46 protein-coding genes and 1 pseudogene (1 of these 47 running past the window's edge) are annotated in these 57,671 nt (G+C 42.1%); 17 read left to right on the top strand and 30 right to left on the bottom strand.

The annotated features are described in order from the left end of the window. On the top strand, positions 1–476 hold the final stretch of the coding sequence (locus AN394_RS13795) for a hypothetical protein (RefSeq protein WP_055021791.1). It extends 1,450 nt beyond the left edge of the window; the window shows 476 of its 1,926 coding nt (coding positions 1,451–1,926); the start codon falls outside the window, past its left edge; its stop codon occupies positions 474–476. Positions 477–961: 485 nt separating this feature from the next. On the opposite strand, the gene katG is transcribed toward AN394_RS13795, so the two are convergent. Beyond that, the gene (gene katG / locus AN394_RS13790; protein WP_054563203.1) at positions 962–3,139 is read right to left on the bottom strand and encodes a catalase/peroxidase HPI; all 2,178 of its coding nucleotides are present in this window, start codon (positions 3,137–3,139) and stop codon (positions 962–964) included. 264 nt (positions 3,140–3,403) lie between these two features. Here katG and AN394_RS13785 point away from each other — a divergent pair, with 264 nt between their 5' ends. Further along, positions 3,404–3,661 carry a hypothetical protein gene (locus tag AN394_RS13785; protein ID WP_054563202.1) on the top strand — a complete coding sequence of 86 codons (258 nt, stop codon included), beginning with the start codon at positions 3,404–3,406 and terminating at the stop codon, positions 3,659–3,661. A 63-nt stretch (positions 3,662–3,724) separates the two neighbouring features. Here the strand turns inward: AN394_RS13785 and AN394_RS13780 are convergent, their stop codons facing one another. Continuing rightward, positions 3,725–5,098 carry a GAF domain-containing sensor histidine kinase gene (locus AN394_RS13780; protein WP_055021790.1) on the bottom strand — a complete coding sequence of 458 codons (1,374 nt, stop codon included), beginning with the start codon at positions 5,096–5,098 and terminating at the stop codon, positions 3,725–3,727. Between the two features lie 271 nt (positions 5,099–5,369). Here AN394_RS13780 and AN394_RS13775 point away from each other — a divergent pair, with 271 nt between their 5' ends. From AN394_RS13775 to AN394_RS13765, 3 genes are all read left to right on the top strand, one after another. Then, on the top strand, positions 5,370–6,260 hold the full coding sequence (locus AN394_RS13775; RefSeq protein ID WP_054563200.1) for a TPR end-of-group domain-containing protein: 891 nt from the start codon (positions 5,370–5,372) through the stop codon (positions 6,258–6,260). Positions 6,261–6,901: 641 nt separating this feature from the next. Then, positions 6,902–7,201: a helix-turn-helix transcriptional regulator gene (locus AN394_RS13770; protein ID WP_054563199.1), complete on the top strand. Its 300-nt coding sequence runs from the start codon at positions 6,902–6,904 to the stop codon at positions 7,199–7,201. After that, entirely contained in the window at positions 7,191–8,402 is a 1,212-nt protein-coding gene (locus AN394_RS13765; RefSeq protein WP_055021789.1) for a type II toxin-antitoxin system HipA family toxin, read from the top strand. Before AN394_RS13770 ends, AN394_RS13765 begins: the two co-directional genes overlap by 11 nt. A gap of 391 nt (positions 8,403–8,793) precedes the next feature. Here AN394_RS13765 and AN394_RS13760 read toward each other — a convergent pair whose 3' ends face one another. The 5 genes from AN394_RS13760 to AN394_RS13740 form a co-directional block, all read right to left on the bottom strand. After that, positions 8,794–9,612 carry a nuclear transport factor 2 family protein gene (locus AN394_RS13760; protein WP_054563197.1) on the bottom strand — a complete coding sequence of 273 codons (819 nt, stop codon included), beginning with the start codon at positions 9,610–9,612 and terminating at the stop codon, positions 8,794–8,796. Positions 9,613–9,683: 71 nt separating this feature from the next. After that, positions 9,684–10,424 carry a ferredoxin--NADP reductase gene (locus AN394_RS13755; protein WP_055021788.1) on the bottom strand — a complete coding sequence of 247 codons (741 nt, stop codon included), beginning with the start codon at positions 10,422–10,424 and terminating at the stop codon, positions 9,684–9,686. A 165-nt stretch (positions 10,425–10,589) separates the two neighbouring features. Continuing rightward, a complete protein-coding gene (locus AN394_RS13750) occupies positions 10,590–12,947 on the bottom strand; it encodes an Ig-like domain-containing protein (protein WP_055021787.1) in 2,358 nt (785 codons plus the stop codon). A 288-nt stretch (positions 12,948–13,235) separates the two neighbouring features. Beyond that, positions 13,236–13,937 carry a purine-nucleoside phosphorylase gene (gene deoD, locus AN394_RS13745; RefSeq protein ID WP_036972525.1) on the bottom strand — a complete coding sequence of 234 codons (702 nt, stop codon included), beginning with the start codon at positions 13,935–13,937 and terminating at the stop codon, positions 13,236–13,238. After that, positions 13,937–15,166: a phosphopentomutase gene (locus AN394_RS13740; RefSeq protein WP_054563194.1), complete on the bottom strand. Its 1,230-nt coding sequence runs from the start codon at positions 15,164–15,166 to the stop codon at positions 13,937–13,939. The genes deoD and AN394_RS13740 overlap by 1 nt, the downstream gene beginning before the upstream one ends. Positions 15,167–15,357: 191 nt before the next feature. Between AN394_RS13740 and udk the strand changes: the two genes are divergently transcribed. The 3 genes from udk (at position 15,358) to AN394_RS13725 (ending at position 18,118) form a co-directional block, all read left to right on the top strand. Beyond that, positions 15,358–15,987: a uridine kinase gene (udk, locus tag AN394_RS13735; protein WP_054553619.1), complete on the top strand. Its 630-nt coding sequence runs from the start codon at positions 15,358–15,360 to the stop codon at positions 15,985–15,987. 18 nt (positions 15,988–16,005) lie between these two features. Further along, a complete protein-coding gene (locus AN394_RS13730) occupies positions 16,006–17,229 on the top strand; it encodes a NupC/NupG family nucleoside CNT transporter (RefSeq protein ID WP_055021786.1) in 1,224 nt (407 codons plus the stop codon). A gap of 157 nt (positions 17,230–17,386) precedes the next feature. Beyond that, positions 17,387–18,118, top strand: coding sequence for an ABC transporter substrate-binding protein (locus AN394_RS13725; RefSeq protein ID WP_055021785.1), 732 nt, complete (start codon positions 17,387–17,389; stop codon positions 18,116–18,118). On the opposite strand, the gene AN394_RS13720 is transcribed toward AN394_RS13725, so the two are convergent. The 15 genes and pseudogenes from AN394_RS13720 to AN394_RS13655 all read right to left on the bottom strand — a co-directional run bounded on the left by AN394_RS13720 (position 18,115) and on the right by AN394_RS13655 (position 32,067). Next, positions 18,115–18,810 carry an ABC transporter substrate-binding protein gene (locus AN394_RS13720; RefSeq protein WP_082422996.1) on the bottom strand — a complete coding sequence of 232 codons (696 nt, stop codon included), beginning with the start codon at positions 18,808–18,810 and terminating at the stop codon, positions 18,115–18,117. The two genes, AN394_RS13725 and AN394_RS13720, sit on opposite strands and share 4 nt — an antisense overlap. 172 nt (positions 18,811–18,982) lie before the next feature. Beyond that, positions 18,983–19,192 carry a cold-shock protein gene (locus AN394_RS13715; protein ID WP_004587186.1) on the bottom strand — a complete coding sequence of 70 codons (210 nt, stop codon included), beginning with the start codon at positions 19,190–19,192 and terminating at the stop codon, positions 18,983–18,985. Positions 19,193–19,392: 200 nt separating this feature from the next. After that, the gene (locus AN394_RS13710; RefSeq protein WP_054563182.1) at positions 19,393–20,097 is read right to left on the bottom strand and encodes a hypothetical protein; all 705 of its coding nucleotides are present in this window, start codon (positions 20,095–20,097) and stop codon (positions 19,393–19,395) included. Beyond that, positions 20,085–20,834 carry an iron transporter gene (locus AN394_RS13705; protein WP_235575501.1) on the bottom strand — a complete coding sequence of 250 codons (750 nt, stop codon included), beginning with the start codon at positions 20,832–20,834 and terminating at the stop codon, positions 20,085–20,087. The genes AN394_RS13710 and AN394_RS13705 overlap by 13 nt, the downstream gene beginning before the upstream one ends. After that, positions 20,818–21,165: a cupredoxin domain-containing protein gene (locus tag AN394_RS13700; protein WP_408003012.1), complete on the bottom strand. Its 348-nt coding sequence runs from the start codon at positions 21,163–21,165 to the stop codon at positions 20,818–20,820. The genes AN394_RS13705 and AN394_RS13700 overlap by 17 nt, the downstream gene beginning before the upstream one ends. Continuing rightward, a complete protein-coding gene (locus tag AN394_RS13695; protein ID WP_055021782.1) occupies positions 21,158–22,468 on the bottom strand; it encodes an ATP-binding protein in 1,311 nt (436 codons plus the stop codon). The genes AN394_RS13700 and AN394_RS13695 overlap by 8 nt, the downstream gene beginning before the upstream one ends. Next, positions 22,468–23,127: a response regulator transcription factor gene (locus AN394_RS13690; RefSeq protein WP_055021781.1), complete on the bottom strand. Its 660-nt coding sequence runs from the start codon at positions 23,125–23,127 to the stop codon at positions 22,468–22,470. The genes AN394_RS13695 and AN394_RS13690 overlap by 1 nt, the downstream gene beginning before the upstream one ends. Before the next feature lie 3 nt (positions 23,128–23,130). Continuing rightward, complete coding sequence (locus AN394_RS13685) at positions 23,131–23,778, bottom strand: hypothetical protein (protein WP_054563177.1); 648 nt, start codon at positions 23,776–23,778, stop codon at positions 23,131–23,133. A 20-nt stretch (positions 23,779–23,798) separates the two neighbouring features. Next, on the bottom strand, positions 23,799–24,575 hold the full coding sequence (locus AN394_RS13680; protein WP_055021780.1) for an SDR family oxidoreductase: 777 nt from the start codon (positions 24,573–24,575) through the stop codon (positions 23,799–23,801). Continuing rightward, positions 24,572–25,261: a TenA family transcriptional regulator gene (locus AN394_RS22170; RefSeq protein ID WP_200910015.1), complete on the bottom strand. Its 690-nt coding sequence runs from the start codon at positions 25,259–25,261 to the stop codon at positions 24,572–24,574. Before AN394_RS22170 ends, AN394_RS13680 begins: the two co-directional genes overlap by 4 nt. Positions 25,262–25,273: 12 nt before the next feature. Continuing rightward, a pseudogene (locus AN394_RS13675) lies at positions 25,274–26,731 on the bottom strand (AMP-binding protein); the annotation flags it as partial. Then, on the bottom strand, positions 26,728–27,369 hold the full coding sequence (locus tag AN394_RS13670) for a thermostable hemolysin (protein ID WP_055021779.1): 642 nt from the start codon (positions 27,367–27,369) through the stop codon (positions 26,728–26,730). The gene AN394_RS13670 and the pseudogene AN394_RS13675, both read right to left, overlap by 4 nt. 186 nt (positions 27,370–27,555) lie before the next feature. Then, positions 27,556–29,715 (bottom strand): S46 family peptidase, encoded by a 2,160-nt coding sequence (locus AN394_RS13665; protein WP_055021778.1) that lies wholly within the window; start codon positions 29,713–29,715, stop codon positions 27,556–27,558. Positions 29,716–29,839: 124 nt separating this feature from the next. Continuing rightward, a complete protein-coding gene (folE2, locus tag AN394_RS13660; protein WP_055021777.1) occupies positions 29,840–30,724 on the bottom strand; it encodes a GTP cyclohydrolase FolE2 in 885 nt (294 codons plus the stop codon). A gap of 11 nt (positions 30,725–30,735) precedes the next feature. Next, entirely contained in the window at positions 30,736–32,067 is a 1,332-nt protein-coding gene (locus AN394_RS13655; RefSeq protein ID WP_055021776.1) for a dihydroorotase, read from the bottom strand. A 431-nt stretch (positions 32,068–32,498) separates the two neighbouring features. Here AN394_RS13655 and AN394_RS13650 point away from each other — a divergent pair, with 431 nt between their 5' ends. After that, positions 32,499–34,664, top strand: coding sequence for a M3 family metallopeptidase (locus tag AN394_RS13650; protein WP_055021775.1), 2,166 nt, complete (start codon positions 32,499–32,501; stop codon positions 34,662–34,664). A gap of 425 nt (positions 34,665–35,089) precedes the next feature. Here AN394_RS13650 and AN394_RS13645 read toward each other — a convergent pair whose 3' ends face one another. Then, positions 35,090–39,103 carry a rhombosortase-dependent M36 family metallopeptidase gene (locus AN394_RS13645; RefSeq protein WP_055021774.1) on the bottom strand — a complete coding sequence of 1,338 codons (4,014 nt, stop codon included), beginning with the start codon at positions 39,101–39,103 and terminating at the stop codon, positions 35,090–35,092. 127 nt (positions 39,104–39,230) lie between these two features. On the opposite strand from AN394_RS13645, the gene AN394_RS13640 reads away from it, so the two are divergent. After that, a complete protein-coding gene (locus AN394_RS13640; RefSeq protein WP_055021773.1) occupies positions 39,231–39,725 on the top strand; it encodes a hypothetical protein in 495 nt (164 codons plus the stop codon). Positions 39,726–39,889: 164 nt separating this feature from the next. Here AN394_RS13640 and AN394_RS13635 read toward each other — a convergent pair whose 3' ends face one another. Further along, positions 39,890–40,621: a M15 family metallopeptidase gene (locus AN394_RS13635; RefSeq protein WP_055021772.1), complete on the bottom strand. Its 732-nt coding sequence runs from the start codon at positions 40,619–40,621 to the stop codon at positions 39,890–39,892. A gap of 52 nt (positions 40,622–40,673) precedes the next feature. Further along, positions 40,674–42,287: a sensor domain-containing diguanylate cyclase gene (locus tag AN394_RS13630; protein ID WP_055021793.1), complete on the bottom strand. Its 1,614-nt coding sequence runs from the start codon at positions 42,285–42,287 to the stop codon at positions 40,674–40,676. Between the two features lie 374 nt (positions 42,288–42,661). Here AN394_RS13630 and AN394_RS13625 point away from each other — a divergent pair, with 374 nt between their 5' ends. Next, complete coding sequence (locus tag AN394_RS13625) at positions 42,662–43,849, top strand: acyltransferase family protein (protein WP_055021771.1); 1,188 nt, start codon at positions 42,662–42,664, stop codon at positions 43,847–43,849. Positions 43,850–43,908: 59 nt separating this feature from the next. Here AN394_RS13625 and AN394_RS13620 read toward each other — a convergent pair whose 3' ends face one another. Beyond that, complete coding sequence (locus tag AN394_RS13620; RefSeq protein ID WP_055021770.1) at positions 43,909–46,773, bottom strand: FAD-binding and (Fe-S)-binding domain-containing protein; 2,865 nt, start codon at positions 46,771–46,773, stop codon at positions 43,909–43,911. Between the two features lie 350 nt (positions 46,774–47,123). Between AN394_RS13620 and AN394_RS13615 the strand changes: the two genes are divergently transcribed. The 5 genes from AN394_RS13615 to AN394_RS13595 are packed head-to-tail and all read left to right on the top strand — an operon-like array spanning position 47,124 to position 52,224. Then, positions 47,124–48,932: a glycoside hydrolase family 3 protein gene (locus tag AN394_RS13615; protein ID WP_055021769.1), complete on the top strand. Its 1,809-nt coding sequence runs from the start codon at positions 47,124–47,126 to the stop codon at positions 48,930–48,932. Between the two features lie 48 nt (positions 48,933–48,980). Continuing rightward, positions 48,981–49,778 (top strand): putative hydro-lyase, encoded by a 798-nt coding sequence (locus tag AN394_RS13610; protein ID WP_054563164.1) that lies wholly within the window; start codon positions 48,981–48,983, stop codon positions 49,776–49,778. A 6-nt stretch (positions 49,779–49,784) separates the two neighbouring features. Next, positions 49,785–50,516, top strand: a complete 732-nt coding sequence (locus AN394_RS13605) for a 5-oxoprolinase subunit PxpA (RefSeq protein ID WP_055021792.1) — start codon at positions 49,785–49,787, stop codon at positions 50,514–50,516. Further along, positions 50,501–51,364 (top strand): glutamate cyclase domain-containing protein, encoded by an 864-nt coding sequence (locus AN394_RS13600; protein ID WP_055021768.1) that lies wholly within the window; start codon positions 50,501–50,503, stop codon positions 51,362–51,364. The genes AN394_RS13605 and AN394_RS13600 overlap by 16 nt, the downstream gene beginning before the upstream one ends. Before the next feature lie 2 nt (positions 51,365–51,366). Beyond that, positions 51,367–52,224: an aminotransferase class IV gene (locus tag AN394_RS13595; protein WP_055021767.1), complete on the top strand. Its 858-nt coding sequence runs from the start codon at positions 51,367–51,369 to the stop codon at positions 52,222–52,224. Positions 52,225–52,280: 56 nt separating this feature from the next. On the opposite strand, the gene AN394_RS13590 is transcribed toward AN394_RS13595, so the two are convergent. The 4 genes from AN394_RS13590 to AN394_RS13575 form a co-directional block, all read right to left on the bottom strand. Continuing rightward, positions 52,281–53,264 (bottom strand): WD40 repeat domain-containing protein, encoded by a 984-nt coding sequence (locus tag AN394_RS13590; RefSeq protein ID WP_055021766.1) that lies wholly within the window; start codon positions 53,262–53,264, stop codon positions 52,281–52,283. 302 nt (positions 53,265–53,566) lie between these two features. Next, positions 53,567–53,827, bottom strand: a complete 261-nt coding sequence (locus AN394_RS13585; protein WP_054553385.1) for a hypothetical protein — start codon at positions 53,825–53,827, stop codon at positions 53,567–53,569. A gap of 432 nt (positions 53,828–54,259) precedes the next feature. Next, positions 54,260–54,715: a hypothetical protein gene (locus AN394_RS13580; RefSeq protein ID WP_055021765.1), complete on the bottom strand. Its 456-nt coding sequence runs from the start codon at positions 54,713–54,715 to the stop codon at positions 54,260–54,262. A gap of 307 nt (positions 54,716–55,022) precedes the next feature. Beyond that, entirely contained in the window at positions 55,023–55,400 is a 378-nt protein-coding gene (locus tag AN394_RS13575) for a VOC family protein (protein ID WP_055021764.1), read from the bottom strand. A 162-nt stretch (positions 55,401–55,562) separates the two neighbouring features. On the opposite strand from AN394_RS13575, the gene AN394_RS13570 reads away from it, so the two are divergent. Beyond that, positions 55,563–57,584, top strand: coding sequence for a S9 family peptidase (locus AN394_RS13570; protein ID WP_055021763.1), 2,022 nt, complete (start codon positions 55,563–55,565; stop codon positions 57,582–57,584). The last annotated feature ends 87 nt before the right edge of the window (positions 57,585–57,671 follow it).

Below are 57,671 nucleotides of genomic sequence, written 5' to 3'. Positions count from 1 at the left end.
AAGCTCGCTTAGGGTATGAATTTATGGAAGTGATTGATGATTCAACCATCACACTTGATGACTATAAGCAGCTATTTAGTTACTTACGTCAAGGCTATACTAGCGGCAACCAGAAGATATACTGGTATATAAATGATGATGGTAAAGGCAGCTTCTATTATGCTGACCAATATGGCCTAGAAAACAGAGCTAACTTTACGCCAAGTAGTTATTGGCAATTAGAAGCTGATAACAGCATTAGCTTTGCAATGATGTCACAGTGCCCAGGTGCAGTTGATTATGCTAGCTGTAAAAATGAAGTGTTAGCAAATCAAGAAGTTGCCTATTCATCATTACTCAATTTTAAAATTCTTGCTAAAGAAGGTGATAAGTACCTTTTTGATCGTCTGTTTTGGCAAAGCACGTATGCTTATAGTGAAAGAGAGTTAAAAGAGAGTATTTTTCAAAATAGTTATTGGTTTGGGGTTGAGAAGTAAAAGAGCTTTCAGCCTTCAGGTCAGACGCGCGAAACAAGTTTCACGCCTACGGTGAAGACATTAGGTGCTAGGTTCTAGGCACTAGGACGCGATGTAAAATCGCAGGCTTTTAGTCGATAGAGGTCAGATGTTAGATGTCAGCAGATCTGTGGGGTTATTTAGGTCGAGTGTCCTTCTCAGCATTCGACCTTTTCACTTTCCAGGTAAGTTGGGTCGAGCGGAGCGACACCCAACATATAGAATCGGTCAGCTGTCAGCCTTCAGCGATCAGACGCGCGAAACAAGTTTCACGCCTACGTGTAGCAGCGGGTTTATCCCGCGTCATCAGCGAGGTTCTGGGTTCTAGGACGCGATGTAAAATCGCTGCCACCTCGAATCTCGCATCTCTTACCTCGTAACTTTACTCTTTCCCCTCGTAACTAGTAACTAACAAAAAAGGCCACACAGTTAAACTGTGTGGCCTTTGTACTTAACGGAATTTTAGATTAAATATCGAAGCGGTCGGCGTTCATTACTTTCACCCATGCGTCGACAAAGTCTTTTACAAAACGTTCGTTGTTGTCGTCTTGCGCGTAAAACTCTGCGTATGAGCGTAGGATTGAGTTTGAACCAAACACTAAATCAACGCGTGTTGCTGTCCATTTAGTTACACCTGTGCTGCGATCAATGATGTCGTAATAGCCTTTACCTAGTGGTTTCCACGTATTAGCCATATCGGTTAGGTTAACGAAAAAGTCAGTACTGAGTGTGCCTACGTTATCTGTAAATACACCGTGTAAAGTACCGTTATGATTAGTACCAAGAACACGCATGCCACCAACAAGAGCGGTCATTTCTGGTGCTGTTAAGCCCATTAATTGCGTACGCTCTAACATTAGCTCTTCTGCTGAAACCGCATAGTCTTTTTTGAGCCAGTTACGGAATCCATCATGAATTGGCTCAAGCACGTCGAACGAGTCTGCATCTGTCATCTCGTCTGTAGCATCACCACGGCCAGGCGCAAATGGCACGGTTATATCAACACCCGCTGCTTTTGCTGCTTGTTCAACCGCTGCTGAGCCACCAAGTACAATTAAATCAGCGAGGCTTACTGGTTTACTTAAACCCGCTTGTACTGATTCAAGTGCGCTTAATACTTTAGCTAAACGCTCAGGCTCGTTACCTTGCCAATCTTTTTGCGGTGCTAGGCGAATACGTGCACCATTTGCACCACCGCGATGGTCTGAACCACGGTAAGTACGGGCGCTATCCCATGCTGTTGCAATTAAGTCTGCTTGACTTACACCACAGTTAAGTAGCTTGGTTTTAAGCTCGCTAATTTCGCTGTCTGATAAGGTGTAATCCACCGCTGGGATCGGATCTTGCCAGATCAGATCTTCGCTTGGTACATCGGCACCTAAATAACGTGATTTAGGACCTAGGTCACGGTGCGTTAGTTTGAACCATGCACGTGCAAACACATCACTAAAGTATTCAAAATCATCGTTAAAACGCTCGATAATCTTACGATAGGTTGGGTCCATCTTCATCGCCATATCGGCGTCGGTCATAATAGGATTTAAACGAATTGATGGATCTTCTACATCAACTGGTTTGTCTTCTTCTTTAATATCGATTGGCTCCCACTGCCACGCACCTGCCGGGCTCTTCTTAAGTTCCCACTCGTAGTTAAGCAGTAAGTAGCAATAGCCGTTATCCCACTTAGTTGGGTGAGTTGTCCATGCGCCTTCGATGCCCGACGTCATGGTATCGCGACCAATACCACGTGAATTGTGGTTGTTCCAGCCAAGGCCTTGCTCAAATACATCAGCTGCTTCTGGCTCAGGGCCTACGTTTTCTTCACTACCATTACCATGAGTTTTACCCACAGTGTGGCCACCGACTGTAAGCGCTGCAGTTTCTTCGTCATCCATTGCCATACGGGCAAATGTTTCGCGAACTTGTTCTGCCGTTTTAAGCGGGTCTGGGTTACCATTCACCCCTTCTGGGTTTACATAAATTAAGCCCATTTGTACCGCTGCCAATGGGTTTTCCATGGTGTCTGGTTTAGCTACATTTGAATAGCGCTCATCACTAGGTGCTAACCATTCTTTTTCAGCGCCCCAGTAAACGTCTTTTTCTGGGTGCCAAATATCTTCGCGGCCACCGGCAAAGCCAAAGGTTTTTAAACCCATTGATTCATATGCCATATTACCGGCTAAGATCATTAAATCTGCCCAAGAAAGCTTGTTACCGTATTTCTTTTTGATTGGCCAAAGTAAGCGACGTGCTTTGTCTAAGTTAGCGTTATCTGGCCACGAATTTAATGGCGCAAAACGTTGGTTACCTGTACCACCGCCACCACGGCCATCTTCTAAACGGTATGAACCCGCTGAGTGCCATGCCATACGGATCATTAAACCACCGTAATGGCCCCAGTCAGCTGGCCACCATTCTTGGCTTTCGGTCATTAGATTTTTTAAATCGGTTTTAACGGCTTCAAGGTCAAGAGATTTGAAAGCTTCTGCGTAATTAAAGTCTTTGCCGTAAGGATTCGTTTTGCTGTCGTGTTGATGAAGAATGTCGAAATTGAGCGCGTTTGGCCACCAGTCAGTATTTGATTGAGCGGTGACAGTGTTACTACCATGCATAACCGGGCATTGGCCCGTTTTTCCATTACTCATTATATGCTCCTCATAAGCTAAAAATATGACGAAACGCTAAAAAGTCGCTTTTATCCCTTTCGTCATAAAGAGAGATTTTCTAATAGTTATGAATAACTAATAGCTAATAAGTTCCTGTTGTTTAAAACTATAGGAGTTGTATATAAATAAAGCTAGATCTAGATCATGGTTTTAAATCGATTGCACCGATAGAAAAATCTGATTTGATTCATTTTGTAAAACCGTCCATTTTATAAGGGTATTTTTTAACAGCGAGTAGCCCTTATGAAAACTATTAATCCTGACGTTGCTAGACAACTAAGCATTAACTTTTTTATCGCCAATTTACCTATTTTAATGTTAACGGGGCTGGTAGTTGCTTCGCTTGTGGGGCTAACCTTTAGAAGTTCGGTGTTGTTTTGGCTGGCACTGTTAATCACACCTTTAAGCATAAATTATTTATATTCTAAAAAACGTATCAAACAGTTTTGCAAAGACAACAAATGCACTGATATTTCTTGCCTTGCTAAGCAAACTGATTAATTTTTAATTTTATTACCCAGTCACCAGATTATTTAGACAACAACTTGTATAAATATTAATTAGTTATGTGAGTTTTTGCGGCAATTTGAAGGTGACAGTAACGCCGTTATCAGGTTTACTATCGATGCTCACTTCGCCTTGCAGCGCTTGCGTTGCAAGGTTATAAACTATCGACATACCTAAACCACTGCCACCATTACCTCGCTTGGTAGTGAAAAATGGCTCAAATACCTTGTACATTACATCTTCGGTCATGCCATGACCGTTGTCTTTATAGGTTATGGTGTAACTATTGGTGTCGTTATCGATACTTACAGCGATATCTATGCGGTTTTGCTCACGGCCAACAAATCCGTGCACACAGCTGTTATTTACAAGATTTAAGAATATTTGGCTAAGCGCCCCCGGCACGGTTATAAGCGAAAAGTCATCAACACAGTTGATGTTTACTTCAACACTATGACTACGTGTAAGTGGCATTAAGCTATGTAAGATATTTTCAAAGTAATCTTTAATGTTGGTTTCGAGTAAATTAAGCGATGATTGATCAACCGCCGTTTGTTTAAAGTCGCTTATGAGCTTTGCGGCCCGCTCAAGGTTGGTAAACGATATTTTGATACACTCGTTTAAATGATTCATGCCTTCAAGTAAGGCCGCTTTTGTTAAGGTATTTGAATCTATGTGCTTATTAAGCGTGTTTAGCTTATCTTTTGCTGAGCTATTTGCTGTGACAGCTATGCCAATCGGCGTATTTACCTCATGAGCAATCCCCGCAACAAGGTTACCTAGTGAAGCCATTTTTTCGGCTTCAATGAGTTTTTCTTGCATCGCAGTCAGTTCAGATAAGGTTTTTTCAAGCGTACGAGTTCGTTCTGCAACACGTTGTTCTAGATGCTGATTGGCACGCTCAAGTTCAGCATTGATACGTTCGTTTTCTTGTGCCGAGAGCGCTCTGCCATAAAGATCTGCCAAAGCACCGATGAATGAGCATTCATCTTCTGTCCATTGCCGCTTGCCACCTATATGCTCACAGCAAAATATTCCGATCATTTTTCCTTTATAGCGAATTGGCGCATCGAGCATTGCACCTATGTTAAGAGGTGTTAAGTAACTTTCGCTAAATTCAAAGGTGGCAGGGTCGGTATGAGCATCTACTGCGGTAATCGTACGTTGGGTGTCGAGCGCTTTAAAATAGGCAGGATATGCATCACGAGGGAGCACTAACATTTGAATTTCTTTGCCGTTTTCTCTATCAAGTAATAAACGGCATTCAATCGCCGTATTTTCGGCGTTTAACAGCCAGATCCCAGCTCGGCCAATTTCTAGGCCATCAAGTACAGCATTCAGAATTAAGCGTTCAGCTAATTCAACATTGCCACTATCAAGATCAGAAGAAATCGATACTCCATACAGCAGTTGGACTAGTTGTTGGCGCATACTCTCACCTTTTAGTTTTACGACTCCTTAAGTCTAGACGAACATTGTGATTCTGACAGAACGAATATAAGTTTTTAAAAACTCATTAAGTATTAAGTAGTTGTTCAGATTAAAATGGGTATATTGTACCTAACTCCTGTTGATACCCCTTACGACTTTATGTTGTTTAAGCAGTTTGGCCAGCTCTCCCCCGAGCTGGCTTTTTTTTGCCTAGTCCACAATGCTCACGCATGTTACAGTTACCTCAGAAATCACTAAAAATTAATATGTCATGCGTTATACCTTAATTTTAATCACTTTTTTAATGAGCTTTAGTACATTTGCAGCAGCTCAAAATGAGCCAGAAAACCGCCCTGCTTTAACCGAAGCAGAGCAACAACAAGCTCTCGATAAGCTTCAAGAACCTATGTATAAGCCATTGTTAGAGCGCTATATTCTTGATGAATTAAAATCTGTGCGCCAAGACCAACAAAAACTGCGCGAAGATGTGACAAAACAAGTTGCTCATACGCAACTAGATACTGCCGATCGAGCATTAACTTATACAACAGACACCATTAATAATGTGTTTTTCATTATTACGATTACTGCTTCAATTTTGGTTTTAGTTGGTTGGAATTCACTGCGTGATGTGAAAAACAAAGTAGAAGACATAGTAAACTCACGTGTTAGTGCGATTACACAAGAATACGAAGAGCGCCTAAAAGTACTTGAAGAAAAGCTACGTGAGCGATCTGAAGAGATCTTATTAAACCAACAAAAGATCTCAATCACTAATGAAGTTCATTCTTTATGGATGCGTGCCAATTTAGAAAGCGACGTTGCGAATAAGATTGAGATTTTTGACGAGATCTTAAAACGTAAACCAGAAGACGTAGAAGCCATTGCCTATAAAGCAGATGCACTGTTAGAAATTAACGAAACAGGTGAAGCTATCGAGCTTTGTAATCAAGCATTAGAAATTGATAGCGACTACGGCTACGCATACTGGCAACGTGCTTGTGCCTATGCGTTACTGCACAAACACGCCGATGCAATGGCTGATATTCGTATGGCCCTTGAGTATTCTCCTAACCTACGTAACGAGCTATTACACGAAAGCGCGTTTGCCAGCCTACACGACAACGACAGCTTTAATTCGTTGCTAAACGAAACGGCATAGCCGAACCCCATGTAGCAGCGGGTTTATCCCGCGTCATCAGGTGCTAGGGTTTAGGATTTAGGTCCTAGGCGCTAGGACGCGATGTGAAATCGCTGGCTTTTAGCCTTTAGAGGTCAGATATTAGATATCAGCCGAACTGCGGGGTTGGTTAGTTCGAGTGTTTTTCTCTGCAATGAAAACCTTGTTCGAGGCATTGTAGGAGGTACTTTAGTGCCGAATTGAACGTAGAAAAGAGCGAACAGACGCGCGAAACAAGTTTCACGCCTACATGTAGCAGCAGGTTTATCCCGCGTCATAAGCGTTAGACTCTGGGTTCTAGGTCGCGATGTAAAATCGCTGCTACCTCATATCTCGTACCTCGCACCTTTCCTTGTAACTCGCTAACTTAAGACAATTCCCGGCTAAAGCCAGTCCTACCGGGGAAACATTAGGCGTTAGGCTTTAGGCTCTGGGTTCTAGGTCGCGATGTAAAATCGCTTCTACTTGTTCGGCGTTAAAACGCCTCCTACATCTCGCATCTCGTAACTTTCTCCTTTCCCCTTGAAACTCGCTAACTTGTAACTTTATTCCCCTCTATTGCAAAAACATTAAATACCGCTAAACTAATCATTAAACATCTAATGATTATAAAAGTAATCAATATGCGTTCTGAACAGGCTACAAAAATGGCACAAAAGCTGGGAGATTTGATACGCCAGCACCGAACACTTCATTATACGCAAAGTACATTTGCGAAAATGATTGGGGTATCACGTTCGACTGTACAAAAGTTAGAGCAAGGTGATGTTGTGAAAAGTGACATTCTTTTTGAAGCGCTGGTTGTACTTAACTTACAGGGATCGCTTCTTGATGAAATAAATGAATTAGCGGCCGACGTAGGTGGATACAATGCTCGCCAGCGCAAACGAAATTCACCACAGGAAATCAATGATGACTTCTGAGTGCTATGTTTTTATAGATGGTTTAGAAGAAAAACCCGTTATCTGTGGTTACTTTAAATTAGATAATCAATCAGGTCGAGGTGAGTTCAACTATGGTAAGAGCTATTTAGCCCGAAGCGATGCTTTTGCTCTAGATCCAATACATCTGCCATTAAAGTCGGGGATTTTCAATTACAGTGCAAACAGAGGTGTATTTGGCGTATTGAGTGATGCAGGAGCCGACTCGTGGGGGCGCAAGTTAATTCTTTCACTTCATACTACAAAACCCAAAAACGAGTTAGAATTTTTATTAGCCGGGTCTGGGTATGGCGTAGGAGCTCTTGTTTTTAGTCTCTCGCGAAGTGCCTCAAAGCATAAAACTAACAAAAACACCTTGTCTGATTTAGCCTTGCTAGACCAAGCTAAAGATGACTTGCTGGCGAATAAAACAATTTCTGATGAAGCTAAGAAAGCATTTGAATTTGGCCAAAGCATGGGGGGAGCTAGACCAAAGACCTCTATCCAAATTGACAACAAACTCTACTTAGCAAAATTCAATCGCCAAGATGATTTATTCAATCTAGTCAGAGCTGAACATGCTGCAATGAAAATGGCGGAACAGCTTGGTATTCGAACGGCTCCTACCTTTATTCATAAAACACATACCGGTGATGTGCTACTTGTTGAGCGGTTTGATGTTAGTAATGGGTTACCAACACACCACTTTTTAAGTGCGAATAGCTTACTTCAAAAACCCAAAGTTGCTATGAGTGATCTTTCAAATGACTACTCATATGGTCAATTAGCTGAATTTATTAGGCACCAAACAATGCAAAATGCAGGTGATGCTGAAGAGCTGTTTAAGCGAATGGTGTTCAATGCGTATATTGGTAATACAGATGATCACACTCGCAATCATGCATTCCTATATTCATTTTCACAAAAAAATTGGCGATTAAGTCCAGCCTATGACATCACTCCAATCAACAACTCAAAACAACATGGTCTTGGCTTTGGTGATGATGGGCGTTATGCAAGTAAAAGCAATTTTTTATCTCAGGCTAAGCGATTTGGGTTAGCAAATTCAGCAGCAAAAAACATCATTAAAGAGATTGAAGAATATTGCAAAGATTGGCCGACTCACTTTAAACATTTTGCAGACGTTAGTGATGAAGATATCACCCGTTTAAAAGGTGTAATTCCTGAAATTAATGAAGATTAATAGCGCGAAACAAGTTTCACGCCTACGTTTTATCCCGCGTCATAGGCGCTAGGATTTAGGCGCTAGGATTTAGGCTTTAGGTTCTAGATATCCTAGGCGCTGGGACGCGATGTAAAATCGCTGCTACCTCATATCTCGCATCTCATATCTCATATCTCGCATCTCGTTACTCGTACCTTTACTCTTGCTAACTTAAGACAATTCCCGGCTAAAGCCAGTCCTACGGGGGAAACATTAGGCGCTAGGCTTTGGGTTCTAGGACGCGATGTAAAATCGCTGCTACCTCGAATCTCGTACCTCGCTAACTTTACTCTCGCTAACTTTACTCTCGCTAACTTTACTCTTGCTAACTTTCACCCATAAAAAAAGAGCAGCTGAGCTGCTCTTTTTTCTAACGGAAGAATAACACTTTGGTTATTTTGCCATTTTCTATTTTGTAGCTGGTAACGAACTCAGAGCGCTTGTCGACGACTTTGGGGTCTTGTGTACAGGTTTCAGAGAGTTCGTGATCAATCACGATGTTGCCAAGTACAATGCGTTTTATTGGCGATGACTTAATGCACTTTAGCTTTTTAAACATGATGCCGTATCGTGCAATAAGTTTTTCTTTACCGGTGAACATCAACTCATTCGGGAATGTATAAAACTCAACGTTTTCATCGTACATCTTAATAAAAGCATCAATGTTACGAGCATTATAAGCTGCAATCAGCTGTTCAATCACCGCCATCGATTCACGTGACTGACGTGCTTTTTCTTGCTGCTTCGCTGTTAGTGCTTCTTTGGCTTGATTAACGGCTTTTTCTGCTTCTGCAACGGCTTGCTGTTTTTCGGCAACTGTTTTTGGTTGCTCTGCAGGTGCAGGGGTTTGTGTACCGAGTACTTTGCTATCATCAACTTCTGCAACCGCTTTTAAGGCTGCGGCTGTCGCTTTTTGTTCGTCGCTGCTTGTGGTTGTTTCACTCGTTGCCTTCGCGGCTTCTTCAGCTTTTTCTTCTACTTGAGCGGATTCTACAGTCGCTTTTTCAGTTTCAGACGCTGATTTTTGCTCTGTAGCTGGCTTTTCTTCAATAAACTCTAAGCTAGGTACGTCCTTCTTTTCGGCTTTTTGTTCATTGCTCGTTTGAGGTTGGGTTTGTTCGGTGGTTTCGTCACTTGCAATTGACTGCCAAGAGAGTAATAAACTGATTGCAAAAAATAACGGTTTCATACTTTTCCTAAATGCATCATTCCTGATTTGAGGCGCTAAGGTAGCAAATTCTAGCTGTTTGGCATAGTTTTTTACCAATATTGCTCTACTGTGATCTGCCCTGGTTCACGGCGTCTGTTGCGGCTAAAACCAAGCTCTAACAAAATAGCCGTAGTATCTTTTACCATTTGTGGGTTACCGCAAATCATAAATTGTGCGGTATCAGGTACAGTTGGGCGCCCTATTACATCAAATAAACGATGATCTTTAATTACGTCTGTGATCCGGCCATTAAAACCGATTGTGGCTGACTCTCGGCTGACTACAGGCGAATAGTAAAGATTTGGAAACTGCTGCTGTAGTGCTTTAATGCGCTCCTGATAACTTAAGTCCTCATTAAGACGAACTCCATGCACTAAATGAACATGCTCAAACTTTTGCCACACTTCGCCCTGCTCTAATATTGAAATAAAAGGCCCAAGCGCAGTACCTGTACTCAGCATATAGAGCTGCTCACTGCTTGGTACTTCATCAAGGGTAAAAAAGCCTGTCGCGCGGCGCTCTATAGTCACTGAGTCACCCGGCTTTAATTGTGCGAGTTGTTGAGAAAGTTGACCGTCTTTGACATTGATAAGATAAAACTCGAGGTCGGGATTGTTCGGTGCATTCACATAAGAATATGCACGAGCTACACGTTTATCACCCACTTGCATCGCTAGCTTTGTAAACTGCCCCGCCGTGAATGGCTCAACATCGGCATTAACGATTAAGCTAAATAATGAGTCGGTCCACCATTTAACGTCTTTTACCTTAGCTTCAACCCAATTAGACATACACATCCTCAATTATTGTTCCTCTATTAAAAGTGGCAACAATTGGTTGAATTTTCAAGTTTTAAGGGCCGGTTGCAAGATGCGGGCAGGATTTTACGCGAGGTAAACAGGCAGCTATAAAAAAAGCCGCATAAATGCGGCTTTGATAGGGTTTCATTAATTAGGTTATAAGCCTTTATTAACCGTGTTTTGCCATGCAGCTTCCCAAAGGCTAAGATCTTCTAGTTTGATAAAGTTAATGCGAGGATAAATTAAGTTTTCAATTTCATCCTCAGAAATTTCACCATTATTATCCTCATCATAACCATAAAGAGAAAACTCATGTACTAATGCAGAATTTGACTCAGGAACATACGCTAATACGTCCCAAAATCTATAGCGCATTTCAAAGTCGCTTTCATAGCCCATTTTAATTTGGTTATCTGTTCTGCTCCACGTCCATTCGGTACCAATGTGAAAATAGTTATCAGGCCCATCTATTAAATGAGCTGAACGAATAGCCCGTTTTACAGTATTGTTCGAATCAAACTGATAAGCGTTTAGATAATCAATATTCATTAAGTCATCTTCATATACACTTTCACTACCATGATTCATTACTGTAATCATAGGTTGATACACCTTTGGTAGCTCTGTAATCATATTTTCGAAAAACAATTCAGCATCGTCTTGTACCTTAACAACGGAGCCTGTACCTTGAAAAATTAGCTCGCCATTTTCCCATTGCTGTACAAAGGTTAAGTAACGATTACCATCAGACATAATCGGCGTATAAGTCACTTTTTCTGTAGAGCTAGAAAGAACCAAGCTATTTTCTAAGCGTTCTACTACATAAGATTTACCAGTGTGTTTCGCAGTTGCTGTCGCGCCTGAAATTGTTAAGTATTCATGATTAAGAATGCTTCCTGAAATTTCCTCTGAGGCATACAGTGATGGGACTGACCACTCCCCAACTAACTGTTCTGAACTAAGCAATGAAAATTCATCGTTGGTGCCGTTAACAATTTTCAATGCTCCATCAATTGGTTTTTCGTAAATTAAAGTATCTGTTTCCCATTCAACGGCATCCGGGATCACTAACTCTTCAACATCTACCCCAGAAATGTATGCTAAAACACCTGACTTATCATTGGCTAATTTAGAAACCGTTCTTTTTAGTGGGTACTTTTTAAAAGTAATAAATGAATTTATTTTTTCCTCAGTGTAAGCATCATATATTGCCATGGCGATATCTTCGCCCCATTTTTGAGAAATCTCCGTTAATGCATTGTCAATATTGAAACTTAAATCAATTAAATTCAGTAAAACAGAGTCTTCTGAAAAATCGAATACAAGCTTACCTTGTTCGATTTTCCACTCAACACTAGCCTCTAGAATATTGTTATTGTTAGCGATTATACTTTTACCTTGATGATCACTATTCAAAATAAGTGTTTTATCTGCATATAGCGGCATTAACTTTTTACGGTACGCTGAAAATGTGAATAGTGGTTGCTCAATGAGCTCTTGTTCAGTAAAGGCCAAATCAGTACTGCTGATGGAGTCATTTTTCGCTTGTGTGAAATCAGCTTCATACTGCTCGGTTAGATTACCTTGCGTATCCATTGCAGCAATACTCACTAAGTAAGCATTTATTGCCTCTTTAACTTCACCAGTGTTTAGTAAAGTCAAAGATGTACCTTCAGCAATTGTATAGTTATCATTATCGACCAGCAGTTTTATAAAACTTGCAGTATCTAATAATTCCTTTGGTGATATTTGTGCAGATAAACTATCGTAAGCTTCTTGGGTAGTTATTGTGTCTTCAGCATTTTGTTCTTCAGCCAATAAATAGTGGGCAGTCGATAAGTGGGTGATGTTGGCATTATTTCCTTGCTCATATGAATAAATGCGGTCCTCACCTGAAGTAAGCATCACATTTTCAAAACTCCCAAATAAATTAACTAACTCGACGTGTTGTTGATCATTAGCCGTACCAATCGCCTTTAATAAAAGCATATCGGTTATATCTGACGTTTTAATATCTAACTGATAAAAGCCATTACTATCAGCTTGAGTTTCAAATGTTTCGCCATTAACTGTTAGAGAGACATCAGCATTTGCAATTGGTTTATCAACCACTTGCCCTTGTAAAGTCAACTGCTGATATAATGTTAGCTCAACGCTTGCTTGTGACGTTTTTTCTCCATCTGTTATTTGATAGCTAAAGCTATCTTTTCCTGCAAAGTTTGCATCAAGCGGAGTATAAAGCACTTCATTATTTGAAATCGCTGCTGTTCCGTGAGTTGGCTGCGTTAATATTTGCGCAACAGTTAACGCATCACCATCACTATCTGTGTCATTTTCCAGAACACTAATTGCAACACTTTCACCATTAAGGGTTGAACTAGTATCAATAACTGCAACGGGTGCTGAGTTTGTTGATTCTTGTTGTTTAGGTTCCTCTTTACCACCACTACTGCCACCACAGCCAGCAAGTAAAGATGAAAAGACGAGACTTAGAGGTAGGTATTTATATTTCATACTATTCCTTAGTATTTAATCCGAAAATTTACTTTTTATTATTTACATTTCAGGTACAAAACTGAAACCTAACAATAAAGTATAATTGCTTACGAATACAACTATTTTTTAACAATTTAGGCTTAAATTGGCGAGATGCGAGATGCGAGATGCGAGATGCGGGCAGGATTTTACGCGAGGTAAATAAGCAGCTATAAAAAAAGCCGCATAAATGCGGCTTTGAGGTTAGTCTCACTTCACTTTGGGCGTGTTTCCAAATTTCAGTGAATACGTTACCAAGGAACTTATTTAGATTGATTCTAAAGCAATTTTAACCATTTCGTTAAAGGTGCTTTGACGCTCTTCACTTGGTGTTGCTTCACCAGTGATTACGTGGTCACTTACAGTAAATAGTGCCATCGCTTTTGCGCCGTATTCAGCAGCTACGCCGTACATGCCAGCTGTTTCCATATCAACAGCAAGTACGCCTAGCTTGTCTAATTCTTGATAGAATGTGTTATCTGCTTGGTAGAATGTATCTGTTGTAAATACATTACCTACTTTCGCTTCAATACCTAATTCTTTTGCTGCGTTAACACCGTTAAGTAATAAACCAAAATCAGCAATTGCGGCAAAGTCGTAACCACGTACTCGCGCACGGTTTACGTTTGAATCTGTGCTTGCACCTTGTGCAAAGATAACGTCACGAATTTTGATATCGCTACCAATACCGCCACAGGTACCAATACGGATTAGATTTTTAACGCCGTAACTAACGATCAATTCACGGGCATAAATTGACATTGATGGAATACCCATCCCAGAGCCCATAATACTCACTGGTTTACCTTTGTAGGTACCGGTAAAACCATACATATTACGAACGCCTGTTACTTGTTTTGCGTCATCTAAAAAGTTTTCAGCAATGTATTGAGCGCGAAGCGGATCACCCGGCATTAATACCGTTTCTGCAAATTCGCCTACATTGGCGCTGATATGAGGAGTACTCATTATTGGTTTCCTTTTTTGTTCGCTAATAGCTTGTCGTTAAAACTATCACCGTATTCAAGTGCAGGAAGATTAAACCACTGGGCAAGGGTTTGACCTATGTCTGCAAAACTAGCTCGTTCTCCAAGCGGGGTGTTTGTCATTCCCGGTTGGTATGCAAGTACTGGCACGTATTCACGTGTATGGTCAGTGCCTGCTGCTGTTGGATCACATCCGTGATCGGCCGTGATAATTAATACATCATCACTATTTAGCTGATTTAAAATAGTCGGTAGGTAATCATCAAACTCTTTTAATGCTTCGGCATAGCCAACTGCATTACGGCGATGACCGTACTTTTCATCAAAATCAACTAAGTTTGTAAAAATCAAACTATGGTCAGGTGCGCTTGCTATTACTTCTGATGTTTTCTCAAGTAAGTTCATTAGCCCTGGTGCTTTGTGTTTTTGGGTGATGCCTTGGTGCGCATAGATATCGGCAATTTTACCAATACTGATCACTTCACCGCCGTCTTGCGATAATTTATCAAGCAAGGTTGGCGACGGTGGCAGCACCGAATAGTCACGACGATTGCCTGTACGGGCAAAATCGTCACGGCTCGAACCCAAAAATGGCCGCGCAATCACTCTTCCTATGTTCATTTCATCAAGCAGCGCCCGTGCGATTTCGCAAACCTGATAAAGTTTCTCCAGTCCAAATGATTCTTCGTGCGCGGCTATTTGAAACACGCTATCAACTGAGGTGTAGCAAATCGGCATACCGGTTTGCATATGTTCTTCACCTAGCTGTTCTAAAATGGTTGTTCCTGAGGCATAACAGTTACCTAAAATGCCAGGAATCTCAGCGCGAGCAATTAGCTCGTCAACAAATTCTTGTGGAAAACACGGCTGTGTATTAGGGAAGTAACCCCAATCAAATAACACAGGTACACCGGCCATTTCCCAGTGCCCTGAAGGCGTGTCTTTGCCACTTGATAACTCTTTAGCGTAACCCCATGCGCCAATAGGTGCTTGTCGGTCACTGACTAAACAAGGCTCTTTACCTGCGGCTTCGCATGCATCAGCTAAACCTAAACGGGTAAGATTAGGTAGCGATAAGTGCTCACCTGTTTCTTCTGCGTAGGCTTTAAGTAAATGAGCAAAGGTATTTGCGCCTACGTCACCAAACTTCTCTGCGTCAGGTGCTGCGCCAATTCCTAGGCTATCTGCCATTAAGATGAGTGCTCTTGCCATGGGTACCTCGTTATCAATATGTGAATACTTTATATGCTCTTCGAATTTTTGGTACAGGACATAAGTCCTGTTTCATAAAACAGAAACATTATAAATTTGCATCTCTAAGCGAAGCAAAAGAGATTAATCGTGTCTTTTTTGCTATTGTGATCTACCTAACAATGTTTCCTTCTGTGTGGGCGAGAACTTTAGTGACACGAACAATTATAGCTATTGCTGGCGCATCTGCGTCGGGCAAGTCTCTTTTTAGCAAGACAATTTATAACGAATTAGTCAATGAGCTTGAACCGGGCGCGATCGCAGTGATCGAAGAAGATGCTTATTACAAAGACCAGTCGCATTTGCCGTTTGACCATCGAACGCAAACCAATTACGACCATCCTGATGCTTTCGAGCATGAGCTTTTGCATGAGCACTTACTTCAATTGCGCGCTGGAAAATCAGTAGACGTACCAACTTATGACTATGCAATGCATACCCGTAGCGATGAAACGCGTCGAGTAGCACCTGCAAAAGTACTTATCGTTGAAGGTATTTTGCTACTGAGTGATCCGGCACTTCGAAAAGAATTTGATATTAAGGTGTTTATTGATACACCGTTAGATATCTGCCTTATGCGCCGTATGCAACGAGATATGGAGCAGCGTGGCAGAACATTACAGTCCGTTGTTGATCAATATCAAGCGACAGTGCGACCTATGTTTTATCAGTTTATTGAGCCATCAAAGCACAAAGCTGATCTCGTAGTCACACGCGGCGGTATGAATCGCGTTGCCATTGATATAATTAAAAGTAAAATAAAATATTTACTGCAACAATAACAACGGGAAATAGTCAGTATGACAACATTTATGAGCTTAGTAGGCATAGTTGTGCTACTAGGCATTGCTTTTGCGGCTTCAACGAACCGTAAAGCAATTAATTTAAGAACTGTGGGCATCGCCTTTTTACTTCAAGTATTAATTGGTGGCTTTGTCTTGTTCTTTGAAGTGGGCAAAAACGTACTGGCAAGTATGTCACGAGGGGTCTCATCAGTTATTGGTTATGCCAATGACGGGATTAGCTTCTTATTTGGCTCACTGGCATCGCAAGATACCTTAGGGTTCATTTTTGCGATACAAGTATTACCCGTTATCGTGTTTTTCTCAGCACTCGTTGCTGTTTTGTATCACATCGGGGTGATGGATTGGATAATCAAGATTCTAGGCGGTGGCTTACAAAAGCTATTGAAAACCTCGCGCCCAGAATCGCTTTCTGCAACCGCCAATATTTTCGTTGGCCAAACAGAAGCACCATTGATTGTTAAACCATTTATCGCCAGCATGACAAAGTCAGAGCTATTTGCGGTAATGGTAGGTGGCCTGGCTACCGTAGCAGGTTCTGTTATGGCAGGTTACGTAACAATTGGTGTAGAGCTTAAATACTTAATTGCAGCCAGCTTTATGGCGGCACCTGGTGGTTTCTTAATGGCAAAAATGATTGTGCCAGAGACCGAAACAACAAAAGAAGATTTAGCTGATTTAGACGTACAAGAAGAAAAGCCGGTTAACGTAATTGATGCAGCTGCATCAGGTGCCGCAAACGGTATGCAACTAGCACTGAACGTAGGTGCGATGTTACTTGCTTTCGTAGCACTTATTGCACTTCTAAATGGGTTATTAGGCGGTATTGGTGGTTGGTTTGATCATCCAACATTAACGCTACAAGAAATTTTAGGTTACGTATTCGCTCCAGTTGCATGGTTATTAGGTGTACCTTGGAACGAAGCAGTAATCGCAGGCAGTTTTATAGGTCAGAAGGTGGTAGTTAACGAATTCGTTGCTTACCTCGACTTTATTAATTATCGCGATACGTTAAGTGCGCACACACAAGCGATTGTCACATTCGCGTTATGTGGGTTTGCTAACTTATCATCGATAGCAATTTTACTAGGTGGATTAGGCGGTATGGCGCCTAGTCGGCGAAAGGATATCGCACGCTTAGGGCTCAGAGCAGTGTTAGCAGGATCTATGGCTAACCTCATGAGTGCAGCAATTGCAGGTTTTTTCCTCTCGCTAGCTTAGAAACTTAATGAGATGAGCCGTAGTTGCAAAACAATAGGATAGGACTTTAAGGGGTTAAAGGTCTATCTGACTTGAACGATACTTCACCAAGGGCCGCAAGGCCCTTTTATCGTTTTATGTGCTAAGATTTAATTACTAAGTCCTTTTAAGTACATAAATGAACTATTTACGACTTTATTTGCTAATTCTTTTCTTTAGTTGGCCAGCACTGAGTAAGCCGACCCTAACCGTTGTGACTGAACTGTCGCCACCTAATCAAACTCTAATCAATAACCAAGTTGCCGGTGAGAGCACCAAGCTTGTGAAAGCCATTTTTGCTAAAGCTAATTTGAACGCGAATATAGAGCTTTACCCTTGGGCCCGTGCCTACAATATGGCACTGAAGAAACCGAATATATTTATTTATAGTATGGCGAAAACTGCTGAACGCGAAAAACACTTTCATTGGATTGGTGAAGTGGCAACCTATCAAATGGGCTTTGTTAAGTTGAGCTCTCGCAGCGATATAAACATCACTTCAAATGAGCAAGCCAAGCAATATAAGATAGCGGTACAACGTCATGACCTAGCAGCGCAGCGCCTAACAGAACGAGGTTACACTGTAGTGTATACGTCAGATATCAATAAGTCGTATCAGCTGTTGATGTCGGGCAAGGTCGATTTAATCATTGATGATAAGAACTATATTGCGGCTATGGCTGAGCAATTAGCACTGGATGAAGCCCGTTTCAGCTTTGCTCATGCAATCGACTTTTTAACCATGAAAGGTTATCTCGCAGCAAATATTAATACCGACCAACGCTATATCGATGCCTTAAAAGCAGCGTTTAATGAAGTAATAATGGCACCTAAATACAATGCTGTGATGATGCTAGCACAGCGCCCTTAATTTGCTTTATATTGCTCAATATAAGTCTCTAACAAGCCCTGCTTACTCAGCTTGTCATAACTTGCCTGTAATCGGCTGACTAGCTCTTCGGGTAAGGCCTTATTTAAGGCTAGAAAATTTCCTACCGTGCCATTTAGAGGCAACTCAACTAACTTAACCACTTCTCGCCCTTGGTGACCGTATTGCATTAATTGGTACTTAAACGAAAGCTCAGATCCAATAATGAGCTCTATTTTATTTTTGAAAAATAAATTAATACACTCGTAATAGTGACTCACTTTGAGGAGGTTTTTATCCCCTTCAAAGCCAATGCTCTCTACAAATTTTTCGTAAATGCTGTCTCTAACAACACACAGGCTATGATCTTTCACTTGCGATAAATCGATAGGATTAATACGGTCATTTGATTGTAAACGATAAAAAAAGTTACGAGAGGATGCCATTGGACCAATCCACTTGAATAAATCTTCACGGTCGGGAATACGTGCCGTAGAGACCAGACCTGACAGCGGCTTTTGCTGAGCTAAGTGATACGCCCTAGACCAAGGTAAGAGCTCGAATTGACATTCAATGTCTGCATCAACACACATTGCTTTGACAAACTCGAGGTTTATGCCCTCTAAGTGCCCTTTGTTTGAAAAATTATACGGCGGAAATTGCTCGGTGTAGATGGTGACACTATCTTTTGCCAATACTACAGGTGCAAAGCTTAGGCATGCTAACAACAAATATTTTAAGATAATTAATACACTCTAATGACATAGCTGCATTAAATATAGAAATATTCACTAGCCCAGTCAATTTTTAGGCATAAAAAAAGCAAGCCGTAGCTTGCTTCTTCTTAATTTTTACTAAAAGTAAAAATTATAACGGAGTGATGTTATCCGCTTGAGGACCTTTTTGACCTTGTGAAAGAGTGAACTCTACACGTTGGCCTTCAGCTAAAGTTTTGAAACCTTCGCTTTTGATAGCGCTGAAGTGAGCGAAAACGTCTGGACCATTTTCTTGCTCGATGAAACCAAAACCTTTAGATTCGTTAAACCACTTAACTGTACCTGATACGATGTTAGACATAGTATTATTCCTGATATAAAAAATTAAACATGCCCTAGCGGGCGGGTGTAGCAAAAAATGAGATGGTACTTAAAAACTTCAGGACGGTACTACAAGTATTACTTATACAACAACGAAATAAAGATTTATTAATTACACGCTTTCTTTCTAGCTGGTGCCCACTATATAGAGTTAGTTTGATAAGTCAAACACTATCGACATTAAAATTCAAACTCTAAAGCCAAGCGAAAGCTATGATCTTTGCCTGATTGGCTAAGCTCACTAATAAAACCTGCTTCCCATTTTAGCTGGCGTTTAGGGCTAAATCTGTGTAAGCCAATAAAGCCTGGCCCCACACCAATAAAGTCCTCACCCGCGTAGACTTCTATTGATGGTTGAAAAGCCGAACGATAGCGATAACGATACTGTAAGCGAAACTCACTTTCCCACTCGTTTTCAATATCAGCTCCCCATTCATACACTAAAAATGCGTTCATAGTCAGGCTTGTACGACCAAACTCTTTTTCCCATAAAAAGCCGGTCGTTGCTTCGTAAGCATCTAGGGTATGCTGTTTTTCAAGCTCAAATAACGCACCCCAATCGGCCCACAAACGGCCTTGCTCGACCAACTGCCAGCGTAACTCCACTTCATATGAAGATAAACCAAAGTCACCGTTATCATCGCGCTCGCCAACCAAGTAGCCTTCAAGGCTCATGGTGTCGTTAATTGCGCCGCCAAAGCCTGCACGCTGTGCAAGTACATTGCCGCTATCGGTTTGCCTAGACACCAAGCGCCACTCAACTTCACGTTCAAACGGCATCACATAAGGGTGATATACCTTATCAACCACCATGCCATCTGCCTGCGCAAATTGGCTGATACTTATTAAAAACAAGCAACTTAAACTAACTATTAAGAACCGCATACAGGCTCCTTGGTCTTTTTAATTTTTAACACGCGAACTAAGGTGATAAATGCCAATGCTGCAATGACATACACCCATAGCGCGGTTTTACTCGGCGTAGCTTCGTAGCCCACTAAGGCTTTTAATACGCGCCCAAGCTCTGAGTTTTCAACTAAAAACCCACGCCAATCTAAATAATTTGAGGTCACATCGAGTAAATCGATCTGACTTGCTAAATCAAGAAATATCAATAGCTTTGCTGTTGCATTTAAGGCAAGCAACACAACCAATGGCTGCTCGCCTACGCGCTTAGCAATACTCTCAAGCAAAAAGAACAACAACACGCCAAAGCTAATACAAATGCCCACACCTAAACATGTCCCCAGTAGCAATGGCTCAGCAGTATCTCTGCTATGCCAAAAACTGACTAAATAAATCATGTAATGGCTTAAATACAACGTCATGGTTGCAATCAAGGCCAGCGCAGCCGCTATTTTTCGTTGCTGACAGCTAATTAATGCAGCGATAAAAATGACAATACACAGCAGCATTTGAATGAACTCTAAGCCTCTGTGATCAAATAACTGGCTCAGCCAAGCAGCGCCTTGCACAAACACTAAGCTTAGTAGCGTACCAATCACTGCATAAACACTCAGTTGGCGCTGGCTTAAAGGCACAATTAAACTCAAAAGCACGGCTAAAATCACCACAGGCAAAAGCTGATTAATGCTCATTAATAAACTAGTTATCAGCATCATTCACCTCCGTAGCCACGACAGTTCCTCTGGCTGTATTAGGCGAAAATTCACCAAAAAAGTCATAACGCCCAGGGCTGAGCGGCCCAATATAAATGACACTCGTACGGCCTGGGTAGAGCACTTTTTCACGGTTTAAATCAAAGCTATCGAACTCTTCTGGAGTGTCATCTTGATTTTCTATCAAAAGCCGTAGCTTTTTATTGGCAGGAACTTTAATTTCAGCGGGGTAAAACAAATGATCTTTTAAAATCAGCTTGTACTCTTTGGCATAGGCAAGCCAAGACGACATACATAGTAGCAGCATAGAAAGCGCCAAAATCCATTTATTCACTGACATCTCCTTTCATGAAGGAAACACTCACCCGTAAGCCACCAAGGTGACTGTCAGCTAAAGCAATATCAGCGTTATAAATCGACACTATGTGTTCAACAATGGCCATACCAAGCCCGGCTCCTTGTTCACCTGATGGATGTTTATCGCCACCCACACGGTAAAAACGGTTAAAAATGCGCTGTTTTTGAGCTTCATCAATACCGGGGCCCGAGTCATCTATTTGCCAGATAAAACGATTTTTTTCGGTTTTCAGAGTAATACAAATCTCTCCCGCAGCTGGGGTATATTTTATGGCGTTACTCAGTAAATTGCCAAACAAAGTGAGCAAGGTAAACTCATCACCGGCGATGATAAAATCATCGCCATCGATGCTAATGGTATGATCTTTTTCGTCAATACGATCATAAAGTTGTGAGGCAACTTGTTGGCTAATTTCTAACACCGACACGGGGCTAAATTGCGCTTGCCATTGCTCTGGATAAGTACGCCCCAAAATCAGCATTTGTTCAACGATATTGCTTAGTTTATCAACGCCTTTTTCCATCGCATCAAGCTCAACACTCTCAACACCTTGAGCCACTAAATTATGCACATTGATTTTTAAACTACTGAGCGGGGTACGCAGTTCGTGGGCCGCATCAGAGGCAAAAAAGCGCTCTCGTAAATAGGCACTTTCAACCCGTTTGAATAGATCGTTTAAGCGGCTAATTACGGGTTTTATTTCTTGCTCTGGGGTTTGCCAAGGGATTGCAGTAAAGTCATTTGCTTGACGATGTTTAAGTTGATTAGATAACCGAGTTAGTGGTGCAAGCCCTTGTTTTACAAACACACTAATAAGGAGTGCAAGAATAGGCACACTCCATAACAGCGGCGTCATGGCCGACAAAATCACGGTTTCGGTTAGCGCCACACGTTTACTCAAAGGTTCTGCAATAAGCACGCGCTTATTACCTTCGCTTAAGCGATACACTTTGACTCGTTGCCCAGCTAAGTTCTCAACACTAAACCCGGTTTGCCACTGACTTTGATTGCTAGGGTTATGCTGCAATGATTTTGAGCTTGAGGCCAAGCTGTCATCGACCCAAACTTGAAACAATAGCTGTGGTAAATCACTGGTATAAGCTGGGGTTTCTTTACTGAGTGGCTGTTCGATTAACACATGTGCCAGCGTTACCAACTCATTATCGAGCAGTGCTTCAGCCTGATTCATGCTTTCACGGTAACCTTTAGTGAAAGCCAAAAAGCAGGTTAAGATCACCATAGACAAAATGAGTAAAGTCAGCCTTTTACGAATTGACACTAGCGTTTACCCACCACATAACCAATACCGCGTAAGGTTTTAATAAACTCTTTAGGGAATTTTTTACGCAAGTGATGAATGTGTACTTCGATGGTATTAGACCCCACCTCTTCACCCCATTCATACAGTTTACTTTCTAACTGCTGTTTTGATTGCACACGACCTTGGTTTTCTAGCAAGGCTTTAAGAAGCATAAACTCTTTGCGCGGCAAGTTTACTGGCTCACCTTGAAAGCTCACGGTAAAAGCGGCGGTGTCCATTTCAACATTGCCAACTTTTAAAGTGCTGGTTTGTGCTTGGGTCAAACGCCTACTGGCAACCCGTAGACGGGCAAATAATTCTGCGGGATCAAAGGGCTTTGCTAGATAATCATCAGCGCCTAAATCTAGCCCCATGACTTTATCATCAATACTGCCCCTGGCTGTTAAAATCACCACAGGTATATTTTTACGATGCTTTTTGATGTGCTTTAGAATATCAATGCCGTCACCGTCTGGTAGCCCTAAATCAAGGACTACCAGCTCAATTTCTTCACTTTGCAGCCACTGCATTGCTGATTGAACAGTAGAACTATGTTCAACACTGTATCCTTGTTGACGTAAAGAACGACATAGGCCTTCTGCCACTAAGTGGTCGTCTTCAACGAGCAATAAATGCATAGTTTATCTCTTTATTTTTTTCTCTACCTTAGCCAATAATTTAGTAATTTCTTGCTGGCGGTAAAGATCTGCTTTTGGTCTTTCAGGACGCGCTGGCGCTTGCTGTGCAACCAATAAAAACTCTTTAGCTGATTTATATTTACGCTCGTCATACAAGAATGACGCATATAAATAGTTGCTATCGATACCACGCGGGTTTAGTTCAAGCGCTTGCTTAAACAATTTTTTCGCTTCATCGTCATCACCAAAACCAATTGGCCAACCCGGTACTTTACCGTATAAGGTTGCAAGGCTTGTGTATGCCGAGCCATCAAGCGCTTTTGGATCTAGGCTTAGCGCTTTTTCAAATTGCGCTTTAGCGTCTTTTGCAAGGCCTAGCGCGCCTAAGCCTCCTTTCGCCCCCGCATAGCTCGATAGCACAATACCGTACCAAATATGGCTGGCTGCTTGCTGGTCGTTCGCTTTGGTAAACTCTGCGGTTTCGCTTGCTAATTTTTCGAATGCATCTAACTGCGCATCGTCAACTAACTCGTAATTAACCACTGCCCACTGCTTTTGCACCGAACTTAAATCGCTATTAAAGTCGGCTTTTGCAGGCGCAGCCATGATAACACCTAACATCATTAGGGCTTTTAAATTTAGTTTAGTCATAATCATTCACCTTGATCAATTTAGTTGGCAAAAAAACTTTTAATTTTAGGAAGTTGTTTTGCTATTGCGTTATCAACGAGTGATGGAAATGCGCCGTTAATACGGGCAAATAATGTTTCTGGAAAACCAATAAAACGACGACGTTTTTTTGATTTAATTAAATCTATTAATGCATCAGCCACTTTTTCTGGCGGATCCATGGTGTTACCCAGCTCTTTATTCATCGCGCGCACTTGTGGCGAGTTAATTGCGGTGTCAGTTGCACGAGGCGCTAAATACAATACTTTCACATCGCTGTGGCTGAGCTCTCTGGCAAGAGCTTCGGTCATCCCTCTTAGGCCAAACTTGCTAGCGCAGTACAAGGTTTGATACGGATAGCCAATGCTGCCAAACGATGAACCAATATTGACAATCGTGCCTTTATTGCGGGTTACTTGTGGTAAAAATAACTGGCACAATTTAATGGGCACATGCAGGTTAATATTTAACAGGTGATCAATTTGCTGCTCGCTGATTTCAGTAAAGCCCTGCATCACATTAACACCCGCGTTATTAACAAGTAGCCTTGCCCCACCAATTTGCTGAGCAAACTTAGCAAGTTCATCGCGAGATTCACTGTTACTTAGGTCAGCCTGAAAATACTCAGCATCATTGCCACATTCCAATTGCAGTGCAGCAAGTTGCTTCACATTTCGACCAACGAGTAATAAACGCCAACCTTCTTTTGCAAGGCGAAGGGCAATAGCACGGCCGATCCCCCCTGTTGCACCGGTTAGCACACAAACTGGGCTACTCATGCGCTTTGCTCCAAGTCAGCCTCGCTAAAGAAAGGCTCGATATCGAGGTCACGGAAAATATTGCCGTATAGTTTGTAAAAACATTTAGCGGCATGAATGATGGCTTGCTGGTCGTCTTCGTTGTCTATTTTGTTCATCAGTGATTCGAAGAACTTAACGTGTTCAATATCCAGTGCACCGTGCGAAGTAAGGTAGGTAAACGCCTTTTTAGGCAAACCTACAACCTCACGGATTTGCCCTGCTGCATTATCGGCTAATGCAATCGAAGTGCCTTCAAGCACATGAACCATGCCAAAGAATGCCAAAGGGTTACCGCGATTAATTGTATCGTAGGCGTACGACACCATTAATTCGGTCGAAAACTGTGGACGAGAATCGCGCACTAGCTCTTTATCAAAACCGCATGCTGCAATATCGTTTAGCACCCATTCTTGGTGGCCTAACTCTTCTTCGATGTATTCTGCAACGGCTTCGCGCAACCACTCTTGTTTATCGCTCAGCTTTGCACCGACTGCCATTAGCAGTGGCACTGTGTGTTTAACATGGTGATAAGCTTGCGTTAAGAACGATGCATACTCACTCAGGCTTACTTCACCTTTAAAAACGCGGCTAATAATTGGCGCAGCTAAAAGGTAGTCGCGCTCTTTCTGTGTTTCGGCTTGTAATGTATTGAAAAATTGACTCATGCTCGTCGCCTCTTGATAAAGTGCAGAAATCTCTGCAGCAAAAAATTGATTGATAACATCGCGTTTTGGGCGATTATTGCTGGTTAATAAACCTTGCGTGTGGCTCATAGGCTCTGCCATTCGATGCCACTTTCTGATCTGTGCGTATTCGGGTAATTGCGCGTTTTGTGCCCTAATATGGGCAGCAAGTTCAGCGTCACTCATCGCTTGGTTTGCATAGATAAGTGCGGCTAGAAATGCCTGACCTTCGCCAATCACCACCGCTTGTTGTACCTGGCTGTGGCTAAGCAATAACGACTCTGGCCACTCAGCACTGATATTGCGACCAAAGCTGGTGATAAGTTGGTTTTTCAAACGGCCTTGTATAACCAAGCGACCTGCTTGCTCAGTAACGAGATCGCCAGTTGCATACCAATAGTCAGCATTTTGTGCAGCTTGACCTAAATAGCCCAAAAACAATGAACCCTTGATATAAAGCTGACCATTTTCAATTTTGTATTGAATGTGCTTAAGCACTCGCCCTGCGGTGTCGATATCATCATCATCGCGAGTGTTTAAGCTCACTACCGATGACGATTCAGACAAACCATAGCCTTGATAAACGGGTAAACCGAGCTCACGGGCTTGCTTAATAAGCGCTTGGCTTACAACAGCACCACCTACTGCAATAAACTTTAAGCTTTTAGGTGCTTCCCAGCCTTGCTTTGCAAAAGCCACTAAACAAGTCAGTAGCTCAGGCACTAAAATAAGAGTATTTGGCTCAGTACGTTCAATTGCGGCTATTAATTTATGTGGTTCAAGTAACTGTGCACCTGAAAAGCCAAGTTCAGCTAAAGGCACTAAATTAACCGTACCTCCCGCTAATAGCGGCGCATACACACCGGCTAAATTCTCAAGCAAGACCGGTAGTGGCAGTAAACACAAATGGTTTGGTTTTTCTAAACCAATGCTTTGATAAAGTGATGTTGCCACCTGCAATTGGCTTTCAAGCGATAAACACACGCCTTTTGGTGTGCCTGTTGAGCCCGACGTAAAGGTGATCTTTTGCGTGTTTGCAAAATATGGCACAGGCTGTGTATTACTCAATTGGTAAACATATAAAGGGTAATGCTTACATACATCCACTAACGCCACTAATTTAGCATGCTCGCCTTCGTAAGCGCGGTCGCATACAAATAGCCCTGCTCCGCTATTTTGCAAACCAAACGCTATTTGCTGAGCCGTAAAAAACGTTGGTAGCGGAATTGCCACTCTTTTAAGTTCGCTAAGCGCAGCTTCTAATACACACCAAGCAGGTGTGTTATCTAATTGATAAGCCACACCTTGGGCATCAAATTCTGCCAAAGTAGGTAGTAAACGAGTTACTTGCTCAGTAAATTCTTGTTTAGTTAGTGAGCGCACACCATCGCTTTTGTGGCAAACCATTAAGGTATCGCTATCTTTATGTGGTAATTGTGTCAACCAACTCATAACACCTCCAAAAATACAGCAAGCTCACGCGATGACTGCAAACACTGCTGTTTGATATTGAATAAAACTGGGGTGTTTAGTACACGTTGATGTGCTTCGTTTAGATCAACCACACAAATGGTTGGTTGATTGTCGTAATAGCTACCCCAGCTTGCTGGATCTTGAAGTGCTTGTGCATTGGCAACACCGATTTCTTTGCAATTCACACCCAGCATTTTTAATAGCGCTCTCACTTTGCGGGTTGCGCAAAACACTAAATATTTTGCTCCTACTTGATAGAGCGCTTCGTTCATTAAAACAAAATGTGCCAAGGTGGCTTTTCGATGCGTTGAGCATAAATTACCGAGCTCAAAAATGTGCTCACGCTTGGCACCAACAAAGTGCTCAATAGACGCAGGGAGGTATTGTTCAATAAACAAAGGTTGTGATGCAGAGCGAAGGCCTAACGTACATAATTCATCATCAATATTAAGCTCACAAAGAAGCGGCATGAACTGCGAAATTTTCGCGTCATAGGCTGCAGCAAAACCTTGCTTAATATTACGCTCAAGGCGGTCACGTAATTGACCTCCTTCACGCGTGCAAACAAAGGCAGGCTCTTGAACTTGAGTTTGATGTGATTGTTGAACTGAAAGCATAATTGTTCGCTCCACTTAGGTTATGTGTAAAATTTATCGAGCGAAACTTAAATAAAACTTAAGAAAAATTAATTTTTATAAATATTTTTCAACCTCATGAAATTAGATGATTTTATTTTCATTAAAAACAAAAATGCCAGTCTGTTAGACTGGCATTTTAATACTTAAATTAACGTTAAACTTAGATTACTTAACGATAGTCATCTCTTTAAGTAGGTTTTGAGCATTATCAACTTTATCCATCACCCACAACATGTATCGTGAATCAACGTGAATTGAGCGATTTAAGTTTTCATCGTAATCCCAGTCACCAATAATGCTTTCGTACACACCATCAAACAACAAACCAACGAGCTCAGCATTGCCGTTTAACGTTGGAGAGCCTGAGTTACCACCTGTGGTATCTACATTAGATAAAAAGTTAACCGGAACCGTATTCATACCGCCTGTGTAATCGCCATAAAGCTTTTGCTTAATTAACTCGTTTTGTTTCTCTGGTGAGTTAAATGGTTCAACACCGGTGTTTTTAGCAAGTAGTCCTTCTAAAGATGTAAAGGGGGTTGCCACTAAGCCATCTTGCGGTGAATAGCCGCCTACCGTACCGTAAGTTACACGCAGGGTGCTGTTAGCATCAGCATAAACTGGCTTATTAAGTGCCTTGTTATAAGCGATGATTGCTTCCATTAATGCAGGGCGAGCAGCTTGCTGTTTACCAGCTAGTTCTTTTTTAGCATCTTCAATATCTTTTGTGACCGCAAAGATTGCATGCGCATACTGAATAAATGGATCGCTACTTTGCTTTAACTGAGCAAGGTCAAGGCCTGCCATCCATAAACGTTTGCTTTCATCTGCAAGAACCGATTTAGCATACATGTCATCAAGCAAGGCTTTCTGCTTTTGTTTATCAAAACCGTTAGTTAGACCAAGCGCTTTATCAACCTCTGCAACTCGTTCGTCTTTAGGTAATGAAGCATATTGCTCAATAAAGTACAGTAAAATAGCTTTATCAACGGCTTCATCATAACGACGGCTCATGCTTTTTAAACGAGACTCGATACGTGGCATATCACGCTCTTGATAACCGCTTTCACGCTCAGCATCTGGCTTTTGTTTTTCGTAAGCTAAACGGTATAAACGTCGAGCAGTTGCGATCATTTGTGAGCGGTGTACGTAACCTAACATACGGTCGCGCTGGTTATGCTCTTGCGACTGTGCAACTAGCGCAGATAAATCAGCAAGTACATGCCCGTATTTGGCTTTGCGCTTACTATCTTCGTTGATCCACGCAGTGAGATCTTTTTCGAATTGTTGCTTACGGCTATACATTGACCCTTTATTGAAACTCTCAATCATTGAGCCATAGTTTTTAATGTAGTTGTTGTAGCCCGCAATCGTGCTTTCATAAGCGATACGTGCCTCTGAGCCTTCAGGCGCATTTTCTTCAATTAACGAGACATATTTAGAGTTATATTTACGCGCTAATGGGTAAGCTGTGTTAAACACGTAATCAACTTCAGGCGAAATACGGTAACGGTTTGTGCTGCCCGGATAACCAGTAACCATCACAAAATCGCCTTCTTGAACGCCTTTAGCGCTTACTTTTAAAAACGCATCACTTTGGTACGGCACGTTATCTTCTGAATATTCAGCTGGCTTGCCATCTTTGCCAACATACGCGCGATAGAACGAGAAATCACCCGTGTGACGCGGCCACATCCAATTGTCGATATCTCCGCCGTATTTACCTACGCCCATAGCGGGAGCATACGCTAAACGTACATCTTTAATTTCTAGCGATTTAATAAGGTAATATTCAAGACCACCATGGAAAGTATACACATTACAGCGGTAGCTCTTGTCTTGCTCACACTCACTAACAAGCGCTTTTTCATTTGCTTGAATAGCATCAAAACGTGCTTTACCGGTTAGCTTTTCAGTCCCTTTATTTACTTTATCTGTAACGTCGGTTACTTGCTCTGTTACAAAAACACGAGAACCAGGCGCAGCAGGGACTTCTTCGCCCGTTGTTTTAGCTAAAAAGCCATTTTCTAAAATATTGTTTTCGGTGGTCGAGTTATATTGAATCGAACCATAGGCACAGTGATGATTTGTGACAACTAAGCCTTTTGGTGAAACAAACGAAGCAGTACAACCACCAAGGCTAATTACCGCGTTCATCGGGAACTCTGTTAATTTTGAAATTGACTCTACATCAATGCTTAAGCCTTTCGCTTTTAACACTGATTCAAGCTCTGGTAACTGGTGAGGTTGCCACATGCCTTCGTCGGCAACAGCAACATTTGCTACAGCGAGACCCACTGCAGCAGCAATAAATTTAAAACGCATAGTCGTCCTTTATATTATTATGTTTATCATTTTTAGCGCTCGTATCATTATCATTGTGAAAATGAATAGCAATATTTTGCGACCGCTAATGTCAAAATTTGTAAACCATTTTAGGTTCATGAACCTAATATTTAGACTCATAAACCACGGCATTGTGGCCATGTAAGCTTTCTTGGTGTTCAACCTTAAATTGGTAATCAGCAATGCTCGGCATGGTTTCGAAGCACTGCTTCAATCGCCTTGCTGCATCTTCGCAAAACAGTAAGTTTTTTGCGTTAAGGGCAGCAAATGCTTGTTCATCTTCACGCTTTACGGCGGTTTGGACTGGGGTGCCTATGGCTTGCTCACATACTGTGATAAAGCCGCTAATATCAGGTAGCTTTTCACTACTAAAAGTGACATCAATATAAGCATAAGAGCGCTGGCTATGGGGAGTTGCAATTGAGCCCTGTTCACTTGCAAGCCAATTGAGTAAAGATGCTTTATCTATATGCTCATCACTAAATTGCTTATCGACTGCTTCGCTCAAAAGCTGCCTCGATAATGCCGCTGAACACGGGCAGGTGCTACTGTAGGCAATATCGACTTTTAAGTTTATGGTGAGCGATTGCTGCTTAGTAATCGTTAAAACGACAGGGTAAGCATTGTATCCGGCATGGTCGCTAAGTAGCGCTGGTTTTAGCTCGTGTAAATCAAAATGCAGCACCAGTTTTGCGCCTTTACTTAAGCCTTTTTGTGATGCTAAAACAGCCTCCATAAACTCATTAACACGCTGAGTCGTTAAACTTTGTTTAGCCAGTAGCTGATTAAGTAGTAAATAAAGACGCGACATATGAATGCCTTTAGCATTGCTATCAAGGCTAACGAACACATCAGCTTTGGCATTCAGGTGCACATCAACATGAGTTTGTGCAAGCTTCAAAGGCAATGCTATTTTTTCCATACCAACCCATTTTAAAGGCGACTGAAAATCTACATTAGAGTGCGAGGTAATATCGGGTAATTGCATATCAACTTCTTTTAACGATTGAATGTTAAGGCCATAGCGGCCTTTTTGTGCGGGGTTACGTGCTGCTCATCAAAGACACACTCACCATTAACAAAGGTATGTGTGATTCGATTTGAAAAAGTGGTGCCATTAAATGGCGTCCATTGGCATAAATAATGTGTGTTTGTATGCACAACGTGCTTTTCTGCGTTTGGGTCAACCAGGACTAAATCAGCAAAATAACCTTCTCTGATAAACCCCCGCTCTTCGATAGCAAATCGCTTTGCCACGTTATGCGCTGTTTTTTCAACGACTTGCTCAAGGCTCAACGCACCACGTTTTACCTGCTCAAGTAACGATAGTAATGCATGTTCAACTAGAGGGAGGCCAGCTGGTGCAGCGCTGTATTGTTGCTGCTTTTCTTGCCAAGTATGAGGGGCATGATCGGTGGCAATAATATCAATGCGACCATCGCGTACTGCTGCGAGTAGCGCTTGGCGGTCTTGCTCTGATTTTATGGCGGGGTTACATTTAATTTGATTGCCATAGTTTGCGTAATCGTCTTGGTTAAACCACAAATGATGTACGCAAGCTTCGGCGGTTATGTGCTTTTGCTCTATGGGTGCGTTACTAAATAGTTCTAGCTCTTTTGCTGTTGTTAGGTGTAAAACATGCAGCTGTGAACCATAACGTTTTGCCAGCGACACGGCATACGATGATGATGCATAACACGCTAACTCATCACGAATTAACGGGTGATGTTCTATTTGTAACTCGCCATAACGTTTTTCTATACGGCGCTGATTTTGTTGAATAACCTCCCCTTGCTCGCAATGAGTGGCAATGAGTACTGGGCTTTCCCGAAAAATGGCTTCAAGGGCATGAGGGTGTTCAACTAGTAAATCGCCTGTTGATGCTCCCATAAACACTTTAACGCCACATACCTTTTTGGCATCAAGAGCCTTAATTTCATCGAGGTTGTCTGGGGTCGCGCCAAAGTAAAACGCATAATTCGCAGCGCTCGTTTGCGCTGCTATCGCGTATTTATCAGCAAGTGCTTTTGCCGTGGTAGTCGAAGGTGAAACATTGGGCATTTCCATAAAGCTTGTAATGCCACCGGCCACTGCTGCGGCAGATTCACTGGCAATCGTGCCTTTGTGGGTAAGGCCAGGCTCTCTAAAATGAACTTGATCGTCGATCATGCCTGGTAATAGCAACAAACCGCTTGCATCAATTACTTCATCATTGGCCTTAGCACTAATACCTTTGGCAATTTCAGCGATTCGATTGCCCACAATTCGTACATCGTTTATTTCGCGCTGCCCTTCATTAACGACGCAGGCGTGTTTAATTATGATAGCCATATGACTCCTTGCTTATTCAGCAACATTTGCAACTTATCGTAAAAAAATGCACTCCATGGCAAGATTGATTGCAGAATAGATTGTTACAATATAACATATCACAAAGTTCTTATTTGGACACTGTTATGAGTCAAAAAGATCAATTGGGTCGGGCTATTTAAGCTGTAAAGTTATAAGTGGCTTTCCGATCTTAGAGAATTTTAACGGCTTATCGCAGCCAATAATCACCTTATCGCAACGTATGAGGTCAATTGTAATAAGACACAGTATGCTGGGCTCATTGATCACATGGTGATACCTGCCTCATATAAGTGCTTTTTTAGCATCTTTTTGTAATCCGTTTTAACCGCTATGCAAATCAAGAGCTTATAAAACGTATGTGCAAGGTTATATCGACACAATTTAATTTTAAAAATGACAAGAGAAAAACTATGAAACACCTAATCGCAACCGCGATCAGTTCTGCGCTGTTACTCACAGCCTGTTCAGAACCGCAAACAACAACATCAACGCCTAAATCAGAGCAATCAGCACCTGTTGCTGCAAAAGAGCAAGCTAACCCACTGTTTGTGAAAAGCGTATTACAATACGAAACGCCTGATTTCAGTGCGATTAAAGATGAACATTTCATGCCGGCATTTAATAAAGGCATGTCTGAGCAAATGGCTGAAGTGCAAGCTATTATCAACAATCCAGCAAAGCCTGATTTTGCCAATACAATTGTTGCGCTTGAGAAAAGTGGTGAGCTATTAACACGCACACGCAGTATTTTTTATAACTTAGCGGGTACGGATTCAAACCCGGCACGTCGTGAATTACAAAAAGAATTAGCGCCAAAACTAGCTGCTCATAACGACAATATTTTCTTAAATAAAGCACTCTTTGAGAAAGTAGCGGCTATTCACAGCGAAGCTGACAGCCTTGCCTTAACTGCTGAAGAAAAGCGTTTATTAGACGTTTACTACAAACGTTTTGTGCGTGCTGGGGCAAAATTAAGTGCAGAGCAAAAACAACAAATTCGTGATATCAATACGAAGCACTCAAGCTTAACAACTCAGTTTTCACAAAACTTATTAGCGCTGACTAAAACAAATGTTGTTTTAGTGGATGACAAATCAGAGCTTGAGGGCTTACCAGCAGGTCAAATTGAGCAGCTTGCCAATGCCGCAGCAGAGGCTGGCCATCCAGGCAAATACCTAATTAAGATCACAAACACCACGCGTCAGCCTATTCTGGCAACACTGAAAAACCGTGATTTACGTGAAAAAGTATGGCGTGCATCGGCTGAGCGTGCATTATCGGGCGAAAATAGTAACCGTGATATCGTGGCAGAACTTGCTCAGTTACGTGCTCAAAAAGCGAAACTATTAGGTTACGACAGCTGGGCTGATTTTGGTTTAGAGTCACAAATGGCGAAAAAACCACAAGCTGTATTTGATATGTTTGCGAGTATGATCCCTGCATTAATGCAGAACGTCAACGCTGAAGCGGCGGCTATTCAAGCTAAAATTGATGAATCAGGTGAACAATTTAAATTGCAGCCATGGGATTGGTTATTCTACGCAGAGCAAGTGCGTAAAGATAAATACAACCTTGACGAAAATGCTGTGAAAGAATATTTCGAGTTCAACCGCGTTTTAGAAGACGGCGTATTCTTCACTATGAACCGTTTATACGGCATCACCTTTAAACCACGTAACGATATTCCGGTTTACCACCCTGATGTAAAAGCCTATGAGTTATTTGATGAAAATGGAAAGAGCTTAGCCATTTTCTTTGCTGACTACTTTGCTCGTGAAGGTAAGCGTGGCGGTGCATGGATGAGCTCATTCGTTAAACAATCTGGCCTTAAAGAACAAAAGCCAGTTGTCGTAAACGTTATGAACATTCAAAAAGGCGCGAATGGCGAACCTACGCTTATCAGCTATGATGAAGCGACAACGATTTTCCACGAGCTGGGTCATGGCTTACACGGCATGTTCTCAAACGTGAAGTACCCGACTCTATCTGGCACCTCAGTATCACGTGACTTCGTTGAGTTCCCATCAACTTTTGAAGAAGATTGGGCAATGTACCCTGAAGTTATCGCTAACTATGCAAAACACCATAAAACTGGCGAGCCAATTCCTGATGAGCTACTGAAAAAAGTAATTCAATCACGTAGCTTCAACCAAGGTTTTGATACTCTAGAATACGTTGCAGCTGCATTACTTGATATGGAATGGCATTCACTTTCTGCTGATGCACCATTACAAGACATTGAAAAGTTTGAGCAACAAGCGCTTGCAAAACATGGTGTTGATGTACCATTTGTACCACCTCGCTATAAATCTGCGTTCTTCTCACACTCAATGGGCGGCGGTTACTCAGCGGGTTACTATGCTTACATGTGGAGTGAAATCTTAGCGGCAGACGCCTTTGCTTATGTTCAAGAGCAAGGTGGTTTAACTCGCCAAATGGGTGATAAATACCGCAAAGAAATTTTAGAAGTCGGTAACTCGCGTGACCTAATGGAATCGTACAAAGCATTCCGTGGTCAAGAGCCAGACACGTCAGCGCTATTAAAACGCCGCGGCCTAAAAGCAACGGTTCAATAGCTTACCTTGAGCTTTAAGCTCTAAGCTGTAAGTCAGAAATGTGGGGTTGTCGAGTGTTTATAACCCCACAACGATAGTAAAAGGAGCTGTCAGCTATCAGCGGTCAGACGCGCGAAACAAGTTTCACGCCTACAAAAAGGCGCTAGGTTCTAGGTGTTAGGTTCTAGGACGCGATGTAAACTCGCTGCTACCTCACATTTCGAAACTCGCTAACTTTCTCCTCGCTAACTTTCTCCTCGCTAACTTTCTCCTCGCTAACTTTCTCCTCGCTAACTTTCCCCTCGCTAACTTTACTCTCGCTAACTTTACTCTCGCTAACTTTACTCTCGCTAACTTTACTCTCGCTAACTTTACTCTCGCTAACTTAAAAACAAAAAAGCCCTTACAGCGAACTGTAAGGGCTTTGTTATCACTATTTAAAAGTCTTATTTACGTTTACGGCGACGGCCGATAAGCGCTAGTGGTGCAAGTAGTAGTGTTAAGAAACCAAAGCTACCGTTGCTAGATTTAGTTACTTTCTTCTCTTCTACTGGCTCAGCTTCGTTAGTTACGGCAACAGTGAACTGCTCTGATACAGAGTCTGTACCATCGCTTACTGTTACTTCAAATACCAACTCGTCATCGCTTGAGATAGCACCTGGCGTGAAGCCTAGAGTTGCAGTGTCAGCACCTGTAAGTGTTGCTGTTGTGCCGCTTAGTTGCGTCCAGGTGTAGCTTAGCGTGTCATCACTGTTACGGTCTGACGCTGTTGCCGTTAATGTGCCTGAAGCAGACTCAGAAACAGACTCATCACCCGATACAGAAAGTAATGGTAGTGCGTTATCACATGCTAATGCATCACCAGCAATTACGTTTGAGAAGATTGGTGACGTTACATTGCTAACAGTTACGTTATCAATCCACCAACCGAACTCACGTACTGCACTGTCTGATGACATACGGAAACGTAATTTTGCACGGTTACCGTTTAGTTCAGTACCGAAACGAATTGTTTCGTAGTTACCATAAACACCGTTACCATCAACATTGTTACCTGTGAAGGTATCGCGATCTTGTAGTGCTTGCGCATCATTTTCGATTAGTGGGCCATCGTAACCAACATCAAATGTGCCGCCCATTTCAGTAACATCTACCCAGTTACCACCGTTTACGCTGATCTCTACAACACCACCATCCCATTCGTTTTCGATTAGGTAGAAGTGCCAGAATGAAACTTCAAAATCACCAGCAAAACCGATATCAAACTCTCTTGATTCAACCGCAACATCTGACTGGAAGTCATTGTTGTTTAGGTACATGGTTTGCTCGCCAAGACCGAAGCCAAAGCTGTTGAAGAAGTTAACATTACCGCCAGTTGCCATGCTTTGTGTGCCAACAGCTAAGTCATCACCCGTCATTACGTTTTCTTTCCAGTCACGTAATGAAGCGCCTGCTACTTCCATATCGTCAGCAGTTTGTGAGCTAACTGGTGCTTTATCTTCAAAGTCCATGTTCACAAGATAAGATACTGTATCGCTTGCTGCTTCAACAATCTCGTCATCTGCAGAAAGCTCTGGGAATGACACTTCGATTTCAAGTGTATCAGCAGTGCCTGCATCATTTAGTGTAAACGTGATAGGTGCGCTTGTTTGTGAAGCGTAAGGAGTTGTATCGTCAAAAGTGATTAAACCATCATTTTCGAACGTTACATCGTGACCACTAACAACCGTTAGCTGTGCTTGAGTACCAGTTAGTACTTCACTACCTGTGTTCATGATGCTAACTGTTAACGTGCCTGTTTCACCTTTGTCTAGCACGTTATCGTTTGAACAATAACCTAGCTCTGCACCGTTGTAGTTTGGATCCATTGCCACATCTTTGAATGTGAAGCTAGCAAGTTTCATTTTGTCTGATTCAACAACACCTGTTAAATCTTCGCTGAAACGCTCTGGCGCTTTAGCACCTAAGCCCATACCACGCTTAGCAAATGCACCTAAGATTAGTTTGTAATCTTCTGGGTCAACTGCGTACGCAGCAGCCAAGATAGCATCACGTGCTTCTGTGTATAGCGGAGCAACTGGAGTTAGCTTGTAACCAGCAACTAAGTAGTTAGCCATACGGTTTTGAGCTTCTTCAAAGCCGTGCTCGTTGATAAGTGCTACATAGCTTTCCCAAAGCATAGTTGCCCAAATTTCACCTGCTGCGTGTGGTGAACCAACATTAGTTGGAGCAATACCTACATCAGCACCTTCATTTTCAGTAATGTGGCGGAAAGACAGCGGGTTTACTTCCATATTGGTTGAATATGGAACACGACGAATACCATAGTAGAAATCTTCTACGAATGTACCGCTACCGTAGGCTTTTTGGAACTTGTCGTTACCTGGGATGTTAATATCATCAGCTTTAGCAATGAACATCAATGAGTGGAAATCACCCCAACCTTCGCCCATCGCACGGCCTTGGAAGTTGATAAGACCTGATGAGTTACCCACTAAACGGTTACTGATATAGTGACCCCATTCGTGAGCAATAATACCGTTATCTAGCGTACCGTCTTTTAACGTTGCTTTGTTGAACATATTAACAGTAACTGTGTCGCCTGCAGCGATACCATCGTAAAGTGCGTGACCGTCAGCATAGTTCAGACCCATGTTAGGAATGATAACTGCATCATCTTCACCGCCCATTGGCGCTGGCTCATCTGTATCTGGGTTGTTGTTTACAACGATAGCACCAATTGCACCCGCTTCTTGAGCGTGTAGTACTTTTGCTGTGAAGTTACAAGAACCACGATCGACTAGCGCAATTTTACCAGCTAGTTCTGCTGCATTTGTTGCAGGTTCACAGCCGTCTGTTACGCTACCAGAATCTACGTCATTGCCGTCAACTAAACGAACAACTTCGCCTGCGATATCAGCAAATTGCATTTGACCAAAGCCAGATACTTTAGAAGACTCAAGTAGACCAATTGTTTCATCTGATGTTACAACCACACCGAAATCTACACCCACTTTCGCATCTTTCGAGTTGTATAAGTACATTTGCATACGTGGGCTTGCACCGTCAGCAGGTGTTGCCATATTAGCGTTATTTAAACCGCTATTATCTTGCGCTTGTGCTTCGATTGGGTCGCCTTCTACACCACCACGACCGTAGTTAGATACTTGAGCAACATTTGATGTTTCGTCAAAACCATGGTCATAGAAGAAATCGTGTAAGAAGTTGTTCATGTAGAACAAGTTAACAATTGCCGCTTTACGGTTGTCGTAGCTGTTTGCTACTTGATCAGCTTGGTAAGGGTAATCGAATGTGTAATCTGATGTAGTTTCAGCAGTGAAGTCACCTTCTGTGTAACCTTGAGGTGCAATTACATCAGCATAAGCAAATACGTTGTTACCTGATGTTGTTGTAGCGTCATCAGCAAGCCACGGATCCATCGTGCTTAGTTTTTTGTAGTAAGACAGGCTTACAAGTGGTGCATCTAGGATTTCAGTTTCATCAATTTGATCTGGACCATCAGCTGGGATCACGTCACCGTGTGGACCTTCCCACGGGTAACCATCTTCGTCAGCCCATACACGGTAGTTAAAGTCTGCCGCGTGTGCTTTTAAGTCTTTCTTGAAATAAACTTTGCTGTTTTGCGCGCCAATAACGTAGCTGAAGTAATCGCTTTCTAGGCTGTTTTTGTCAGCAACTTCTACTTCAACATAGTATGCAGACTGCAGCTCACCCGCTACTTCAAAGAATACTTTCTTAGCACGAGGCTGACCTAATACAACTTTGTCACCACTTTGGTTAGACACAGTGTACTTAACATAGTCACCTTGCTCAGTTGATTTAGTTAACGACACATTGATGTCAGCAAGTTCTTTAATCGCACGTTTAATGCTTTGCTCAGCACCAACAAACTCAGCAAGTGGCGCGAACGACTGCGTTGCATTTGAACTTGTGTTAGCGAAATAACCAGAACCAGCAACTAGGTTATATTCTTTATCCATGATCAGGTTGTATTCACGGTTGAATACTTCAATGTCATGAACTTTTTGCTTGTATTTAGCTGTAATTGAACCAAGCTTTTGCTCAGATAAATCTGCTAATACAGCGCTTGATACACCTTTTTTAGCTGTGCTAACACCTGTTAAGGCATTTAAATAAAAATCTGCAGCGTAAGCATTACGTTGCTCAGGAAGCACCATTGCCATATCAGGCTTAGCTTGACCTACTGCATTCCATAGGAAAGTAGCTTTACCTAATTGCGCATCGAAAATAGATTTGTGACCCGATACAGTGCGACGCTCAGCTAATGCACGTTGCTGAGATACTTGAGGATTAAATTGTACTTGAGAGCTAACGCTTGAAGCATTATAAAAGCGAGTTTGTTCACTTGCCTGTACTTGAGATGATGCCAAGATAGCCGTTACCATGGTAGCAACTGCTGTTACTTTAAATTGAGACATTCCTTACGTTCCCTATTGTTATATTTTTATTTTCGGTTAACAATCATAACCGCGGCCAATGTACCCAATATGGCAATTAAAAAACAGAATTAATTGTAAACAAAAGTAACAAATAAGCAGGAACATAATGAACCAAACAATTAAGATACAAGCACTTACACTAGCATTAGTACTAGTATCAGGCTGTCAAAAAAATGAAATAAGCGAGCAAAATACAACACAGCAGCCAACAACCATTTCACAAAAAGAACAAGTTTCAGTTAAAGATGTTAAAAAAGCTGTCGAAATCAACAAGCAAAAATCGACGAACGCTTTTAGTAATAATGGCGAAAAAATTACCTTTGATGCACCGACTTTAACCAAGGGCACAGAAGTCTTTAATCACGCAATGCAAGAGCGCGGAATCGCAACGGGTGCAATTTACTTAACGCTAAAAGAAAACAGCTTACCAGTAGCGCTTAGCAGTCAATATACGCTGAAAAAAATGACCAACAAAAGCTATCGCTACCTTGCTGAAAAAGACACTGATTTATTAAAAGTGCAAAACGCTTTTAAACAAAATGCCAATGTCGATATTGTTGAAATTAAAGTTGATTATTCACCGATAAAAGATGTGATGTAGTAGAAAAGCTGTCAGCCTTCAGCTATCAGCCGTCAGACGCGCGAAACAAGTTTCACGCCTACTTGTAGCAGCGGGTTTATCCCGCGTCATCAGGTTCTGGGGGCTAGGCCCTAGGTTCTAGGACGCGATGTAAAATCGCTGCTACCTCGAACCTCGCTAACTTACTACTCCACCACAAAATCAAAATAGGTGGCGGGATATGCTTGCGGTTGGTAGGTAAAATGCCACCATTCCATTGAATAAGGAGCAAAACCGGCCTCTGTCATCAGGCTTTTTAATTTGTATCGATTGGCTTTTTGCTCTGCACTAATGCGCGGGTCCTCGGTATTAGAAAGAGTGTCGAACATATCAAACGGTGAGCCCATGTCGAGCTCTTTACCTTTCGCATCTACTAAGGTTAAATCAATCGTTGAACCACGGCTGTGACCCGATTTAGCGGCGATGTAATCACCAAGCAGCTTGTCTTTGCCTAAGTTTGGATAAAACTCAGCTTTAGTGCGGGTATCTTCTAAATCGTTAACCCAACGCACAAAGTGATCAACGGCGCGCTGCGGACGATAACAATCAAATATTTTTAAGCTCAGACCTTGGATTTGCGCTGCTATTTGCACATTTTTAAGAGCCTTAGCAGCACTGTTGTGCAATAAACATTTAGGTGCGTTGTAACCATCAACTGGTTTGCCAACAAAGTTATGATGACCAAAATAACGGATATCTAACACGGCATTAGGTAGCAAAGAACCTACATCCACAAATTCGCTACGTTTATCATCGCTACGTTTATCATCGCTACGTTTATCATCGCTAGGGTTTGCACAAGCAGCACTTGCACTCATAAGCGCAATACCTAACAGAGAAGTAGATTTAGTTAAACGAGCCAACAAAGTGAATGCCATTTTGATTTTCCATAAATAACTTAATAGCATCCACTATTGCACATTAAATAACTTATTCCAAGATTGAAAGCTCAGAAACTGGAGCAAGATCTTGGCTATATGTGGCATCGACAACTGAGCGGTTACGCCCTGTTTTTTTAGCTTGATATAAAGCTTGATCAGCAAGCTTAAATACTTCATCAATGTTTAATTGCTCAATTGGCCAGCCTGAAATACCAATCGATACATTAATGCAGCCAACGGGGTCTATGTAGCTTTCTGACACCCGCATACGCAAACGCTCAGCCAGTTGATACGCACGTTTTGCTTCAACTCTTGGCATGATCACAATGAATTCTTCACCACCTGTACGAGCAACCACATCACTATCGCGAGTGACATCTAACAAAATTTTAGCCAACGACTGCAGTACCACATCACCAATGTCATGACCAAACTCATCGTTTACCCGTTTAAAATGGTCGATGTCGATAGCCAATACAGCAAAAGGACAACGCTGAGCTATCAAATGGCTAATTTGCATATCAAGGCTTCGGCGATTATGAAGGCAAGTGAGGGGATCAGTTTGCGCTTCTTGACGCAATAGCCCTATTTTACTTTGTAATAGCCCTACCCCTTTTAACATGGCTTTTCTGAGTTCATTACTTTCAAAATACCATGAGCGAATTTGTGTCAGCTCAAGTGACGTTGAAGGGCGATCTAAAGTATTTGCAGTTTCGGCTAACTGCCTCAAAGGCTGAGCAATTAAACGTGCTAATACCCAAATGAATATAAAAGTCAGCAAACCAATTGGGGCAGTTTTTACAAACACTTGCCACATTAAATTATCAAGCGGAGCAAGTGTGTTTTCGAGTGGGCGCTGAGTGACGACCCCCCAAGAAGCGACCGTCATAGGTGCGTAGCCTGCAAGCATCTCAACGCCTTTGCTGTTGGTAACAAGCTGTGTGCCGGCGTTTCCTTTTAATACCTCTTCAATTACTTTGTTATCAAACACTTGCTCTCCAATACGGCTTTTATCTGGGTGATACAGTAAGCGATGATTTTCATCAACCACATACAAATAAGAGCCGTCTTGATAGTAATGAACTTGCAGCAGTTCATTTAAAATACTGGTACGTTTTAAGTATAAGGTGCCGCCTACATAACCAATAAAATTACTTTGTTTGTCGAATAAAGGCTGCGATATAAAGATCAGTAAATTGCCCGCCATCGAAATATACGGCTCGCTGATCATTGGGGTGCGATACGATAAAGCGGCTTTAGTGCCAAAGCTATCTACTTTACGGTTTTGTAGCTTCAATGACTTTGGAGAAACCCCTAGAATATCACCCTGCGCATTAACAATAATGGTCGAATTAAAACTATTAGTTTGTAGCCTTAGTCGGTCTGCCTCAGCATTAATTAAGCCTTGATTATTAAAATCGTCTTCAAGAATTTTTCCAACATAAGCAAGCTGTTGCTGAGCATTAAGTAAAAAATTATCGGTCGCTGACACCAACTTAGCGGCGTATGCTTTATGATTATTAAGGGTTTTATCTATTAGTTGTTGCTTTTGAACTTGGTAGCTCGAGTAATAACTATTTAGAAAGGTTATAAGCGTTGCTGAAAACGCTAACACTAAAATTAAGCGGCGTAGATTTAAACCACGACTAAGACTATTAAGCACGATACTTCTCACATACAGGCCCAAAGTCCATATTGGGAATATCTAATACCTTTATACTAGCAAGATGTTCTGTGTACCTCTATAAAACTTTTGTCATAATTTGATTTAGCGCAAACAAATGAGTGCAATTACTCTAATTAATTAAAGTAACTCTGTTTAATAACTTCAGCTACCAAGCACTCGTTAAACATGAACGGCATCAAAACCACTTACCAACAACCCTCGTTATTTAACATGTTGAATTTAATAAACTATAAAGCTTAGTTCTGTTAAAAGAACAGCTAACAAATAGGATTTCTATTGTTTAAAAAGCAGCTTGCTTTGATGTAATAATTTATTACACTGTAAAAACAAAACAACAATAAAGTTTTCCTATGCGTCAACACTGTGCTGAAATCATCAACAAACTCCCTTCACATCGCCTCATGGCGTTAGATGTAATGCGGGGCTTGACTATTACTGCCATGATATTAGTGAATAACCCAGGTAGTTGGGGAGCGATGTATTGGCCTTTGAAACATGCACAGTGGCATGGCTGGACACCTACCGATTTAATTTTTCCGTTTTTTATTTTTATTGTCGGCATGTCTATCACGCTTTCAGTAAATAGCTTGCGTACTAAAGGGGTCAGTGATCAACAAATACTAAAAGCGGGGGTTATTCGCACCATTAAACTCATTGCCCTCGGTTGGTTTTTAGCCTTGTTTTATTACAACTTTCGAGACCCTTCTTTTAGCTGGCTTGATGACAAGTTATTGCAGCTGCGTGTGTTGGGTGTGCTGCAACGTATAGGTTTGGTGTATTTAATTGCTCTGTGTTGTTTTCTCTATTTATCGCCTAAGAAAATAGCCATTACTTGCATCGCTCTTTTATTGTTTTATGGCGCCGCCATGCTTTATATCCCTTATACCTTGCCAAACGGCAAGGTAGTGAGTGGCTTATGGTTACATGGCAATAACTTAAGTGCCTTTATAGATAATGCCGTACTTGGTAGTCATCACCTGTATTATGCCAATGCTAAGCCACTGCCATTTGACCCTGAAGGACTGTTCTCAACACTGCCTGCCATTGCAAGTGCGCTTAGCGGTATCTTGGCTGCGGTTTATTTAACTAAGCAAACCGACCTTAAAAAACAAGCCCGTACACTTATCTTTCTGGGCACATTAGCTGTTCTTGCCGGCTATGCTATTTCGCCATTAACGCCTATCAATAAAGCCTTATGGACACCGAGCTATATGCTACTCAGCTCAGGGCTGGCAGCGATTTTCTATGCACTGTGCAGTGCTATTTTAGATATTTATAAGCTGCGCAGCTGGGGCGCTCCGTTTATTGTATTTGGTGCGAATGCAATATTATTTTTTATATTCGCAGGCGTGTTTGCACGGCTATTAATTATGATCCCGCTCGGCGATAGCAGTTTAAAAGGCTATATTTATGGCCTAATACAATTAGTGTTCAGCAATGATTACCTCGCTTCTTTTAGCTTTTCACTGCTGTTTTTAGTGGTGTCTTATGGGGTGATGTACAGCTGCTACCGCAAAGGCATTTTTTGGAAAGTGTAAGCTTTAAAAATAGATGAGCCAGTCAGCAACTGGCTCATCAAATTAGCAATTAAGCCCTGTTATATTGCATGGCTTTGTTTATCGAGTAGATACAAAATAGACTGGTAGCTAATGCCACTGTGTTCAGTTAAACCAATTTCGCAACTACGGCTATTAGACACGCCACGACTACAGTTTTTTGGTACTTGTTGTTTAAGGGTTTTTAACGCGTTGCCATTGAGCGCTGGCAAGTTAAAACCCTTATCACCGGCAAAACCACAGCACTCAATATCAGCTGGAATAATCACCTCATTACTACATGCCTTGGCAAGTGATACTAGGCTTTGCTCTTTACCTAATCGCTTAGAACTACAAGTAACATGGAGCATTACCGGCTCATTCACTGGCGTTACTTGTAAATTAGGCAGTAAATGCTGGGCAGCAAAATCAGCACTTTCATAAATTGTGAGTGCCGTATTTTGCGCGGCATTTAGAGTAGTAAGGGCACAAGGGCTGGCATCAAAAACAATGGGGTATTGGCCATTATTTGAAAGCGCCTCAAGCTCAGTAAGTAACTGCTCACTTTTGTTTTTAGACTCTTTATTAAAGCCTTTACTAGCAAATGGCATACCGCAGCAAAGTGAATCGGCTTGTTGCGGAAGTAGCACTTCATAGCCTGCTTTGGCAGCGAGAGAATAGATAACATCAAGTAGTGGGCGCTTATCATCAGCAAGTTTATCGGCCGCAAAAATTCGGCTTGCGCAGCTTGGCATATACACCAATTTTTTCGCTTGTTGGGATTGGTGAAGTTTTCTATTAATTGGCTGCTCAGCCCTTGGCCACGCCGAGTAATACAGCGGTATACCAAGCAACTTATTAGCAGGTTTACTCAGGCTTCTAAGGTTACTGCTGCCGATTGCATTTTCAAGCACCTGCATCACGGTTAAACCAAACCGTGCACCCGTAGCAACAACCGCAAAATGCTTACTAGCAAAGCGTGATAATGACCGCGCAACCTTGTTTGATGAGGCTTTCTCTGCTCTGAGTGATTTTATAAATTCGCCCGTGTTTATCCCCACTGGGCATTTAAGACCACAAAGACCCGTTGCCGCGCACGAATCAATACCAAGGTATTTAAAGTCAGCCTCAATAACACTGAGCTTTTGATTTAACTTCTGTTTGCTTGCTACATCTTCGGTTGTAAGTAATTGATTGTGCAGCTCTGTGCGGTGTCGCCATAAAGTAATACGCTGCCTCGGTGTTAAGGTAAGCCCTTTTGATGGGCAAACAACTTCGCAAAAGCCACATTCAATACAGGTATCGATAATATCATCACTTTTTGGCATGACTTTTAAATGCTGAGTGTGAGCATTTTTGTCGTGATTAATAATAACCCCAGGGTTAAGAATATTTTGTTTATCGAATAAAGCTTTAAGCGCAACCATCACCGCAAAGCCATCGTCTCCCCATTCGGTAGCAACAAACGGCGCCATGTTACGCCCAGTGCCATGCTCAGCTTTTAATGACCCTTTTAGTTCAACCGCCACTAAGTTCGCCACATCAGCCATAAATTGTTCGTATCGGCTTACTTGCTCTGGTGTATCAAAAGCTTGGGTGAATACAAAATGCAGATTTCCGGCAAGCGCATGCCCAAAAATAATGGCTTCATCATAACCATATTTAATAAATAATTGATGCAGCGCATTCACGCCCTCAGCTAATTTATCAAGAGCAAAGGCAACATCTTCAATAATTACAGTGGTGCCAGTTTCGCGCACTGCGCCAACCGCAGGAAAGGTGCCCTTACGGATATTCCAAAGTGCCGCATTACGGGCGCTGTCTGCTGAAAACTCAATCGCTGCCAGTTGACTTTGCTTAAACTCAGCAAGAAGTTGCTCGGTGACCTTTGTGAGCGCATCGAGAGCCTGAGCATTTTCAGCTCTTAACTCAATTAGCAGTGCCGCTGATTGCTCAGGGTAGCTAGCCACCTCTTTTGGCATTATAGCGTGTTCAGACACCGACATCAGAGCACGTTTATCGAGTAGTTCAACGGCCGCAACATCAAGCTCACTAAGCCTTTGTACCAGCTCACACACCTTGCTGATATCGTCAAAAATAAAGAAACCTGTGTGTTTGTACTTATGCTCAACCACGGTGTGGTAGGTGATATCGGCGATAAAAGCTAACGTACCCTCAGAGCCAATAATGAGGTGCTTAATGATTTCGATTGGATCAGAAAAATCCAGCAGTGCATTTAAACCATAGCCCGTGGTATTTTTTAAACGGTATTTATGGGCGATACGCTCACTCAAATCGGGGTTTTGCTTTACGCTATCAACCAGGTTCATTAGCTCATCAACCCAAGGGCTATGACTTTGCAAAAAGGCATTACAGCTTTGGCTATCAGCCGTATTAAGCACTGTGCCATCGGCAAAAATGAGGGTCATATCTTTTACTGTATGGTAGCTGTTTTGCGCTACCCCACAACACATGCCCGATGAATTATTTGCCGCCATTCCGGCTATTTTGCAGCTATTAATTGAAGCGGGATCAGGGCCAATTTTTTTACCAAACGGGGCTAATACTTGATTTACTCGAGCACCGATGATTGCCGGTTGTAAGCGTATTGCCTCAGCGTCATCAAGGATTTCAAACTTGCTCCAACTATCGCAAAGTAAAACCAATACCGAGTCGGTAATTGCTTGCCCTGATAAACTCGTTCCAGCGGCGCGAAATGTGATGGGTACGTGTTGTTCGTTGGCGGCAATGATCACTTGCCTTGCTTGATTTTGATTGCTAACTAATACAATTAATTCAGGGATTAATCGATAAAAGCTGGCGTCTGTTCCGTACGCATAGCGGCGCGAGTAATCTTCTATTAATGCTGACTCTGGTAAAAAAGGTTTAATTTGCTGTTTAAATGCGTGTAATCGAGTTAAAGCCATCTCGCCCCCAGGCTTGTCATATTTACGCTGATGATTATGGAATATATTATTACTTTAAATTGTACTAAAAAGCGACCCATTAAATTGATAAATTATCAACTTGCCACGCTTTTAATAAGCATAAAGGTTTGGTTATTTAAGCCTGTTAGCCCTATTTGGTGATCTAACTTAGCTTTTTGCAGTCGAACTCAAAAACCGCTAGGGTAGCAAAAAAATACTGTATTTATATTTAAAAACCCATTAACATCAAGAATAATTTATTCTAAAAACTAAATAAGCGTTTTGCTTTGGAGCTTGCTGTGTTAAATAAGTTTGCACTATCGTCACTGGTTATCGGATTAGGATGTTTCATGCCATTACAATCATCATTTGCTGAGTCTGCATTAACTTTAAAACAACAGTTAGGGCAAAAGCTCATGCTTGACCTACGTTATTACTGCGAGCAAGACCCGGGTGAACAAAAATGCCGTACACCGGTGACAGAGCTGCCAGCCGATTTAGCGAATATCATCACTAAACATAATATTGGTGGGGTGATTTTATTTGCAGAAAATATCGATACCGTGCCGCAAGTGATCAAACTTAATAATGACCTACAAAAAGCCGCTGCTAAGTCAGAGTTAGGCTTACCGCTGTTTATTTCGATAGACCAAGAAGGTGGCCGAGTTGCCCGAATTCCTCGTGATGTTGGTACGTCGTTTACCGGTAACATGTCGATTGGCGCAACCTATAAAGAACATGGTACCCACTTCGCGACTGAGTCTGCCCGCATTATTGCCGACGAGCTATTGGCACTGGGTGTTAATGTTAACTATGCCCCGACGGTCGATGTAAACATGAACCCGGATAACCCGGTTATTAACGTGCGTTCTTACGGTGAAGATCCGCAATTGGTTGCAAAACTGGGCGGTGCCCAAGTGGCAGGGTTTGAAAACAACGGCGTTATTTCGTCGTTAAAGCACTTTCCGGGGCATGGCGATACCAATGTAGATAGCCACACAGGCCTGCCAAAAGTAATGCATGATAAAGAAACCATTTGGCAGCAAGATCTCCCCCCTTTTAAAGAAATTATTAAAAACCAACAACCGGGTATGATCATGACGGCCCATATCCAATACCCTGCCCTCGACGACAGCACGTTTGTTAGTAAAGAAGGCAAAACCATGATCAAACCTGCAACGATGTCGCGCAAAATCATCACCGACTTATTACGTGATGAACTCGGTTATCAAGGTGTGGTGATCACAGATGCCCTCGATATGGCGGGGATCAGCCACTTTTTTGAACCAATTGAAGCGGTAGTAAATACCTTTGCAGCGGGTGTTGATATTGCCCTGATGCCAATCGAAATCAGAAGCCCTAAAGACTTAGCTGTGCTTGAAGCCCTGATTGAGCGATTAGAACAAGAAGTACAACGCGGCACGTTAAATGCCAACGAAATGAGTGCTTCTGCTACACGCATTTTAAAACTTAAAGAAAAGTTTAAGCTCACTTCGTTGCTTGATGACAAAGCAGCCATCAAAAAAGCGCAGCTTTTACTCGGTGATCAAAGCCATAGAAAAGTAGAAGCCGAATTAGCATTAGCTGCTATCACCGAAGTGAAAAACGAGAAAAACACCCTACCGCTTAGCATTAAATCGGGCAGTAAAGTGCATATTATTATGCCAGACACCCGCAAATGCTATGCTCTGCAGCAGGCGTTAATTGATAACACCGATAAGTTAATCAGCTTTAGCTGTACGAGTTTGCAAGGTTATGAGCCGCTTGCAACATTAAAAGAAATTAACGAAGCCGACATAATCATTGCCGCTAATGCGTCTCCAAAACAAAGTGCTGTTGAAGTTGGCGGGATGGATGATTTAGCTGATAACCCTGAGTTTGCAATTGCTAAATCCGATCAATCAGCGGCATTAGAATCATTGCTAAAACAAGCAAAATTAGCTCATAAAAAGACCGTATTTGTAAGCTTGCGTGCCCCTTACGATATTGCCCAATTTGGAAAATTTGGCGATGCTGTACTTGCCACCTATGCTTACAATATAGATGTAGATACAGATGAAAAGATTGCTGGCCCTGCATTTACAGCGCTGGCAAACGTTTTACTAGGGAAAGCCCCTGCTAAAGGGCAGCTGCCCGTTACTATTAATGACCTGAACTGAGTGTTATTGTAGCAACAATGGGCAAGTGTTAATTTCAAGGAGAGTCACATGCAAAAAAATGCATCTTTAACCACTCCAGCGGCTATTCGTAAAATGGTACGCGAGGGTGACTACACTGGCAATACATCGGGCTTTGCACCGGGCTTTGTGCAAGCTAATTTAGTGATTTTACCTAAACAATACGCGTTTGATTTTTTGCAGTTTAGCCAAGCAAACCCGAAAGCTTGCCCAATCATTGCAACTAGCCGCATACCGGGCGTTACCGATATGCCAACGGTTGGTGAAGACATTGATATTCGTAGCGACTTACCTCGTTACCGCATCTTTAAACATGGCCAAATGGTTGAAGAAGTGACCGATATTTCGAGTCACTGGCGCGACGATTTAGTCACCTTTTTAATTGGTTGCTCGTTCTCATTTGAAGAAGCGCTGATTGCCGCGGGTCTTGAGATCAGAAATATCAGCGAGCAAAAAAATGTGCCTATGTATGTGACCAATATGGCTTGTCAGAGTGCGGGGATTTTCCACGCCAATATGGTTGTGAGTATGCGCCCAATGAAACCTGCCGATGCCATTCGTGCCATCCAAATTTGCAGCCGTTTTCCAAGTGTACATGGTGCACCAGTGCATTTTGGCGACCCTGCAGCAATTGGCATTAAAGATATCAACAAACCTGAGTTTGGTGATGCGGTAACCATTAAAGAAGGCGAAGTGCCCGTATTTTGGGCCTGTGGTGTTACTCCACAAGTTGCGATTGCCAACGCGGCTCCTGATTTTTGTATCACGCATAGCCCGGGGCACATGCTGATCACCGATATTCCAAATAGTAAAATGGCAGCGTTATAAATGACGATGAAACTAAACTGCGACCTTGGCGAAAGCTTTGGCATGTGGAAAATGGGCTTAGACGAGCAAGTTATGCCACATATTGATATGGCAAATATTGCTTGTGGCTTTCATGCTGGCGATGCCGATGTGATGGCAAACACCCTAGCCCTCGCCAAGCAGCACAAAGTAATGATTGGCGCACATCCAAGTTACCCAGATAAGCAAGGCTTTGGTCGCCGTTCAATGGCTATGAGCGAAAAAGAGCTGACCAATTGCCTGCATTATCAAATTGCTGCAATTGATGGTATGGCTGCAGTACATGGTTTAACGCTCGAATACGTTAAGCCGCATGGTGCATTGTATAACGATATGATGAGTGACGAGCAAACGATGAATATCGTTATGCGCGCAGTGGCAAGTTATGCAAAGCCATTAAAATTAATGATTTTAGCGACCAACCAAGCAGCCAAACACAAAGTACAAGCAAACGAGCTTCAACTAGAACTCATTTTAGAAGCGTTTGCCGACCGTCAATACACAGACGAAGGTAAGCTTGTTGCACGTTCTTTAGCGGGCAGCGTACACGACAAAGCGGCACTAATGGCGCAAGTTAAACAGTTAGTTGCACATGGCACAGTCACTACACGAAGTGGTGAGCAGCTGGCACTTAATGCCGATAGCCTATGTGTACATGGCGATAATGAAGCGGGTATTGCGCTCATTCAAGAGATCAAAGCACTATGTCAGCAAGCCTAAGCGACGCTGCGCTCAGCCAACAAATTGAAACCATGATGGTTGAACAAAACCCGCGTGGAATGCAGCATTTATACGCAAAACAACTTACGGGTACGTATTTACGCGCAGCAAAACACCTTCATCAAGCACAAGGTACTGTGTTGATAGGTACGGGCTTTGCGGTTAACAATACTTTCGAAACCGATGGTCCTGTTGGTGCAATTGCACTATACAAAGTACTCGAAAAGCTTGATAAACAGCCCATTTTGGTTACTGGCAACCCCCTTTACAGTGCCTTGAAAAATGACTTTAACTGTTTTGAGCTGCCAATTAATAGCATTGATAATGCACACACTTTTAGTATTAAAGCCCTTGAGCAGCTAAAACCTGATTGTGTTTTATCAATAGAACGCCCGGGGCTTAACGAGCATCAGCGTTATTATAATATGCGCGGTATTGATATTTCGGAGCATTGCGGCTGCTTTGATTTTTTTGTAACAGAAGCACCTTGCCCTACCATAGCGATTGGTGATGGCGGTAACGAAATAGGCATGGGTAACCTTGCAAAGCATATGCAAGCGCTAAACATCACTCCTTGTTTAACTCCTTGCGATGAGCTGTTACTTGCCGATGTATCTAACTGGGCAGCATACGGACTCATTGCCTTTTTAAGTCGCTGGCATAACACCGATTTGCTGGCTGATATTGAGCCACTCAATATTTTGCATTACCTAAGTGAGCGCGGTAGTGTCGATGGCGTCACCCATAAAAATGAGCTCACCGAAGACGGCCTGCATGCAATGCATGGTCAACAATTAATAACTCGGCTTCGCCAACTTGGCGGCTTTACGACAGAGAATGAGGTTTAACAATGGGCACGGTATACCTAAACGGTGAATACCTTGGCGCTGATGAAGCAAAGATTTCACCAATGGATCGCGGCTTCTTATTTGGCGATGGCATCTACGAAGTGATCCCATCATACCAAGGCAAAATGCTTGGCTTTGGCGCACATATTGAACGTATGAATAACGGTTTAAACGAGCTTGAAATTAAGCTCGATTACAGTGCCGATACGTGGCGTAAAATCTGTAATGATTTATGCGAGAAAAACCAAGGTGATAACCTAGGGATATATTTACACGTGAGCCGCGGTGCTGATACTAAACGTGCCCACGGTTACCCAACTAATATTACCCCGACCGTATTTGCGTTTGCGTTTGAAATTCCAGCAGAGCCAAAAAGCGACATAGATAGCGCAACGACTTACACTGTATCGCTTGAACAAGACCGTCGCTGGCAACGTTGCCATATTAAATCAACGGCACTGCTTGGCAACGTTATCCATTACCAGCACGGTGCAGCAGCGGGTAACAAAGAAACCATTTTATTTAACCGCTTAGAAGAAATTACCGAAGCCAGTTCAAGTAATGTGTTTATTGTTAAAGATGGTGTGATCAGCACGCCACCACTTGATAACCAAATTTTACCGGGGATCACCCGCTGGTTAATCCTCAATATTCTTCACAGTTACAGTGACTTTAACGTGCAAGAGCGCATTATTAGTAAAGAAGAATTACTTGATGCCGACGAAGTATGGATCACCAGCGCCACTAAAGAAGTTGGCCCAGTTGTAAAAGTAAATGGCAAGTTAGTTGGCGATGGTAAGCCTGGTGCAGTTTGGCAACAAGTGCAAAGCTTGTTTACCAAGCATAAGTTTGATTACTAATTTAATTGCAGTTTAAAACAAACGCCTACTTAAAGTAGGCGTTTTTGTTTTTAATGTTATTTAGTGCTTATTTTATCAAATGGCCAAACTTGCAATAGGCCATCACTGGTTTCTGAATATAGTTGCTTACCATCGTAAGCCACACTCAGTACCGACGTTCGCTGGCGCTGTTGTTTAGCTTCGTATTCTGCGATTAATTCACCATCTGCAACGCGATATAAACGCATCTTCATTTTTGGTGAGCCCGTTAATAGCCATTTATCTTGATTAATAAATTGCGATGCAGTGAATTCAATAAAGTTAGAGTATGAGGCCACTTCTGATAGCTCTTTTTTATTAGCTAAATCAAAAAATACACGATCATCAACCGAGTCAATTGCAAAGCCCAAGCTTGCTGTTTTATTTAAAGTAACGTGATTCACTCTGGTCGCTAAACGCTCTTCAAAGCGAGTGCTACCATCACTTGTTGACCAAAGCTTAACGTACTTGTCGCTTGAGCCGGTAAACGCCCACTGCCCATCAGCCGATAACGCCACGCTATTGATATCTAAACGATGAATATCAAAACGCTTAGTATCGCCTGTGCGGGTATTTATTACCTCAGCCTTGCCACTACGATAAGCGATAACCAACGTATCGCCTACGGCTGAAATAGCGATGTCTCTGGCGATTTCTTGCCCGGTAAGCCAAGTACCAATACTACGCCCAGTGCGAGTATCGTATAAAGTCACCGATAATCGATTTGAAATGAAAAAACGAGATTTGTTAGCGCTAAAGCCTGCAAGCTCAACATGTTCAGCGCCCTGCCCTGTTATACAATCGTATAGACGCGCTTTTAACTGATTATCCCAAACGCACACCTCAGATTGGGTTGCCACTAACGCGTGACTCGCATCCTCGGTTAGCGCCGTAGCACTTAGTAGCTCATTGCCATGGGCAAATTCGCTACTAGCAGGGGCAGTAAACACCTCACCTCCACCACAACCCACAAGACTCAGTGCAAATACACAAGCAAGAGGTTTAAAAAGTTTCGACGTCATGATCATTCTCAATTTTTATAATTATTTTTGTATTGGAGCAGTGTAATGAAAATAAGCGGAAGTTGGTAGGGGAACTAGCTGTCAGCTTTCAACCGTCAGCCATCAGATTAAAAGTCGAGATGCGAGGGACGAGGTGCGAGATGCGAGGTAGGAGGTGCTTTAGCGCCGAACAACAGCTTCCTAATCACAGCTTAAGATTACCCTACGCTTTTCTTGTAGGCGTGAAATTTATTTCGCGCGAAGCGCTGGCAGTTGTGCGATGCAGCGGCGCGCCATGCGAGCATGGCGCTTACTCAAAACGATTATTGGTCTGTTCTGCTCACGATTTCGTAGCCTTCAGCTTCATAATCATTGATGCATTTTTGAAATTTATTTTGAAGTTTTATTTCATCAAAAAAGCCTAGTGAGTATGCATCACACTTTACTTTCATATGTTCACTGTTTTCCAAAACCGCATTTAGTTTGAGCTCAGCAAAACCAAATTTATAGGCTAATTCTGTAAACTGTGAATACAGAACCAAAAGCAGTACAGCAAGAAGGGTAAGGGTTAGCGTATTTTTCATTTTTATTTCCTTTAAAAGTGTTGGTAAAAAGACTGGAGCAATTATCGAACCAACAATATAACCTCATATAAATCAATACAATAAAGTATTCACGCAAAAGCATAGTTGATATTTCCACCAATAAATAGTGAAAAAGACAACTATTTCCTAAAATAAATACAACTTTGGAGTGGTGAGTGTTTTTAAGGCGCGAGGGCCGAGATGTGAGGAAGGGGGTGCTTTAGCGCCTAACAACAGCTCCCCCATCTCTACTTACGATAACCCCACGATTTTCTTGTAGGCGTGAAATTTATTTCGCGCGACTTTTTGCGACTTGTAGGTCGTGCTTTAGCGCGTTTTCTAAAAAGTTCGCTTTGCTTACCATGAGATCTATTGTTCTAGTTAGTGCTTGAAACAGATTCACAATTAACAGTCGATTTTTTTGATGTTTCTCTATTCAGGTGAAAACTCAAAAGCAATGACTACTTCGTTATATTTTAGCTGACTTAAAGTATTAGTAAAAAGTTCTAAATCATCCTCAGTCCCTTTAATTAACGTTACATCATTTTTACTTAAAAGGATCAGTGTTTTAGAAAATAAAAATGCCATACATTCAAAACGAATAGAATTTGAACCAGCCTCCTGGAATGGGCAAAATTGATTAAATATCTTAGCCCCATAAACACCATTTTCATTTTTAGCGTTTAGCCAATCAAAATTTGCACAAATGCACCAAAACTTAGCAACTTTCTTTATTTCAACTGATTCAGCCCCTAAAATTAATGCACCCTCAGCTATATTTGCAGAAATAACTTTTGGACAAGGTCCATTAGTACCAAAATACAAATTGCTTCTCTGAATAACATGCTCTTGCCAACTTAATGATTTGATATCACTCTGCTTATACATCAACCCACCTCTTTGTTAATAAACACATGATATATATCCCAGTCCTCTGCTATTTGTTTCTAGCCCATTATATACGGCCCCAGCTCTTCAGGTATCGAGTTTAAAATATCGAATAAAGGACTTTGCTTACTGAATGTAGAATAGAAGTTGCCAGATATTACACGATGTTACTGGCACGCCATGTAAGCATAGAGCCAAAGTAAAGTTAAGAGTTACGCGGCATAAAGCTACATAAGCTAGGCCCTGTTACCTAGAGCCTAGCGCCTGTAAACTTTACTCTTTCTAACTTTCCCCTTGCTAACTTTCTTTACCCATGCGTAAAACAAAACACATTAAGTTTGTTACCATCTAAGTCTCTAAAGTATCCCGCATAAAAGCCGGGCATTTCGCGTGGGCCGGGGGCGCCTTCGTCTGTGCCACCTAATTCTATGGCCTTCTTATAAAAGGCATCTACTTGGGCTGGGGTTTCGACTGCCAGAGCAATCATAGTGCCGTTACCTACTGTGGCTTTTTCATCGTTATAAGGTTTGGTAACCGCAAAACCGGGCTTATCTTGACCAGTGCTCCATGCCACAAAGCGGTCAGTTTCTAAAAAGCGCTCGGCGTTTAGAGTGGCGAACAATTCATCGTAATACTTTACTGCTTTAGCTAGGTTGTTAGTGCCTAACATGGTGTAACCTATCATTGTGTGCTCCTTACGTTTAAAAGTGTCTGTACTCAAAATAAAAGGGAAATGACCATCTGTCTATTGATTTCTCCATTCATCGCAATGGACTATATTTCTGATGGTTGTTACTTTATAACAGGTTAACACGCCCTAATTTCTGCTCACTAACAAGGAAATAAAATGAAGTTTAAAACGTCTTTAGCACTGCTTGCAGCAGCCAGCTTTTACAGCCATGCAGGAGCTAGCAATACCTTTCAACTTGAAAATGTTTTTGATCTTGAATACGCCAACCAAATAGAAATGACAAAAAATGGCGATACAATTTACTTTGTGCGTAATCGCATGGATATCAAAAGCGACCGTAAAGTCAGTAATATTTGGTCAGTAAACCCAGATGGTAAAACCATGCTACCGCTAACGTCTGGCGTGCATATGGATTACTCTCCGGTATTGTCACCAGATGAAACTCGTTTAGCGTTTATTTCTACCCGAGATGGTAGCAGCCAAATCTATGTAAAATGGTTAAAAACCGGTAACGTAGCAAAAATTAGTAACCTAACGCAAAGCCCTGGCGGATTAACTTGGACGCCAGATGGTAAACAATTGGTGTTTAGCCAGTTTGTGCCAGCAAAATCAGCAAGCCCAGTATCTTTACCGGGTAAGCCTGAAGGCGCTAAGTGGGCAGAGCCAGCTAAATATATTGACGATACCTTTTACCGTGCCGATGGCGGTGGCTACTCTGAAAAAGGTTATCGTCACTTTTTTATCATCAGTGCAACGGGCGGCAATGCACGTCAATTGAGCGCTGGTGATTTTGATCATGGTGGTGCTATTAGCTTTAACGAAAAAGGCGATGCGTTTTATTTTTCGGCTAATCGTTATGAAGATAATGAATTACACCCAACTGAATCTGAAATCTATAAACTTAGCTTAGCGGATCGTTCAATTACCCAAATAACAGACCGTAAAGGCCCAGATTCACGCCCAAAAGTCTCGCCAAATGGTCGTTATCTGGCATACACAGGCTATGACGACAAAAAGACTAACTATGAAAACAGCGACATTTATTTACTTGATTTGAAATCAGGAAAAACCTCAGTACTCACTGCTGATTTAGACCGTAGTGTCGAAGATATAAAATGGGATGATAGCGGCAGAGGTCTTTATTTTAGCTACGATAGCGAAGGCAAAACACACCTAGCTTACCAGCCGCGTAGTGGTAAACATAAGGTAATTACCTCAGAGATTGGGAGCGTCGCCTTTGGTCGCCCATATTCAGGTGGTGACTTTGATGTGAGCGAAGATGGTGAAGTTGCATTCACACTTGCAGATACCCAGCGTCCAGCTGATGTAGCATTAATTAAGCGTGGTAAAACCGCGCGTTTAACACAATTAAACGAAGATGCACTGGGCGACAAAGAGCTGGCTAAGGTTGAAGAAATTTGGGTTAAATCAAGCCACGATGGCTTGGCTATTCAAGGTTGGATTGCTTACCCACCGGGCTTTGATAAAAACAAAAAGTACCCACTTGTTTTAGAGATCCACGGCGGTCCTGTTGCAAACTACGGCCCTCACTTTAGCCCTGAAGTACAATTATACGCAGCCAAAGGTAATGTTGTGCTTTATATGAACCCGCGCGGCAGTGACTCATACGGCAAAGAATTTGCGCAAACAATTCATCATAACTACCCAAGTAATGACTTTGATGACTTAATGACAGGTGTTGATGCTGCCATCAATAAGGGCTTTATTGACGAGAGTAAGCTGTTTGTTACCGGCGGTTCAGGTGGTGGTGTTTTAACTGCATGGATTGTGGGTCATACAGACCGCTTTGCAGCAGCTGTTGTTGCTAAACCTGTTATCAATTGGATCAGCTTTGTACTAACTGCTGACTTCTACCCTTTCTTTGCTGACTATTGGTTCCCAGGTAAACCATGGGACAATATTGAACATTATATGAAGCGCTCACCTATTAGCTATGTGGGCAATGTAAAAACACCAACTATGCTGTTAACCGGTGAATCAGACTATCGTACGCCGATTTCTGAAACCGAGCAGTTTTACCAAGCGTTAAAGCTACAAGGTGTTGATACAGCGATGGTGCGTATTCCTAATGCCTCACATGGTATTACCGCGCGCCCATCAAACCTGATGACCAAAGTAGCCTATATTCAATGGTGGTTTGATAAACATAGTAAGTAGTTGCGAGTTGCGAGTTGCGAGTTGCGAGTTGCGAGTTGCGAGTTGCGAGTTGCGAGTTGCGAGTTGCGAGTTGCGAGTTGCGAGTTG

It is taken from the genome of Pseudoalteromonas sp. P1-26, from assembly GCF_001401795.1.
In the GTDB taxonomy this organism is placed as follows: domain Bacteria; phylum Pseudomonadota; class Gammaproteobacteria; order Enterobacterales; family Alteromonadaceae; genus Pseudoalteromonas.
The sequence above is the reverse complement of the archived record's forward strand: the minus strand, read 5'-3'. Positions and strand labels throughout refer to the sequence as shown.

Bases quoted from the DNA above. Each gene is read 5' to 3' on its own strand.
- katG (WP_054563203.1), bottom strand. From the start codon at position 3,139: ATGAGTAATGGAAAAACGGGCCAATGCCCGGTTATGCATGGTAGTAAC.
- AN394_RS13785 (WP_054563202.1), top strand. From the start codon at position 3,404: ATGAAAACTATTAATCCTGACGTTGCTAGACAACTAAGCATTAACTTT.
- AN394_RS13780 (WP_055021790.1), bottom strand. From the start codon at position 5,098: ATGCGCCAACAACTAGTCCAACTGCTGTATGGAGTATCGATTTCTTCT.
- AN394_RS13775 (WP_054563200.1), top strand. From the start codon at position 5,370: ATGCGTTATACCTTAATTTTAATCACTTTTTTAATGAGCTTTAGTACA.
- AN394_RS13770 (WP_054563199.1), top strand. From the start codon at position 6,902: ATGCGTTCTGAACAGGCTACAAAAATGGCACAAAAGCTGGGAGATTTG.
- AN394_RS13765 (WP_055021789.1), top strand. From the start codon at position 7,191: ATGACTTCTGAGTGCTATGTTTTTATAGATGGTTTAGAAGAAAAACCC.
- AN394_RS13760 (WP_054563197.1), bottom strand. From the start codon at position 9,612: ATGAAACCGTTATTTTTTGCAATCAGTTTATTACTCTCTTGGCAGTCA.
- AN394_RS13755 (WP_055021788.1), bottom strand. From the start codon at position 10,424: ATGTCTAATTGGGTTGAAGCTAAGGTAAAAGACGTTAAATGGTGGACC.
- AN394_RS13750 (WP_055021787.1), bottom strand. From the start codon at position 12,947: ATGAAATATAAATACCTACCTCTAAGTCTCGTCTTTTCATCTTTACTT.
- deoD (WP_036972525.1), bottom strand. From the start codon at position 13,937: ATGAGTACTCCTCATATCAGCGCCAATGTAGGCGAATTTGCAGAAACG.
- AN394_RS13740 (WP_054563194.1), bottom strand. From the start codon at position 15,166: ATGGCAAGAGCACTCATCTTAATGGCAGATAGCCTAGGAATTGGCGCA.
- AN394_RS13730 (WP_055021786.1), top strand. From the start codon at position 16,006: ATGACAACATTTATGAGCTTAGTAGGCATAGTTGTGCTACTAGGCATT.
- AN394_RS13725 (WP_055021785.1), top strand. From the start codon at position 17,387: ATGAACTATTTACGACTTTATTTGCTAATTCTTTTCTTTAGTTGGCCA.
- AN394_RS13715 (WP_004587186.1), bottom strand. From the start codon at position 19,192: ATGTCTAACATCGTATCAGGTACAGTTAAGTGGTTTAACGAATCTAAA.
- AN394_RS13710 (WP_054563182.1), bottom strand. From the start codon at position 20,097: ATGCGGTTCTTAATAGTTAGTTTAAGTTGCTTGTTTTTAATAAGTATC.
- AN394_RS13705 (WP_235575501.1), bottom strand. From the start codon at position 20,834: ATGATGCTGATAACTAGTTTATTAATGAGCATTAATCAGCTTTTGCCT.
- AN394_RS13690 (WP_055021781.1), bottom strand. From the start codon at position 23,127: ATGCATTTATTGCTCGTTGAAGACGACCACTTAGTGGCAGAAGGCCTA.
- AN394_RS13685 (WP_054563177.1), bottom strand. From the start codon at position 23,778: ATGACTAAACTAAATTTAAAAGCCCTAATGATGTTAGGTGTTATCATG.
- AN394_RS13680 (WP_055021780.1), bottom strand. From the start codon at position 24,575: ATGAGTAGCCCAGTTTGTGTGCTAACCGGTGCAACAGGGGGGATCGGC.
- AN394_RS22170 (WP_200910015.1), bottom strand. From the start codon at position 25,261: ATGAGTCAATTTTTCAATACATTACAAGCCGAAACACAGAAAGAGCGC.
- AN394_RS13670 (WP_055021779.1), bottom strand. From the start codon at position 27,369: ATGCTTTCAGTTCAACAATCACATCAAACTCAAGTTCAAGAGCCTGCC.
- AN394_RS13665 (WP_055021778.1), bottom strand. From the start codon at position 29,715: ATGCGTTTTAAATTTATTGCTGCTGCAGTGGGTCTCGCTGTAGCAAAT.
- folE2 (WP_055021777.1), bottom strand. From the start codon at position 30,724: ATGCAATTACCCGATATTACCTCGCACTCTAATGTAGATTTTCAGTCG.
- AN394_RS13655 (WP_055021776.1), bottom strand. From the start codon at position 32,067: ATGGCTATCATAATTAAACACGCCTGCGTCGTTAATGAAGGGCAGCGC.
- AN394_RS13650 (WP_055021775.1), top strand. From the start codon at position 32,499: ATGAAACACCTAATCGCAACCGCGATCAGTTCTGCGCTGTTACTCACA.
- AN394_RS13645 (WP_055021774.1), bottom strand. From the start codon at position 39,103: ATGTCTCAATTTAAAGTAACAGCAGTTGCTACCATGGTAACGGCTATC.
- AN394_RS13640 (WP_055021773.1), top strand. From the start codon at position 39,231: ATGAACCAAACAATTAAGATACAAGCACTTACACTAGCATTAGTACTA.
- AN394_RS13635 (WP_055021772.1), bottom strand. From the start codon at position 40,621: ATGGCATTCACTTTGTTGGCTCGTTTAACTAAATCTACTTCTCTGTTA.
- AN394_RS13625 (WP_055021771.1), top strand. From the start codon at position 42,662: ATGCGTCAACACTGTGCTGAAATCATCAACAAACTCCCTTCACATCGC.
- AN394_RS13620 (WP_055021770.1), bottom strand. From the start codon at position 46,773: ATGGCTTTAACTCGATTACACGCATTTAAACAGCAAATTAAACCTTTT.
- AN394_RS13615 (WP_055021769.1), top strand. From the start codon at position 47,124: ATGCCATTACAATCATCATTTGCTGAGTCTGCATTAACTTTAAAACAA.
- AN394_RS13610 (WP_054563164.1), top strand. From the start codon at position 48,981: ATGCAAAAAAATGCATCTTTAACCACTCCAGCGGCTATTCGTAAAATG.
- AN394_RS13605 (WP_055021792.1), top strand. From the start codon at position 49,785: ATGAAACTAAACTGCGACCTTGGCGAAAGCTTTGGCATGTGGAAAATG.
- AN394_RS13600 (WP_055021768.1), top strand. From the start codon at position 50,501: ATGTCAGCAAGCCTAAGCGACGCTGCGCTCAGCCAACAAATTGAAACC.
- AN394_RS13595 (WP_055021767.1), top strand. From the start codon at position 51,367: ATGGGCACGGTATACCTAAACGGTGAATACCTTGGCGCTGATGAAGCA.
- AN394_RS13590 (WP_055021766.1), bottom strand. From the start codon at position 53,264: ATGACGTCGAAACTTTTTAAACCTCTTGCTTGTGTATTTGCACTGAGT.
- AN394_RS13585 (WP_054553385.1), bottom strand. From the start codon at position 53,827: ATGAAAAATACGCTAACCCTTACCCTTCTTGCTGTACTGCTTTTGGTT.
- AN394_RS13580 (WP_055021765.1), bottom strand. From the start codon at position 54,715: ATGTATAAGCAGAGTGATATCAAATCATTAAGTTGGCAAGAGCATGTT.
- AN394_RS13575 (WP_055021764.1), bottom strand. From the start codon at position 55,400: ATGATAGGTTACACCATGTTAGGCACTAACAACCTAGCTAAAGCAGTA.
- AN394_RS13570 (WP_055021763.1), top strand. From the start codon at position 55,563: ATGAAGTTTAAAACGTCTTTAGCACTGCTTGCAGCAGCCAGCTTTTAC.